The sequence below is a fragment of the Bariatricus sp. SGI.154 genome, assembly GCF_050313795.1.
Lineage (GTDB): Bacteria > Bacillota > Clostridia > Lachnospirales > Lachnospiraceae > CAMBRQ01.
On record NZ_JBNPMC010000017.1, the window covers coordinates 1 to 57,671 of the forward strand.

The following is a 57,671-nucleotide window of genomic DNA, read 5'->3' on the forward strand; positions in this document are numbered from 1 at the left end:
CTCTATGCCGTACACTCTCAAACAACTCTTAAAGAACTAAATTCCCAAACCTCCTAAAAATATTTCAAAAACTCCAACGCCCCCTTTGATACCGGAATCTGATCATTATAGGCAATCGCCAGTTCCCTTTCGGGCAACTCTTCTTCTGTCTCCACGACAAATAGATTATCAGACTTATGTGGAATACAATAATCCGGAATAAATGCAATTCCAAGTCCGATGCTGGCAAGGTCTATCAGCAGATCGTTGCTGCTAAGTTCAATCTCTGGCACCAGATCCAGTTGATGCTGCTGGAAAAGTCCATGGAGGAATTCACTGGTGGTGCTTTTTTTGTCCAGCATGAGAATTGGATATTTCAGCAGTTGTTTTAATGTAAGTTTTTGTCCTTTTAATTCTGAAAAGGCATTATTCGCAATGAACACGTCCCGGAATGTGCGGATTTTTTTGACATTCGACACATTTCCAAGATAGGCATTGGGATAATTAACTACGATGAGGTCAACCTGTCCGTTTTCCAGTAGTTCTACGCATTGGATAGAGGTAGCATTGGTCACTTTTATGTGTGCGCCGGGGAACTCTTTGTGGAATCTCTCCAGGTAAGGAACCAGGAAATAGCGGCAGATGGTGTCGCTTGCTCCGATTCGAATCTGCCCTCCGGTAGAACTGGATTCCATGAGTTGGGATTCGCCCCGTTTGATTAGATTCATGGCTGGATCGATGTGGCGCAGCAGGATCTCTCCTTCCGGAGTGAGGCGAACTTTTTTGGTGCTTCGGATGAACAGGGTTTGATTCAGTTTCTTCTCTAATGTCTTGATAGACTGGCTGACGGCTGACTGGGAGATATATAATTGCTTGGAAGCCTCTGAGAAACTTAAGGTTGTAGCAACATAATAAAACACTTTATATAATTCATAGTTAATATCCATTTATAAGTCCTCCTAATATAATTACACTGTATTATAAGTCAAAAAGGAGTGAATTACAACCAACATTATGTTAGAATGGGGATGAAGATTATAATTTGGAATTTGGCGGCGGACGCAGTTGTGAGCAGAAGCATATCTTACGCAAACGGAGTAACGTTCCGGTGAACTGCTGTTTGTTGACTAAAATGTGAATTATAATGGGAGAGTTGCGTTATGAAAGAAGTGGAAATAAAGGCAATGGATCATATGTTGAGTAAGAAAAAAAGACAGGGGATTGGCGTAAGGATTATAGCGGCGGTGGCGATGTTGATGGTTATAATTTCAATGTTGATCAGTAGTTTTCAATTGGTGATCTATGGGGACTCGGAGTATGGGTTTTATGAGAGGGAGTATGAGAAATATACGGTTACGGAAGCGCTTGGCATGAAGATGGAAGATGTGATGCGGGTGACAGAATATATGATGGATTATCTGATTGGAAAAGAGGATGAATTGTCGATTGTGACAACTGTTGAGGGGGAGGAGCAGGATTTTTTTAATGAGCAGGACAGGCTGCATATGGCAGATGTGCGGAATCTGTTTTTGGGGGGATTGAAACTGAGAACGGTGTGTCTGGTGGCTGCGGTTGTGTTGATTCTGATATTGATCGTTACGAAGGCAGATTGGAAGTATCTGATTCCGAGGGCGTATTCTGTGGCAGTGGGTGTGTTCTTGGGAATCATTGTTTTGCTAGCGATTGCGTTTTCGATTGATTTTACAAGGTGTTTTACGATATTTCATCGGATCTTTTTTACTAATGATCTGTGGCTTTTTGATCCGGATACGGATTATATGATCCGGATGCTGCCGGAAGGATTCTTCTCGGATATGGTTATTAGAATTGGACTGACATTTGTCGTGATGTTGATTCTGCTGTGGTGTGTATTTCGGGTATGGAGAAGAATATCACATGAAAATGAGGGAAAGCATGAGGTATGACATGCTGGAGATTATAATGAAATACCGTTTGAAACGCAGATAGTTAAGGTTTATACAAGACTAATAAGAACAGATTATAAAATGGTTAAGATATATTAATTTTAATAATAAAAAAATATATGTTACAATGAAACTAGAAAATCGTAGAATTCATGTATTGGAGGATGATTTATGAGTGATGTAAGACGAGTGTATGTGGAAAAGAAGCCAGGATTCGCCGTACAGGCAGATGACCTGAGACATGAGGTGAGAAGTTATCTTGGCATCAAAGATGTAGCGAATGTACGTGTGTTGATTCGTTACGATGTGGAGAATATCTCTGATGATACATTTGAGAAGGCATGCAATGGAATCTTCTCAGAGCCACCGGTGGATACGCTGTATAAAGAAGAATTTCCTGTTACGCAAGGGTGCAGGGTATTTTCGGTAGAGTTTTTGCCGGGACAGTTTGACCAGCGTGCCGATTCTGCCGTACAGTGTGTACAGTTTATTAAGGAAGATGAGCAGCCGGTCATCAAGACAGCGACAACCTATGTGATTGAGGGGACAGATGGAGTCATCTCTGGCGAAGAGTTTGAAGCAATTAAGGCACATTGCATCAACCCGGTAGATTCCAGAGAGACAGGAATGGAGAAGCCGGAGACTTTGGTGACCCAGTTTGAGGAGCCGGCAGATGTGATTATCTTTGAGGGATTCAAGGATATGGCAGAGGATAAGTTAAAAGAATTGTATGATTCCCTGGGACTTGCTATGACATTCAAGGATTTCCTTCATATTCAGAATTATTTTAAGGGAGAAGAAGACAGAGATCCTTCCATGACAGAGATCCGTGTACTGGATACTTACTGGTCCGATCATTGCCGTCATACGACATTCTCGACAGAACTTACGGATGTAACATTCGGTGAGGGTGACTATAAGGCTCCGATTGAGGAGACCTATAAGCAGTATTTGGCTGACCACAGTGAGATATTCAAAGGTAGAGAGGACAAGTTCGTATGCCTGATGGATCTGGCGCTTATGGCAATGCGTAAACTGAAAAAAGAAGGAAAATTAAACGATCAGGAAGAATCTGACGAGATCAATGCCTGCAGTATCGTTGTTCCGATTAAAGTAGATGGTGTAGAAGAAGAGTGGCTTGTGAACTTCAAGAACGAGACACATAACCACCCGACAGAAATCGAGCCTTTCGGTGGCGCGGCTACCTGCCTTGGTGGTGCGATCCGTGATCCGTTGTCAGGACGTACCTATGTATATCAGGCAATGCGTGTAACTGGCGCGGCAGATCCGACCGTATCTGTAAAAGATACCATGAAGGGTAAACTGCCGCAGAAGAAACTGGTTCGCGAAGCGGCTCATGGGTATAGTTCTTATGGTAACCAGATTGGTCTTGCAACTGGAGCGGTAAAAGAGATCTATCACCCGAATTATGTGGCAAAACGTATGGAGATTGGAGCAGTCTTAGGTGCAGCGCCAAGACGCGCAGTGATCCGTGAGACTTCTGATCCTGGCGATATCATTATCCTGCTTGGCGGACGTACCGGACGTGACGGCTGCGGCGGTGCAACCGGATCTTCCAAGGTACATACCGAGGAGTCTATCGAGACTTGCGGCGCAGAGGTACAGAAAGGTAATCCGCCGACAGAGCGTAAGATTCAGCGTTTGTTCAGAAGAGAAGAAGTTAGTAAATTAATCAAGAAGTGTAACGATTTTGGTGCTGGTGGTGTATCCGTTGCAATCGGAGAACTGGCAGATGGTCTGAGAGTAGATCTTGATAAGGTTCCGAAGAAATACGCTGGTCTTGATGGTACAGAGATTGCAATCTCTGAGTCTCAGGAGCGTATGGCTGTTGTTGTAGATCCAAAAGATGTGGATGAGTTCATGGGCTATGCACAGGAAGAGAACCTGGAAGTAACCTGTGTTGCGGTAGTAACAGAAGAGCCAAGACTGGTGCTGTCCTGGAGAGGCAAGGAGATTGTGAACTTATCCCGTGCGTTCCTGGATACTAACGGAGCGCATCAGGAGACAACGGTTGCAGTTGATATTCCGAATCGCAAAGACAGTATTCTCGGAAGAGAAGAAGTTAGAGATGTAAAAGAAAAATGGATAGAGACTCTGAAAGACTTGAATGTATGCTCTCAGAAAGGTCTGGTAGAGATGTTTGACGGATCTATCGGAGCGGCATCCGTATTCATGCCTCATGGCGGAAAATACCAGATGACAGAGACACAGGCGATGGTGGCAAAACTTCCGGTGCTTACAGGAGATTGTGATACCGTAACTATGATGAGTTATGGTTTTGATCCATATCTGTCTACATGGAGCCCATATCATGGAGCAATCTATGCGGTGACAGAGTCTGTGGCAAAGATTGTGGCAGCAGGTGGAGATCACAGCAAGATCCGATTCACGTTTCAGGAATATTTCCGTCGTATGACAGAAGATCCGCACAGATGGAGCCAGCCATTTGCAGCACTTTTAGGTGCTTATAATGCCCAACTTGGATTTGGACTGCCATCCATTGGAGGAAAGGACAGTATGTCCGGAACCTTCGAGGATATTGACGTTCCGCCGACACTGGTGTCATTTGCTGTAGATGTAGCTGCAGAAAAAGATATTATCACACCGGAATTGAAAGCGGCTGGTAATAAATTAGTATGGCTTCGTATCGAGACAGATGAATATGATATCCCGGTATACGAGAAAGTGATGGAGCAGTATGCAAAGTTCACAGAAGATATTCACAGTGGCAAGATCGTATCTGCATATGCCCTTGACAGACATGGTATCATATCTGCGGTCAGCAAGATGGCATTCGGTAACAGAATGGGTGTGAAGATTGAGCACAATGTAGATGAAAGAGATCTGTTCGCACCGGCATTTGGCGATATCATTGCGGAAGTTCCGGCAGACAAGGTGGGTGAACTTAACATTACTTATACTGTGATCGGTGAAGTAACAGAAGAGCCAGTACTTGCTTACAAAGATGTTGTGATCGCGCTTTCTGATGCAGAAGCAGTATGGAAGGGAACATTAGAGAAGGTATTCCCAACGAATTCCGGCGCAGCAGGGCAGGATGAAAAGGTAGAGACAGGACTCTATGAGACATCGAATATCTATATCTGTAACCATAAGATTGCACAGCCTACCGTATTCATCCCAGTATTCCCGGGAACCAACTGCGAGTACGACAGTGCCAGGGCATTCGAGAGAGCAGGTGCGAAGACGATTACAAGAGTATTCAAGAATATGAGTGCTGCTGATATTATTGATTCGGTAAATGTATTCGAAGAAGCCATAGACCAGTCACAGATTATCATGTTCCCAGGCGGATTCAGTGCAGGTGATGAGCCGGATGGATCTGCAAAATTCTTCGCAACAGCATTCCAGAATGCGAAGATGAAAGAAGCAGTAGAAAAACTTCTGAACGAGCGTGACGGACTGGTACTTGGTGTATGTAATGGTTTCCAGGCGCTTGTAAAACTGGGACTGGTTCCAAATGGACAGATTACCGGTCAGGATGCGGATGCACCGACACTGACTTATAACACCATCGGACGCCATATCTCCAAGATGGTGTACACGAAGGTGGTAACCAACAAGTCTCCATGGCTTCAAAAAGCGGAACTTGGCGGCGTATACACGAACCCGGCATCTCACGGCGAAGGACGTTTCGTAGCCAATAAAGAGTGGCTTGAGAAATTATTTGCTAATGGACAGGTTGCAACCCAGTACTGTGATCCGGAAGGCAATATCACCATGGATGAAGAGTGGAATGTCAACGGTTCTTACTGTGCAATTGAAGGTATCACAAGCCCGGACGGACGAGTATTCGGTAAGATGGCACACTCTGAGAGACGTGCACGTTCTGTGGCTATGAATATCTATGGAGAGCAGGATCTGAAGATCTTCGAGTCAGGAGTAGAGTACTTTAAGTAAAAAATGAAATTTGGATGGCACTCTGTTTCATCAATAATTTAAAAAAGATGAAGAAAATAGATGAAAAACTGATATAAATGAAAGAACGAAAGGTAAAAATTGCATAAAATGCAAAAAAATCTAAAAAAATCCTTGTGTTCTATAGAGAAATCCTTTACAATGTTAAAGGACAAAAGCGTCGAGAGCGAGTAGGCTTTGTCTACTCGCTTTTTTGTATAAGGCAATTGGGATGTTTTGTATAGAGGCGCACTTTGAAGGAAATTGCATTTAGGAGGTAGAAAGGTATGTCATATGTTGAGGAAGTCCTGGAAAAAGTAGTGGCAAAGAACCCTGCTGAGCCAGAATTCCACCAGGCAGTAAAAGAAGTATTGGAGTCATTGAGAGTGGTAGTAGAGGCGAATGAAGAAAAATTCAGAAAAGACGCCCTGCTTGAGAGACTGGTAGAACCAGAGAGACAGTTCAAGTTCCGCGTTCCGTGGGTAGATGATAAGGGACAGGTTCAGGTAAACACAGGTTATCGTGTACAGTTTAACAGTGCAATCGGACCATACAAGGGGGGCTTACGTCTTCATCCATCCGTTAACCTTGGAATCATCAAGTTCCTTGGATTCGAGCAGATCTTCAAGAACTCCCTGACAGGTCTTCCGATCGGTGGAGGTAAAGGTGGTTCTGACTTTGACCCGAAGGGCAAATCAGACAGAGAAGTGATGGCATTCTGCCAGAGTTTCATGACAGAACTTTGCAAATATATCGGTGCTGATACAGACGTTCCGGCAGGTGATATCGGAACAGGCGCAAGAGAGATCGGATACATGTTCGGTCAGTATAAGAGAATCAGAGGCGTATACGAAGGCGTGCTGACAGGTAAGGGATTAAGTTACGGCGGATCTCTGGCAAGAACTGAGGCTACAGGTTATGGTCTTCTGTACTTAACAGAGGAGATGCTGAAGATCAACGGACAGGAACTCGCAGGTAAGACAGTTGCAGTATCCGGTTCTGGTAATGTTGCAATCTACGCAACACAGAAAGCACAGCAGTTGGGTGCTAAAGTCGTAACAGTCAGCGATTCTAATGGCTGGGTATATGATCCGGAAGGAATCGATGTAGAAGCATTGAAAGAAATCAAAGAAGTTAACCGTGCAAGACTGACAGAGTACAAGAAATACCGTCCGAATTCTGAGTATCATGAAGGACGCGGCGTATGGTCTATCAAGGTAGATATCGCTCTTCCATGTGCGACCCAGAACGAACTTCACTTAGAAGATGCTAAGATGTTAGTAGAGAATGGATGTATCGCAGTTGCAGAAGGTGCAAACATGCCTACTACATTAGAAGCAACAGAGTACTTACAGGAGCATGGCGTATTATTCGCACCAGGAAAAGCAGCGAACGCAGGTGGTGTTGCTACATCTGCACTTGAGATGTCCCAGAACAGTGAGCGTTTGAGCTGGACATTCGAAGAGGTAGATGCGAAACTTAAGAACATCATGATCAATATCTGCCATAATATGGCTGATGCTGCAGAGCGTTATGGTGCAGCAGGCAACTACGTTGTAGGTGCTAACATCGCAGGATTTGAGAAGGTTGTAGACGCTATGACCGCTCAGGGAATCGTGTAGGAGATTGATTCGATAAGATTCAGATATAATGATTCGACGTATGATGTCGCAGACAGGCGTTTTTCGCCAGTCTGCGACATTGTTTATAACTGCTTTTGAATATTCTGTTTGATCTTTTCAGTAAAATATGCATATTGGATTAGTTCATCTTCTGTAAATCCAGCAAAACGCACCTGATCATATTGGCTCTGTGCAGCATCGATTTCTTCCAGGATCGGTGCAGAAGCAGGCAGGAACAGAATGTTAAACTGTTTCGTGCTTCGATGGTTTTCTATTTTTAGAAATCCCTTGGCAGAAAGTCTTTGAAGGCGAAGAGACAGGCTTTGGGAAGACATATTGGTAAAATCAGCGAGTTCCCGGCGGTTGCTGCTATGGTGAGGCTGGTTCAGATACAGAAGCAATCGTGTCTCGTCCAGAGTCAGGTCGTTCTTGATGGCAATAGGTTCCAAGTAGTAATCCAGAAGCTTGCGATTACGGTAGTCATCCATGAGGAAGCCTTCTTCAACTATGGCTTCTGTGGATACCAGGCTACGTTCTTCGCCTAATTTCTTAGAACCGGGTAGAATCGAAGGTGGTACGGCACCGTCATTGGCAGCGTCCACCAGGAAGCGATAGACCTGAAGTCGGTTCTTCTCATAATCATCTTCGTCCAGTACATGTTTATAGAAATTATTATAATATTCAAATACCATGAGTTTCATCTTAATGGTCTTGGTGATGCTCATGCCCTGACTGGCGAGGGAACCCTTGGTCTTCACATAATAATAGATTGGTACCTGCAATGCATAGAATACGTCTGCATGGCGGATATATTCCAGGTTAAACATAAAGTCTTCGCACCAGCTGATGTCAGAATCCATGCGAAGATGATGCTGTTCGATGATCTCTCTGCGAAATAATTTGTTCCAAAGTACACCGTAATAGAAGTCGGCAGGATTCTCAATCATGTGTGAAGCGAATTCTTCCCGCGTCATAACACAGTCATCTTCGATATCACCCTTATGAGAAACGCGTTCTCCAACTACCCGGTAGAAATCAGATATGACCAGATCGCAGTGAAAACGTTCGGCGGCTTGTACCAGAAGCCCGGTAGCATTGGGAGTGATCCAGTCATCACTGTCCAGGAATTGTAGGTAGGTTCCACGTGCCCGGTCTAACGCAAGATTGCGGGAATCAGATACACCGGTATTTTCTTTGTGTATGACATGGACGCGGGAGTCTTCGGCAGCATATTTATCACAGATACTACCGGAAGCGTCTTTGCTACCATCGTTGACAAGCAGAAGTTCAAAATCTGTATAATCCTGATTGAGGATACTATCAATACAACGCGAAATGGTATCTTCTGCATTGTATACGGGTACGATAATACTAACGGTTGGGTTCATTATAATCGACACTCCTTATTCAAGAATTTCTTATTGAGATATTTTACACTATTTGGATAAAAAAGTTTAGTCCTTTTGAACGAATTGCAGGAATTACTTGGAAAATATATGTAAATGGAAAATGGAAAAAAATAAAAAAATTGTAAAAAGGTGTTGACAAGTAGTGAATTATAATTGTATAATAGCGAAGCAGGTTCGAGATAGGAACTTGAAAAAACGGGATCATAGCTCAGCTGGGAGAGCACCTGCCTTACAAGCAGGGGGTCATAGGTTCGAGCCCTATTGGTCCCATTACAACAGAAGATGTTGTAATAATAGAATATGGCGGGATAGCTCAGTTGGCTAGAGCACACGGTTCATACCCGTGGTGTCGCTGGTTCAAATCCAGTTCCCGCTACTGCAAAAAGTCTGTATTTACAGGCTTTTTTGTTTTCTAAAAATAGTCTATATACAAAAAATTGGAAATCATATATAATACAAATCATGTAAAGAAAATATGGATGGAAACAAGAATATCATCTGAGAAAATATAGAGAAAGAAGAAAAAGAGCAATGAAAGAACAAGGAGGAATTCAGTTTCATGAGAAAAGGACAGTTAATGATGAGAATCGTTGCAGGCGGATATCTGGCATATATTGGCTTTGATGTTGCCCGTGATGTGATTGCCAAGCGGCCGGATAATTATGTAATCTATCTGATTATTAGTATTATCTTTATGGTAGTGGGAGGCATATGGTGCGTTCAGGCATTGAAAAAATATGTGAAACATGATTATGTGGATATATGGCGGGATGACAAAGAGGAGGATTTGCAGAAAAATTCGGCCAAACCAAGTGTGGCAGAAGCAATTACGGAGGAACAGGAAGAAGAGAAAGTAATAGAAACAACGAAAATAGAAGATACTATAAGTTCAGGACAAGAGATTTCAGGAAAAGAGGAGTAGGCGATGCGTGTAGGAATGGGCTATGATGTTCATAAGTTGGTAGAAGATAGAGATTTGATTCTTGGCGGAGTTAAGATTCCCTATGAGAAAGGGCTTCTTGGACACTCAGATGCAGATGTATTGCTGCATGCGATCATGGATGCACTTCTTGGGGCAGCAGCACTTGGAGATATTGGAAAGCATTTTCCCGATACAGACCCTCAGTATAAAGGAGCCTCCAGTATCAAGTTATTGGAGCATGTGGGGAAATTAATCGAAGAGGAACTGTACGTGATTGGCAATATTGATGCCACTATTATTGCACAGCACCCGAAGATGGCACCACATATCGAGCAGATGCGCCGGAATATTGCTGAGGCATTACACATTGAAGTAAGCCAGGTGAATGTTAAGGCAACTACAGAAGAAGGTCTTGGATTTACGGGAAGTGGAGAAGGAATCTCATCTCAGGCAATTGCAAGCCTGGATACCATAGCGAATTACAGTTATGCAGTAGGTCCTGAAGAGGGAAGATGCGCTGGTTGTAGTGGCTGTCCTCATGCGCAGGAAACAGAGTAAGGTGGCATAGCGATAAGAAACAGTATGTGAGTAAGAGAATGAGTAGAAGCCCCTGAGCAGGGGCTTTTCTCTATAATGAATTGCAGGCAATGGGTAAAAGGAAATAAATAGTAATAAGTAGTAATAAATAGAGAGGAAGAGTTGTATGAAAGTCAGAAAATTGGAAGTGCAGGAGAACGCAGACAGCAGACCGCTGTATGAGGAGGTTTTTCACGAGGATAGTCAGAACTTCGTAGACTATTACTATACGGAAAAAACGAAGGATAATCAGATCTATGTGGTAGAAGAGGATGGTAAAATCCGCTCTATGCTTCATCTGAATCCATATCATATGTATGTCAATGGCAGTGAAAAAGATGTCAATTATATCGTAGCCGTTGCGACGCAGAAGGAATATAGAAAAAGAGGATACATGGCAGCACTTCTAAAGGAATCCCTTCGGGATATGTATAAGTCGGGTGAAGCGTTTACCTTCCTGATGCCGGCATCGGAGAGCATCTATCTTCCGTTTGATTTCCGAACCGTATACGAGCAGGACAAAAGATATTACAAAGAAGAGGAAAGAGAGGAAACGGAGAAGTCCAAAGTGACTATTCAGAATGCGACTGCAGAGGACTGCAGAGAACTGGCAGAGTTCGCGAATGCATATCTGGCAGAGCATAAGCAGATATTCGCAATTCGTGATGAAGCATATTATCAGAGAGTGCTTCTTGAGTACGCAAGTGATGGCAGCAGTCTCAAAATCTATCGAAAAGACGGCAAAATTGTAGACTGCCGAGGATGGTTTCCGCAGGAGGACATGGAAAAACCTAAGATTATGATAAGGATCGTAGATGCTCGCAGAATGCTGATGGCACTTTCTTTGCGTTCTTTCATGGGGACATGTTTCCGTATAACAGACCCGATTATTGAGGAGAACAATAGATGTGTCGTGATCACAGGTACGGAATTCTCCGGTGTTATGCTCATGGAAGGAAAGCCTGAGAACAGCGAAGGCACTATCACGGCAGCAGCACTTGCAAGCCTGGTATTCGGAGCAAAGACGGTGGAGGAAGTCTGCCTGGAAGACGGCGTGGAGATGTCAGAGAGGATGAAGGGGGAGATGGAGAAGATCGTTCCACTGTCACAGATCTACTTGAATGAAGTTGTGTAGGAAGTAGTAACTGGAGAATTTAATGAAGAAAATAGATTCTTGGAAAGTGTACGGTAAAGCAGAAGAAGATGGCTGGCTCTGAGACCGGGCGTTTCGTTAACAAGGTGTAAGCGTAAGAATCCCCGTAGATTGGCAACCGAGTACACGCACTCCGAAATCTTGATGATTTCGCAGTTCGAGTACTCTTTCGTCTTTGACGTGAAGTCAAAGCCTCATGCCAATCTACGGGGATTCTTATGCTAACGCCTTGTAACACTTACTTAACGCCCTCAGAGCCAGCCATCTTCTTCTGCTTCACCTGACATCTCCATAATCTCAAGCCTTTCTCCATTGGGAGGATTCCTGGCGAAGGATGCGCGTGGAACTGTGTTGACGAGGAGCAACTACCATTTCCAGCCAATACCGTTCCCCCTTGCACCCCGCCAGGAATCCCCACAGTTCATGAAGAGTCATATAGAAGAATGTCAGGCAGAGAGGGGCAGTATGGGCGTTCGTATCCGTAGAAGAGCCGTACAAGCCGTTGGTGAAAAAGAGGTCTGAAATTAGGAGGGCTTCTGTACTACCAGTACAGAAGTCCAGACTATCGTGGGCGGAAAATCATCAAGATTTTGCGTCCGCTATAGTCGATGCCTAATTTCAGACCTCTTTTGAACCTACGGATTGTAGGCGATTGGAGTCGGATGCGAACGCCCATACTGCCCCTCTCTGACGTACACTCCACATATACTCTTCATGAATAAAATTCCCATCTTTAGAATATCTTTAGATTTTCATCCCCTCTCTCTTAAGATTTCTGCTTTATGCTTATACTATCAGAAAGCAAAGGAGGAGTTCTATATGACAGTTCAGGCACTTACCCAATATTTTACCCAATATGGAGCCATATTTGTCTTTCTAATAGTTTTACTTGAATATATGAATCTTCCTGGATTCCCCGCTGGTGTGATCATGCCGCTTGCGGGTATCTGGGCAGCCAGAGGTGAGATTAGTTTCCAGCTGGTGCTGGCACTTTCAGTAGCGGCTGGGTTGACGGGCAGCTGGATCTTATATTTTCTTGGAAGGCTGGGTGGAGAAGCATTTTTAAGATTCTATATTCGGAAGTTTCCAAAACACAAGGAATTGATTGAGAAGAATGTGGATACACTGCGAAGAAAAGGCGCTATCGGAGTTTTTATTGCGAAACTGGTACCAATGGTGAGGACGCTGATCTCTATACCGGCAGGTATGATTTCGATGGAATTCGGTAGATATACCGTAAGTTCTGCGCTTGGAGTGTTCGTGTGGAATCTGGTATTTGTCGGGGCAGGATATTTCCTGGGGGATACCGTATGGAGCCTTTTTGCTTAAGAAAGAGGGGGAAAGACATGAAGATTGCAATGATGACTAATAATTATAAACCCTTTGTAGGAGGAGTCCCAATCTCGGTGGAGCGATTGTCAGAGGGGCTAAGGAGAAGAGGACATGAGGTGTGCATCTTTGCGCCGGAGTATGATGAAGCGGAAACTGAGTTGTGGGAGCATGATGTGGTCCGTTATCGCTCTTATGAAAAGAGGCTGAAAAATGGAATGGTGGTACCGAATATATTCGATCCAAGGATTCGGGAGGAGTTCGAATGGCAGGATTTTGACCTGATTCATGTACACCAGCCTATGCTGATTGGCAATGTGGCAATGCATCTTAGCCGGAAATACAAGATTCCGCTCGTCTATACTTACCATACGAGATACGAAGAATATCTCCATTATCTTGTGAAGTCCTCCAAGAAAAATGATCAGGAGGTCACACATCGATATTGGGAGCAGGGCAAGAAACTTCTTCCACATTATATGGCGGCTTACATGAAGCAATGTGACCTGATATTTGCACCCTCCACAGGGATGCAAGATTACCTGGAAGAACAGAAGATACAGGTGCCAGTGAAGGTGTTGCCGACGGGGATTGCAGATAATGCATATGAAGAGGATACAAAACGTTCCGGCGAGATAAGAAGCCGTTATCTGCGGGGGAGAAGAAGCCTTCTCTGTACGGTATCGCGGCTGGATAAAGAGAAGAACCTGTATTTTATGCTTAGATGTATACGGAAACTAAAGGACCGTTTGGGAAATGATTTCTGCATGATGCTGATTGGAGATGGCGCTGAGCGTCAAGGGCTGGAATGCTATGCGAAGGAATTAGGGATTGCAGATGCTGTGGTATTTGCCGGGCAGGTTCCGAATCAGGAAGTAAAGGATTATCTGTTCGCAAGCGATGTATTTTTGTTCACCTCCAAGTCCGAGACGCAGGGAATCGTGCTGGCGGAGGCTATGGCAGCGCGACTTCCGGTGGTGGCGGTATCGGCTTGCGGAGTGAATGATATCGTAAGAGACGGAGAGAATGGATACCTTGCCAGAGAGGCGGAGGAAGAATTCGCGACTCGGGTAGAAAGTATGCTTCGGAATGCAGAGGAGATGGAACGCCTTAGGAGTGGTGCTGCAAAGACGGCAGGAGATTACAGGATGGACAGTATTGCGTTTCAGGCAGAGAGATGCTATCGGATGGCATTAGAAAGAGAATGGAGGAATGAGGCTTATGGAGAGGAAACATATGAAAAGAAGCATGTTGTGTCATCTTTTCTACGGCTATTTAAGGCTTCTTGAGAAGACGGTGAAGATTGAGTGGCAGCAGCCGAAGGCTTTCTCGTGCCATAATATTGTTGGATTCTGGCATGAGGATAGTTATGCCATGAATCTGGTACTTCGATATATTGCGAGACAGAATGCGGATGTATCGGTATTGGTGACCGCGGATGAGCGGGGAGAATACATCCAGTATCTTTTGGAAAAATGTGGGGGAAAGGCGGTCAGGATCGGCTATGGCTTCTGCAATGCAGGAACTTTAAAGGAACTCCTGGCGTCCATGAAAGAGCGAAAAAGGAGTATTGCGATTGCCATGGATGGTCCGCTGGGACCAAGACATATTCCGAAGAAACTGACGTTCATGTATTAGTTGTGGAAGATGATAAGGAGATCCGCGAAGGTGTGGAGATATATTTGAGAAGCCAGGGATACGAAGTGTATCAGGCGGCAGACGGTGTGGAGGGACTTGAGATCATAGGCAGAGAAGAAATCCATCTGGCAATTGTGGATGTGATGATGCCAAGGATGGATGGTATCCAGATGACCATAAAGTTAAGGGAGAAATATGATTTCCCGGTGATCTTCCTGTCTGCGAAGTCAGACGAAGTGGATAAGATCATGGGGCTTAACATGGGGGCGGACGATTACGTGACGAAACCATTTACCCCGATGGAACTTCTGGCAAGGGTGAATTCACAGATGCGGCGTTACCGTAAGTTTATGGAGAAACTGGGCGGCAAAGAGAAGGCGGAGAATGTGCATACGATTGGCGGCCTGGAACTGAATGAGGATGCCGTGGAGGTGACGGTGGACGGCGAGCCGGTGAAGATGACGCCGACGGAATATAAGATACTGCTCCTGCTTATGAAGAATCCGGGAAGAGTGTTTTCTGCGGATGAGATCTATGAATGGGTGTGGAATGAACGGGCTGTGAACACGGATACCATTATGGTGCATGTGAGAAATATCCGTGAGAAGATAGAGATTAATCCAAAAGAACCAAAATATTTGAAGGTGGTGTGGGGCGTTGGGTATAAAATTGAAAAGCAAGCGTAAGTCAGCAATCTTATTGATGATCGTGACGATACTGGTGCCGGTATTTTTCATAATGAATGAGTATCGGGGCTGGTATCAGGACAGTTCGAAGATGCTGGAGAATCTGAATCGTTCGGCATATACTTCACAGGAATTCTTGAAGAATTTTATTGATGCGGGATATATTCTGTATAATACGGAAGGCGCCAGAGAAGAGGTGCCGGACAATGTAAAAGAGATTCTAAATAATAATTTTAGTGAGGAGATGGAGCGGTTTGAAAGTCTGTATCCATTTCTGGATTACCGGGTAGAGAACGAGGATGGAAAGGTTGTCGCGAAGAGCACAGCCAACTCGGAGCGGACGGTGACAGAGAATAATCTGTCGGATTTTGCGTTGGGGATTGTTGTTGAGTATGATGAGAATGGCAATCCGGATGCAAGGATTGAACAGAGTCTGTATAAGGCGGATCAAAGCGTTGAACTTCGTAAGATTATCAACGAGTACGACGATCAGCAATGGGAGCGTGAGATCTATAACGAAGGAGAAGAGACGTGGGAGACTTATGCGGCGGAGATTCCTAAGAACAGAACTTACATCTATGCTATGACGGATGAGAATCTTCAGATGTATATGGATAACGATTATTATATGGGATATCATGTGCCGGATGCGGCAGGGAATATTGTGATTCTTCTGTTGCTGGCTGTGGCGGCGGCAGCATTTGTCTATCCGATGATACCTTCATGGAGTATTGGAAGGGAGAAGGTATTCCGGGCACCGTTTGAAATTGTGATTGGTGTACTCGGAACGGCAATGGTGCTGCTATTCAACAACTTTGGGTGGATGTTGGAAAGGCGGGACGGCATGGCAGACATGTTTGATTTCTGTGTGTGGGTGATTATATTCTCGGTAGTTTATTGGGCGGCGACATGTGTAAGGGATGTATATATTCTGGGAATTCGCACATATGTGAAGGAAAGAACGCTTTTGTGCCATTATTGGAAATATATCATACGTGCCTGGAACTGGATGAAAAAAACAGTAAGGGCTGCCGGAGCAAAGGTGAGAGGCTGGATTGGCAGAGTCTATCATTCACTGGAGAACATTGATCTGAGTGAAAAGAGCAATGCAGCCATACTTAAGATCGTGCTGTGCAACTTCGTGATTCTGGCAGTGGTATGCAGCATGTGGGTATTTGGAATCATGGCACTGGTAGTCTATTCCGTAATACTATTCTTTATTCTGCGAAAATATTATAATGATCTGCAGGAGAAATATGCGATTCTTCTGAAAGCGACAGGCGAGATAGCAGAAGGCAATCTGGAAGCAGAGATTACCGAAGATCTTGGGGTGTTCAATCCATTTAAGACAGAGATGCAGAAGATTCAGAAAGGATTCAAGAAAGCGGTGGATGAAGAGGTGAAGAGCCAGCGGATGAAGACGGAACTTATCACCAATGTGTCCCATGACTTGAAGACTCCGCTGACGGCGATCATCACTTATGTGAATCTTCTGAAGGAAGAAAAGGACGAAGAGAAGCGGAAGGATTATATAGAAGTATTGGAGCGCAAATCTCTGCGCCTGAAAGTATTGATTGAAGATCTGTTTGAGATCAGCAAAGCGAGCAGTAAGAATGTAACGCTGAATATTGTAGATGTAGATGTGGTGAACCTCTTTAAGCAGGTGAAACTGGAGATGGAAGATAAGATTACGGAGGCAGGGCTTGATTTCCGCTGTACGTATCCGGAAGTCAAGGTAATCGCGTCTCTCGACAGCCAGAAGACCTACCGGGTGTTCGAAAATCTTCTTATCAATATCATAAAATACGCAATGCCGCATACAAGGGTGTACATCGAGATTGTAAAAGAAGGACAGGAAACTGTGGTGCGGATGAAGAACGTATCCGCAGCGGAATTGAATTTCAATCCTGAGGAGATTACGGAGCGGTTCGTAAGAGGAGATGCATCAAGGAATACAGAAGGCTCAGGGCTTGGACTTGCGATTGCGAAGAGTTTTGTGGAATTGCAGAAAGGGAAGTTCAAGATTGAGACAGAGGCGGACCTGTTCAAGGTAGAGATAAGGTGGTAGTCAATTGGGGACGGGGGTTTTTTCGATTTCAATGCCCCCGTCCCCGATTCGATTTGCCCTGTCCCTTTTTAAAAAAGTGGTGTCCCCAATTGACAAATTCACTATTTTCACATATTATATATCCTATAGCGACAAAAACATTGAACGGAAAGAGTAGCAGATTATGGAGTTAACAGAGAGAAACTGTCATCGGCTGAAAGCAGTTTTAAACAAAGTACCTGTGAAGTGCGTCCGGGAGTTGATTCGGTGAAAGGGCTGATGAATGAACTGCCAAGTAGCCGGATACGGGATTACACACGTTACGTGTATCGAGTGGGGGATATTTATACGAATGATATTCTCTATAAGAGTGGAACCGCGGAGTAACTTCGTCTCTTAAGAACAGATTGAGAGACGGAGTTTTTTTATATCACGGGAAACAAGTAGTCTCCAATGCACAAAAGAAATCAATGTATTGCATAATTGAAAAGGAGAGATTATTATGGGTATCATATCCTATATTAAGGAAGAAATCCAGGTCATACGGGAACGAGACCCGGCGATCAAGTCGAATATGGAGGTGTTCCTGTATCCAAGTTTTAAAGCCATCCTGCGCTACCGCGTGGCACATAAGTTATACCTGAAGAAACATTATTTCCTTGCCCGGTGGGTGTCCCAGCGTGCGGTAAGGAAGACAGGGATTGAGATACATCCTGGTGCTACCATTGGAAAAGGACTGTTCATTGACCACGGAAGCGGAGTCATCATCGGCGAGACAGCTGAACTTGGTGATAATGTAACACTGTATCAGGGAGTTACTTTGGGAGGAACCGGCAAAGAACAGGGAAAGCGTCATCCAACGTTGGGCGACAATGTTATGGTAAGCGCCGGAGCCAAGGTCTTAGGCTCTTTTAAGATCGGTGAGAATTCCAAGATCGGTGCCGGAAGCGTGGTATTAAAAGAAGTGCCGCCGAATTGTACGGTAGTAGGCGTACCGGGGCGGATCGTAAAGATGGGTGATCAGAAGATTCCGCGCATGGATATGGATCAGGTACATCTGCCAGACCCAATCAGCAATGATATCCGAGAATTACAGGCGGATAACCTGCGTATGCACAGGCAGATCCTGGAGATGGAGAAACGCATGAGATGCATGAGAACCGATGATATCGAGATTCTGGATCAGCAGGAGACGGATACGTCAGAGACGGAAGAGCAGATATCCCGGTGATGAGTTTGGGATACAATAAAATATAGATAGATTGAGAAAAGAAAAAGGAGAAAGAGTAGGCTATGAAACTGTACAACACACTGTCTAAGAGAAAAGAAGAATTCGTACCTTTGGAGGAAGGAAAGGTAAAGATGTATGTCTGCGGACCTACTGTCTACAACTTCATTCACATCGGTAACGCAAGACCAATGATTGTATTCGATACCGTAAGAAGATATTTCGAATACAAAGGATATGATGTGAACTTCGTATCCAATTTTACAGATGTAGATGACAAGATTATCAAGAAAGCCATCGAAGAAGGGGTATCTGCAGATGAGATATCCAAGCGCTATATCGCAGAATGCAAGAAGGATATGGAAGGAATGAATGTAAAACCGGCCACCAAGCATCCGCTTGCAACCGAAGAGATCTGCGGCATGGTAGACATGATTGGTACTCTGATTGAGAAGGGATATGCTTACGAGAAGAACGGAACCGTATATTTCCGCACCAGACAGTTCAAGGATTATGGGAAATTATCTCATAAGAACTTAGATGATCTGCGTTCTGGCGAACGTTCTCTTCTGGTAACCGGAGAAGATGAGAAAGAAGATCCATTGGATTTCGTATTATGGAAGCCGAAGAAGGAAGGCGAACCAGCATGGGAGTCTCCATGGAGTGACGGACGTCCGGGATGGCACATTGAATGTTCCGTTATGTCTAAGAAATACTTAGGCGAGCAGATCGACATCCATGCCGGTGGAGAGGATCTTGTATTCCCACACCATGAAAATGAGATCGCCCAGAGTGAGGCGGCGAATGGCAAGGAATTCGCAAGATACTGGATGCACAATGCATTTCTGAATATTGACAATCACAAGATGAGCAAGTCTCTTGGCAATTTCCGTACTGTTCGTGAGATCAGTGAGCAGTATGATCTTCAGGTGCTTCGTTTCTTCATGTTAAGTGCGCACTACAGAAGCCCGCTTAACTTCAGCGCAGATCTGATGGAGGCATCCAAGAATGGTCTGGAGCGTATTGTCAACGCAGCAGATAATCTGAAGTTCCTGATGGGGAATGCTAAGACGGAAGCAATGACAGAAGAAGAGACCTCTAATTATACGAAGACTGATGAATTTGTACAGGGCTTCGAGACAGCCATGGAAGATGACTTTAACACCGCAGATGCAGTTGCCGCTATCTTTGAACTGGTAAAATACATCAATACAACAGCAAGCGCAGACAGTTCTAAGGAATATCTTCAGAAATTATTCGACCTTCTGGTGAAACTGACGGATGTTCTCGGATTGATTGTGGATAAAGAGGAAGAAATCTTGGCAGAAGATATCGAGAAGTTGATCGAAGAGCGTCAGGCAGCAAGAAAAGCGAAAGACTTCGCAAGGGCAGATGCAATCCGTGACGAGTTACTGGCAAAAGGAATTATTCTTAAGGATACGAGAGAAGGAGTGCAATGGAAAAAAGCGTAGATTGGCAGTTTGACTCATATATGCAGGAACGATTCCAGATGAAAGAGGTGGATGCAGGAGCGTATTCACCTCTTACTTTGGCGTATATCGGTGACAGTATTTATGACTTGATCATTAAGTCCTTAATTGTGAATGAAGGAAATCAGCAGGTTCAGAAACTCCACAAGGAGACCAGCGCCCTGGTACAGGCTTCCGCTCAGTCACGCATGATGCGGACCATGCAGGAACACTTGACGGAGGAGGAACACGCGATATACAAACGGGGCAGGAATGCAAAGAGTGTTTCCCCGGCAAAGAATCAGTCCATTACAGACTACCGCAGGGCAACCGGCTTCGAGGCATTGCTGGGATATCTGTATCTGAAAAAAGAGTGGAAAAGGATGCTTGATCTGGTTAAAATAGGGTTAGACAGTCTGAAAGAAAAAGAATAGAGCGTATAAGGAGTCCTTTATGAAAAAAGAAACTTATAAAACGGCAAATAAAAATGAAAACAGAAAGCAAGATAGAAGCCAGAAGGAAGGTATGGACAGAAGCCAGGAGAGTAATCCGAATATGATTGAAGGTCGTAATGCAGTTCTGGAAGCGTTCCGTTCTGGCAGACCGATCGATAAACTATTAGTTTTAGATGGCTGTCAGGATGGTCCGGTGAGGACGATTATAAGAGAAGCCAAAAAGCATGATATCATCCTTCAATTCGTAACGAAGGAGCGGTTATCTCAGTTGTCCGAGACGGGCAGGCATCAGGGGGTCATTGCATATGCAGCGGCTTACGAGTATGCGGAGGTTGAGGACATGCTGGCATTAGCGAAAGAAAAGGGCGAAGATCCATTTCTGATTTTGCTGGACAATATCGAAGATCCGCATAACTTAGGCGCTATCATCCGTACGGCGAATCTGGCAGGTGCTCATGGAGTCATCATCCCGAAGCGCCGGGCAGTAGGGCTTACGGCTACCGTGGCTAAGACATCGGCAGGAGCACTGAATTATACTCCAGTAGCAAAGGTCACCAACCTGAAGAAGACGATGGAAGAGTTAAAGGAGCAGGGACTGTGGTTCGTGTGTGCCGACATGGGCGGCGAGAAAATGTATGATCTGAATCTGACCGGCCCGATTGGACTTGTGATAGGGAATGAAGGAGAAGGCGTCAGCCGCCTGGTGAAGGAAACCTGTGATTTTGTGGCGAGTATCCCTATGAAGGGAGATATTGACTCTCTGAATGCATCTGTGGCAGCGGGAGTACTTGCGTATGAGGTTGTAAGACAGCGATTAACGATATAAAAATATGGAGGAGAAGATGGCGAACTATGGACAGATGACGGATGAACAATTGATCTGCAATCTCCGAAAAGGTGATAAGAACATCATTGATTATATCATGGAAAAATATAAGAACCTGGTGCGAAAAGAAGCCAATGCCATGTACCTGCTGGGCGGAGAGAATGATGATCTGATCCAGGAGGGGATGATTGGCTTGTTTAAAGCAGTGCAGGATTATAATGTGGAGCAGGAGACCTCTTTTTTTAGTTTCGCCAAACTCTGTATCACCAGGCAGATGTACTCTGCCATTGAAGCATCTAAGCGTAAGAAACACAGCCCGCTTAACAGTTACGTCTCCCTCTATGAGAAGACAGGAGAGCAGGGGGCGCTGATGGATACTATGGAGGCCGGCGGAGAGAGTAATCCTGAAGAATTGCTGGTCAGTCGGGAATATGCAGAATTATTAGAGACGAAACTGGAGGAGAGTCTAAGCGATCTTGAGAACCGTGTTCTGTACCTGCATCTTCTGGGAACTGATTATAAGACCATCGCCCGTCTGCTGGATAAGAGTCCGAAGACGGTTGATAATGCTCTTCAGCGGATTAAAAGTAAGACAGAGAAGATTCTGGAGAATGAGAAACGGTAAGTGCTGAAATCTGAATGGTTGAAATCTGAATCTGAAAAATTTCATGAAAAATTTGTGGTAAAATTTGTGGAAAATCTTATTGACAAAACCACATTAGGTATTGTATAGTATCAATGTTGCATATCGAATATGCGTGCTGCCTTGGCTCAGTCGGTAGAGCGTCGCCTTGGTAAGGCGGAGGTCGGCGGTTCGATTCCGCTAGGCAGCTTGATAGACATCATGAGAGGTACTCCCAGTTCAGGGAGTATTTTTTTTCTCCAATTCTATAGAGTGAGTATGTATGCGGTGTATGGTTGCAGGAAATATAAAAGAGATATGAGAGGTAATACAAATGAAAAGTTCGGCGGTTATGACAGAAGGTTCTATCTGGAAAAAGATGCTATTCTATTCAATCCCGTTGATTCTGGGGAATCTGTTTCAGCAGTTATATAATACGGTGGATTCGATTATTGTAGGAAACTATATTGGAAGTGAGGCGCTGGCAGCAGTGGGGTCGAGTGGTTCAATCATTAATCTGCTGATCAGTTTCTGTATCGGTGCTTCGGCAGGTGCGGGTGTAGTCATCTCGCAGTTTTTCGGAGCGCAGGATAAGCAGGGCGTAAAGAAAGCAGTACATACTACGCTGGCAGTTGCGCTTGTGGCAGGATTGGTAATGACATTCGTAGGGATTCTTCTGGTTCCGGTACTGTTAAGAGCCATGGGAACTCCATATGAAGTACTAGATCAGGCGATCATCTATCTGCAGGTGTATTTTGGAGGAATCTTCTTCTCCGTGATCTATAATATGTCTGCCGGAATCTTGAATGCGGTGGGGAATTCCAGGCGTTCCCTGATCTATCTGATGATTGCGGCAATCTCGAATATATTCCTGGATCTTCTGTTTGTGGTGGTGCTTAAGATGGGAATCGTAGGGGTGGCGTTGGCGACGGATATCAGTCAGTTGATTTCTTGTGTCTGCATTCTTCTGTTTCTGACTAGGTGTGGCGAGATCTATCAGGTGCGTCTCAGAGACATCCGATTCTATGACCATTTGTTGTCTAAGATTATCAAGATTGGGCTTCCGACGGGAATCCAGAATATTGTAATCTCATTTTCCAATGTAATTGTCCAGTCCAGTGTGAATAGTTTTGGGGCGGTTGTTATGGCTGGATTTGCTGCCTATGTCAAGGTCGATGGCTTTAATATCCTTCCGGTACTGAGTTTCAGTATGGCTGCAACTACATTTACGGGACAGAATATCGGAGCTGGCAGATATGATAGGGTGAAGAAAGGGCTGTATGTATCAGCGGGAATGGGGATTCTCTATACTGTTGTGACGGGAGCGTTGTTATTACTTTTCGCATCGCCGGTCATTGGGGTATTTACCGGGGACGCTGATGTGGTGGCATATGGGGTCTATATTATGAAGTATTTCTGCCCGTTCTACTGGAGTCTGGCGCTTCTTCATGTGATATCGGGTACCATACGAGGGACGGGGAAGACCTTGCAGCCGATGCTCATTATTCTCTTCTCGTTATGCGTGTTCCGGGTGATCTGGATTGGCATAGCAATGTCTATTGCGCATGAACTGTCCTTGCTTATGGTTGTATATCCATTATCCTGGATGGTAGGATTAGCATTGATATTGATCTATGCCTGGAAGGGAAAATGGATGCCGCAGGTGAGTCAGAATGCAGATACGAATTAGTGGACGCAGTTTTTGACCAGGATATGAATGATACCTGAGAAAACGAGGAGTGATAGTGTGAGGATTGAGAAGAATATGGATAGTAGGGATGGTATAAGTAAAAGTGGAAAAGTGACAAGTGGGATGGGAGATGAGAAGAGACTGGGGATCGTGCTTGTGACGGCTACATATATTATGTGGGGATGTCTTCCGGTGTTTTGGAAGACGTTGGAGGCGGTTCCGGCTGTTTATATCTTATGTGCCAGGGTCGTTTGGTCGTTGGGATTTTGTGTGGTTTATCTGACGGTCAGACGGAAATGGGAGAGAATTAGAGAGATTTTAAAGGATCGATGGCTGGTTTTACGGTGTGGAATCTGTGGAGTGGTCGTGTGTATTAATTGGGGGAGTTATATCTGGGCGGTAAATAACGGGCATCTGCTGGATAGCAGTTTTGGATATTATATGAATCCGATTCTGGTGGTGGTATTGGGAGTCTTATGTTTTCGGGAAAGGCTGTCTATTAGGGAGTGGACGGCGGTTGGCTTAAGTGCAGCGGGGGTGCTGTATCTGGTGGTTCGTTCGGGAACGGTGCCGGTGCTTGCGATGGTGATTGGAGGCAGTTTCGCTGTGTATGGGATGATTAAGAAAGGGCTGCCGCTTGGAAGCGATGAGTCTCTATTCCTGGAGACGTTGTTGGTATCCCCTGTGACGTTGGGATACATGATATATGCGGAGATGAATGGCATGGGAGCGGGAGGTATACTGCATGGGATGCAGTGGGGGTTGCTTCCGCTGGCTGGAATCATTACGGCATTTCCGCTTCTGGTGTATACGGCAGGAGTCAAGAAGATTCCTTTCTATCTGACAGGAATTCTGATGTATCTGAATCCTACGATTCAGTTCTTGATGGGGATATTCTTATTCAAAGAGGCGGTGAATGTGGATAAGATTATTTCGTTTGTATTTATCTGGGCAGGAGTTCTTCTGATGATTATAAAGAGTGGTGTGGGGAATGATAGGAAACAGGCATAGGAGAAGGAGGAAAAGAGCAATGACAACATTTTTAAAAGATATATCAAGTTTTTATGGCAATGGAGAGCCGAATGCACAGGGTCAGAGTCTTGAGGAGTTTCTTGAAGATTATGATCCATATAGATATCAGACTCCGAGTTGTACGACAGATGCTTTAATATTCGCACATTCAGGGGAGTTAGACGGTTCGCTTAAAGGGCTGAAGGTGTTGCTTGTAAAGAGGAGCAATCATCCCTGTATCGGATACTGGGCGATGCCGGGCGGGTTCGTGAACTTAGATGAGGACCTGGATGTTACAGCCAGACGGGAACTGGAGGAGGAGACAGGGGTTGCAGGAGTTCGGATGGAACAGCTTGCGACTTATGGTGATTACGACAGAGATCCACGGACGCGGGTGATTACAACGGCGTATATGGCGCTGGTAGATGAGCATGATGTTAAGGTTCAGGCAGGAGACGATGCTGCGGATGCGGTATGGTGCGATGTGAGTCTGGAACTTGTCGAGGCTGCATGGACGAAGGATCAGATCAAAGACACTTATCGCTTAAAGATACGGAATAAGAGCCGTAGTCTGGATACGACAGCCGTGGTAGTAAGAACAGCAACAGAAGGAATCATAAGAGAAGAGAAATTCAAGGTAAAAGAGACAGGGATGCTGGCAGCGGATCACGCAGCGATGATTGTTCATGGACTTGTTGTGCTGAAATCACGATTGTAACTTGTTTCGCCATATTTTTTATGATAAGATAGGGAACAGAATGTAAGTATCTACAAGGAGGAACAATATGGGAGAAGAAACAGTTTCCAAAAATTTTATCGAACAGGAGATAGATAAGGACCTGGCAGAAGGCGTTTATACGGAAGTATGCACCAGATTTCCGCCGGAGCCGAATGGATATCTGCACATTGGACATGCGAAGTCTATCATTTTGAATTCCGGACTTGCTAAGAAATATAACGGAACTTTCCATCTGAGATTTGACGATACCAATCCGACAAAAGAGGATACGGAGTTCGTAGAGTCTATCAAAGAAGATGTGGCATGGCTGGGAGCAGATTTTAAGGATCATCTGTATTTTGCATCCGATTATTTTGATGTGATGTATGAATGTGCAGTGAAACTCATCAAGAAAGGCAAGGCTTTCGTCTGTGACTTAAGCGCAGATGAGATCAGAGAATACCGAGGCACTCTGACGGAGCCTGGAAAGAACAGTCCATACAGGGATCGTTCTGTGGAAGAGAACTTAAGGCTGTTCGAGGAGATGAAGGACGGAAAGTATGAGGATGGGGAGAAAGTGCTTCGTGCGAAGATTGATATGACATCGCCGAACATCAACATGCGTGATCCGGTTATCTATCGTGTGGCGCATATGGCACATCACAATACCGGAGATAAATGGTGCATCTATCCGATGTATGATTTTGCACATCCGATTGAAGATGCAGTTGAGAAGATTACACATTCCATCTGTACCTTGGAGTTTGAAGATCACAGACCGTTATATGACTGGGTAGTAAGAGAATGTGAATTCGACCCGGCACCACGCCAGATTGAGTTTTCTAAGATGTATCTGACGAATGTAGTAACGGGTAAGAGATATATTAAGAAACTGGTTATGGAAGGTATCGTGGATGGATGGGATGATCCGAGACTGGTATCTATCGCAGCGCTTAGAAGACGTGGATTTACTCCGGAATCTATCCGTATGTTTGTGGAGATGTGCGGAGTATCCAAGAGCCAGAGTTCTGTAGACTACGCGATGCTTGAATACTGTATCCGTGAGGATCTGAAGATGAAGAAGGCTCGTATGATGGCAATCTTAGATCCGATTAAACTGGTGATTGATAACTATCCGGAAGACGAGGTAGAGTATCTGGATGTAGATAACAACATGGAGAATCCGGAACTTGGTATGCGTAAAGTTCCGTTCTGCAAGGAGTTATATATTGAGCGTGACGATTTTATGATCGAGCCCCCGAAGAAGTATTTCCGCCTCTTCCCGGGCAATGAAGTACGCCTGATGCACGCATACTTTGTAAAATGCGAAAGTTACGAGACGGATGCCGACGGCAATGTGACAGTAGTACACTGTACTTACGATCCGGAGACAAAGTGTGGCACTGGTTTTACCGGACGTAAAGTCAAAGGAACGATCCACTGGGTAGCAGCACCTTATGCAAAACAGGCAGAAGTACGTCTGTACGAGAACCTGATCGATGAGGAGAAGGGCGTATACAATAAAGAAGACGGTTCTTTGAACCTGAATCCGAATTCTCTGGAGATTCGTAAGGAATGCTATGTGGAAGACAGTTTCGCAGACGCGAAGGCATGTGACAGTTTCCAGTTCGTAAGAAATGGATACTTCTGTATTGATTCCAAGGATTCCACACCGGAGAACCTGGTATTTAACAGAATCGTATCTTTGAAGAGTTCCTTTAAATTACCGAAGAAGTAATATGAATGAATTGACGATCAATCTGAAGACAAATTCGAAGATTCCGCTCTATGAGCAGATCTATGACTATATTAAGTCGGACATCCAGAACGGCAGGATTCCGTACGGGGAGAAACTTCCGTCTACAAGGGCTTTGTCGAAGCATCTGGAAGTGAGTCGCAGTACGGTGGAACTGGCGTATGAGCAGCTTCTCTCGGAGGGCTATATAGAATCAGAACCTTACCGGGGATTCTTTGTGGCGCAGATCAAGGAGTTGTATCATCTGAAGCCCGTGAAGGCAAGGGAAGCGCAGAAAGGGGATGTGCGTAGAAAATATCAGTATGATTTTACGCCGAATGGAGTTGACCTGAAGAGTTTTCCTTATAATGTGTGGAGAAAACTTTCGAAGGATATCTTGATAGATGACCGTACCGAGTTATTTCGTACCGGGGATTCGCAAGGAGAATATGGATTCCGCAATGCCATTAGCAACTATCTGTATCAGGCGAGAGGAGTGAACTGCTCTCCGAATCAGATTATTGTGGGCGCAGGAAGTGATTATATCCTGATGCTGTTAGGCATGATTCTTGGAATGGATCATAAGATTGCCTTTGAAGATCCGACTTATAAGCAGGCTTACCGTATGGCAAACGGCATGTCCTATGAGACGGTGCCGGTATCACTGGATAAATATGGAATGAAAGTATCAGAATTGGAGGAATCAGAAGCTGATATTGCTTATGTGACGCCGTCGCATCAGTATCCAACGGGGATTGTTATGCCAATTAAGCGCAGGATGGAACTGCTGAAATGGGCATGTCGGAAAGAAGGACGCCATATCATCGAAGATGACTATGACAGTGAATTCCGTTACAAGGGTAAGCCGATTCCTGCTTTACAAGGATATGATATCCATGATAAAGTCATCTATCTGGGAACCTTTTCTAAATCGATCGCGCCTGCGATTCGATTGAGTTACATGGTGCTTCCAAAGCCTTTGTTAGATGAATATAATAAGAAGACCCGGTTTGTGAATTCCACGGTTTCCAAAGTGGATCAGTTAATTGTCCAGAAATTCATCGAAGATGGATATTATGAGAGACATTTGAATAAAACAAGGGCTCTGTATAAGAGCAGGCACGATGTGCTGATCGATGAACTGCGTCCGCTGGAAGATATCTGCAAGATCTCAGGGGAGCATGCAGGCGTTCATCTGCTCCTTACTTTTGAAAATGGCATGACAGAGGAAGAATTGATTCAAAGAGCGGCAAAGAAGGATATCAGGGTCTATGGACTGTCAGATTACTGTATCAAGGAACAGGCAGATAAGAAAGCAACCATATTATTAGGTTATGCGAACCTTACGGAGGATCAGATCCGACAGGCGGTGGAGATTCTTAAGAATTGCTGGAGAGAAGTTTAAATAAAAAAGACGAAAATACAGGGCATAGGAGTAGGATCTGTACTTTCGTCTTTTTCATTTGATTCATAAGCCAGTGTGTATTATTCTTCCGTTGTTTTGGTATCCTCGGCGTCTTCAGAAGCGGTCTCTTTGGAAGCAGTCTCTTCAGAAGCGGTCTCTTCGGAAACAGTTTCATCAGATGCACTCTCCTCAGAAGCAGTCTCCTCCGCTTTGTCTGCTTCCTCTTTTGCAGATGGATTCAAAGATACGTATTCACGGTCTGATACTGGTTTTAAGTCGCTGTCAAGGTCGAAATCATTGTCTTCAAAATCATCAGCGAATTCATCGTCCTTGTCAGAATCTTTTTTCTTCAAATAATAGATCAGTCCTGCAATTGCACCACTGGCAGCAGCCAGACCTAATATCTTCTTGAGCCATTTGTCCATGATAGTAATATCTCCTTTCAAAATTGTATTCTAAACCATATCATAACACATATTGCATTATTTTTCCTCTAAAAATAAAATAAAATGTATGTATAGTGACGATTTAAATAAATGTGTAAGTTGAGAAGGATGAAAAATTGTGTTAAACTGAGACATATGTTTGAACAGAGGAGTGTAATATATGAGTAAAAACGAAGTACCAGGTACAGCCAAAAAAGGTTTGTTCCGTATCATATTCAGTAGAACAGGAATCATTCTTCTTCTGCTTCTTTTGCAGATAGGAACGGCTGTTGGGGCATTCTGCTATCTGGAAGAGTATATCACATATATTTATGGAGCATTGATTATATTGCAGGCGATTATCGTAATTTATATTATTAACTCAAAGGGGAATCCGGCATTTAAGATGACGTGGATGTTATGTGTGTTGGCATTTCCGATTATTGGAGTTCTGTTCTATGTCTTCGTGCAGATGCAGTTTGGAACCAGATTCATGCAGAATCGCCTGTCTACACTTAGGATTGAGACGTCTGAGTATATGCAGCAGGACAGGGATGTAGTAGATGCATTATGGGCGAGCAAGTCTGCGAATGCCCAGTTATCCTATTATCTGTCGAATCAGTTGGGCTTCCCGACTTACCGGAATACGCAGGTTCGGTATTTCCCGTTGGGAGAGCATAAGTTCAAGGCGATGATAACGGAACTGAAAAAAGCAAAGAAGTTCATATTTATGGAATATTTTATCGTTGAGGAAGGATATATGTGGGGAACCATACTGGAGATCCTGAAAGAGAAGGCGAAAGAAGGCGTCGAAGTGCGGTTTATGTATGATGGCATGTGCGCCATATCTATGCTTCCTTATAATTATCCGAGCCAAATTAGGCGATACGGAATTCAGTGCAAGATGTCCAACAGCATCAAGCCATTCCTGTCAACGACTCAGAATAACCGGGATCATCGGAAAATCTGTGTCATTGATGGTAAAGTAGGATTTACCGGAGGAATCAATCTGGGAGATGAATATATTAATAAAAAGGTAAGATTCGGACACTGGAAGGATACGGCAATCATGCTAAGAGGAGATGCTGTGCAAAGTCTGACGATGGTATTCTTACAGATGTGGAATGTAGATGAGAGAAGACAGGAGGATTATAGGAAATACCTGACGCCGAAGAGGTCAGGTCTTCATCGGGAGATGGGCTATGTAATTCCTTACGCCGACAGTCCTTTTGATAATGAGAATGTAGGTGAGGAAGTATATTTCCATATTCTGAACCACGCAAAGAAATACGTACATATTATGACACCTTATCTGATTCTGGATAATGAGATGATTACGACGCTGACCAGGGTAGCCAAGAGTGGAATCGAGGTAATCATCATTATGCCTCATATTCCGGATAAATGGTATGCATTTGTAGTTGCAAAGACGTATTACAAGGAATTGATCGAGGGCGGAGTACAGATCTATGAGTACACACCGGGATTCGTCCATGCAAAGGTGTTCGTATCGGATGATGATACGGCAACCGTCGGTACGATTAATCTGGATTATCGAAGTCTGTACCTGCATTTTGAGTGTGGTGCATTTATCTACAATAATTCAGAAATTGATAAGATTGAACGGGATTTCCAGCAGACGCTTGTAAAATGTCACAAAGTAACTTTGGTTGAGGCTAAGAATCGAAGTATGTTTACGAAGATTACAGGGCAAGTATTAAGGTTGATTGCCCCGCTGATGTAGAAAAAGGCAGAAGAAAATGCCTGAATCCTTGAAAATGCATTTTACAGAAACGGGAAAATATAGTATAATGCTTAAAGTGGTTTCATAAGGAATCATTAATGAGAGCAATAAGTTACGTTAATAACGCAGGAGGAATTGATATGGTTAAAGCAGTAGTTGGTGCTAACTGGGGAGACGAAGGAAAAGGAAAGATTACGGATATGCTCGCAGAAGAGGCGGATATTATCGTAAGATTTCAGGGAGGAGCCAATGCAGGTCATACGATCATCAATGATTATGGTAAGTTTGCATTGCATACCTTGCCTTCAGGCGTGTTCTACGGTCACACCACAAGCATTATTGGAAATGGTGTAGCGCTTGATATTCCGGTGCTTTTTAAAGAAATCCAGTCTATTGTTGAGAGAGATGTTCCGATGCCGAAGATTCTTGTATCAGACCGTGCCCAGATGGTAATGTCTTATCATAAGAATTTTGACGCATATGAAGAGGAGAGACTGGGAGGAAAGTCTTTCGGATCAACGAAGTCAGGAATCGCACCATTTTATTCTGATAAATATGCGAAGATTGGTTTCCAGGTAAGTGAACTCTTCGATGATGAACTGTTGAAGGAAAAAGTAGCCAGGGTTGCAGCCCAGAAGAATGTATTGCTGGAACACCTGTACCACAAGCCAACAATCGATCCTGATGATCTATATAATGAACTTCAAGAATATAAGAAGATGGTAGAGCCGTATGTATGTGATACATCCCTCTATCTGCACAATGCATTAAAAGAAGGAAAAGAGATCCTGTTAGAGGGACAGCTTGGTTCTTTGAAAGATCCGGATCATGGAATCTATCCAATGGTTACTTCTTCTTCTACTCTGGCAGCGTATGGCGCGATCGGAGCAGGCATTCCGCCGTATGAGATCAAGAAGGTAATCACCGTATGTAAGGCATATTCAAGTGCGGTAGGAGCAGGCGCTTTCGTAAGCGAGATCTTCGGTGATGAGGCAGATGAACTGAGAAGACGCGGCGGAGACGGCGGAGAATTCGGAGCAACTACCGGACGTCCGAGAAGAATGGGATGGTTCGACTGTGTGGCTTCCAAGTATGGCTGCAGAATGCAGGGAACGACAGATGTAGCATTCACGGTACTGGATGTACTGGGATACTTAGATGAGATCCCGGTATGTGTGGGATATGAGATTGACGGAGAAGTGACAACAGATTTCCCGACCACACATCTTTTGGAGAAGGCAAAACCGGTTCTTAAGACACTTCCGGGATGGAAATGCGATATCCGCGGAATTAAGACTTATGAAGAATTGCCAGAGAACTGCCGGAAGTATATTGAGTTCGTAGAAGAGCAGATTGGATATCCGATCACGATGGTTTCGAATGGACCGGGTAGAGAGGATATTATATATAGGAATTGTAAGTAGGAATTTGATTATTGGGAAGTGTACGGCGCAGGGATGAGGCTTGGCGGGGCTGGGTTCGGAGTCCTGCGCTAAGAATCCATAACAATCAAAGAGGCAGAGATTGTGTAACCGGACTGATTCGTCCAATCATCTGATGATGATTGAACTCAGGCAGTCCTCGAAGTGCTGACTTGAGGTCAGCACTTCGTACACAATCTCTGCCTCTTTGATTGCAACGGATTCTAACGCTTGTCCAACGAGCCCAGTCCCGCCAAACCTTATCCCTGCGCCTGACAGTTCCGGATTCTCAAGACTTTCTACATGGGGAGGATTCCGGCAGGGCGCATGTGGGACGGTATCGGTAGGGAAACACATTGGAAGTGTAAGCGAATAAAGAAAACTCCTACTACATGAATATAAATCCGTTCCACGCCCATACTGCCCCTCTCTGCCGTACACCTTACGAATTACTCTTCAAGAACAAAATTCCCACATTTTACACTTTCGAAACATTTTGATAGAATCTTAGAAATCTCCCTATTCTACAATATTTTCATACAACAATACAAGCCAAAGAAGAGGAGAGATAGATATGTGTGGAATCTGTGGGGTTATTGGAGCGGTTGAGGAGAGGGAGCAGATCTTGAACCGTATGATGAAGGTCATGGAGCACCGTGGACCGGATGGTGGTGATACTTATTATGCAGATGGGGCGATGCTTGGATTCCGGCGGCTTAGCATCATTGATCTGGATTCAGGGATGCAGCCGATGCAGAATGAAGATGGAAGCATGACCTTAGTGTTCAATGGGGAGATCTATAATTACCAGATTCTTAAGAAGATGTTAGAGCAAAAAGGTCATCAGTTTGGGAATGCATCGGATTCGGAGGTACTGCTTCACGGGTTCGAGGAATATCAGAAAGGGATGCTTGAGAAACTGCGCGGCATGTTCAGTTTCGCCATCTGGGATGAGAAGAGGAGGAGTCTGTTCGCGGCAAGGGATTTCTTCGGGATTAAGCCATTCTATTATGCTTTGATTGGGGATGCGTTTGTATTTGCTTCCGAGATTAAGAGTATTCTGGAATTCCCCGGATATGAGAAGCAAGTGAATGAAGAGGCGCTGGAGCAATACCTGTCTTTCCAGTATTCGGTTTTGCCTGAGACATTCTTCAAGGGAATCTATCGCTTGCTGCCAGGGCATTATCTGGTGTATGAGAATCAGGAGTTGAAGATAACCCGTTATTTTGATCCGTCTTTGGAACCGGATAGGCGAGGAAAACTGGCAGATCGGATGAGAGACGTGGAGGAGATGATGCAGCGGTCGGTTACCAGGCATCTGGTCAGTGACGTAGAGGTGGCAAGTTTCTTATCAAGCGGTGTGGATTCCAGTCTGATAGCAGCCATGTCAGGATGTAAGAAGACGTTTACAGTAGGATTCGCCCACGAAGGTGAGAAATACAATGAGATTACATATGCGAAGGATCTTGCGGATACACTGCAGATTGAGAATATGCAGAAATACATTACCCAGGAGGAATATACAGAAGCCATTCCGAAAGTGATGTATTATCTGGATGAACCATCCGGGGATGCCTCTGCGATCGCACTCTATTTTCTATCTCAGGAGGCGGCAAAGCATGTGAAGGTTGTGCTGTCAGGAGAGGGGGCAGATGAGATATTCGGAGGCTATAATATCTATCTGGAACCAAAGGCGCTCCATGTTCTGGACTGGATTCCCATAGGAATTCGAAAGAGAATCGCTGGGAGAGCCAAGCGTCTTCCGGAGGGGGTGAAAGGAAGGAATTATCTGATTCGTGCTGCCAGCCCGCTTCAGGAGAGGTATATCGGTAACGCATATATTTTTCATGCGTGGGAACGGGAGGCGCTGCTTAAGAGGAGCAAACTGCAGCAGACGCAGGAACCAAAAGAATTCTTAGAAGATACATATGCCAAGGCTGCAGAATTGCCGGATTCTGAACAGATGCAGTACATTGACCTTAAGTACTGGCTGCCGGGAGATATCCTGCAGAAGGCAGATCGGATGAGTATGGCGCATTCGCTGGAACTTCGAGTGCCGTTTCTGGACATAGATGTTTTCCGGGTGGCAAGAAGGATTCCGCATCGGATGAAGACCAGGAATTATACGACCAAATATGTACTACGAAAAGTAGCAGCCGAATATCTGCCGAAGAGTGTATCCCGTAAGAAAAAATTAGGATTTCCAATCCCAATTCGTAATTGGATGAAGGAGGATGTATGGTATAATCAGATCAGAGAGAGATTCGAAGGGGAGACTTCTTCATATTATTTCCATACGGAGATGCTGGTGGAACTTCTTGACAGGCATAGAGAGGGGAGAGAAGATAACAGCAGAAAGATATGGACGGTCTATGCATTTCTGGTATGGCATGAGGTGTTTTTCGGTGCATAGGCAGAACTGTTTTATTTTGTAAAAAGAGGGGAGCAGATATGGTGTCAGAAGAGATCAGAATCCTTGTAATAGAAGATGAGAAACCGATTGCGGACATCCTGGAATATGGTTTCAAGAAAGAAAAGTTTAAAGTGCGATGTGCTTATACCGGGGCAGATGGCTTGAAAGCAGCTGATGAATACCAGCCGCAACTGGTCCTGCTTGATTGGATGCTTCCTGACTTAAGCGGAGTAGATGTCTGCAAGATGCTGACGGAACTTTATAATATTCCGATTATCATGCTGACGGCGAGGGGAAGTATCGATGATAAAGTGTATGGTCTGGAATCCGGAGCAGATGATTATATCACGAAGCCTTTCGACCTTCGGGAAGTAATCGTCCGGGTGAAGACGATTCTCAGAAGATTCGGGAAGGCACGCAAGACTTCAGAAGAAGAGCAGGAAGAAAAACTTCATGTGAAAGATGCAGTCATCTCTGAGCGTGAAAGAACGGTGTGTCAGTGTGGAGAATTGGTCGAACTGACACCGAAAGAATTCGATCTGCTGCTTTGGTTTGTGAAGAATCCAAGACAGGTATTCACGAGAGCACATCTGTTGGATCAGATCTGGGGATATGATTTTATGGGAGATACCAGGACGGTAGATATCCATGTACAGCGGCTGAGAAAGAAACTTCATGTAGGAGAAGCAATCGTTACGGTGTTTGGCGTGGGGTATAAATATGTACCGGAAGAGTAGATGGTGGAATGGAATATTATTCAGGATCAGTGTCAGTGTGCTGATTCTGGGAGTTGCAAGCATCCTGGTTGTTGGATATTTTGTAAGAGAATGGATGTGGCGTGATATCGAGGATCAGATTCGTGGAGACGCCTTAAGTATTCAAAGCAATACGGAGTTATACGTGCGGCAGATTCTGCTGATCAATAACTGCCAGATCAATGAAGATAGTTTTCGCAAATGCATGAATGATATCATAGTCCAACTAAAAAAGACGGGAGAATACGAAGTTGCCCTTTATGATATGGATGGCGAGGTGCTTCAAAGAAGCGATAAGAACAGATTCTCAGGCGAAGATAAAAGGGCAGATTTTCAAAGAGCGAAGAATAAAGAAAGTGCCTTCACTGTGAATTATGGGCGTGAGGAGACTTGCGAGGTGTATCTGACAATGCCAGTACAGATAATGAATCAGGATATTGGGATTATCAGTTATTATATGGATTACAACAATGTCTATCATCAGAAATGGAATTCCATCCAATCCATTCTTCGGATTACAGTGCTGGCCTTTGGGATTATCTTTGTGCTGATCTGGATTATGATCAGTCGGATGGTGAAGCCGATTCGGGATCTAAGCCGTGTATCCAGTGCGATGTCCAGATGGCTTAAGGAAGGAAAGATGAATGATGGAATGGAGGCGGATTTTCAATATTGTGAACGGAAAGATGAGGTAGGGGAATTGTCACGGAACTATGTGCAGATGCTGCGTGTGACGGAAGAGCAGTTTGCGAAGATACAGGAAGACAGAGATCGTATTCTCATGTTATGGAACAGCCGTCAGGAATTCTACAATAACGTGACTCATGAATTAAAGACTCCACTTACCACGATCTCAGGATATGCCCAGCTCATAGAGGAAAACGGTCTGAATGATGAAGAACTTTTCTATAATGGAATGGAGCATATTCTGCAGGAGAGTACAAGACTGCACCGGATGGTCGTACAGCTTCTGGAGATGCAGAATAAGGAGAGCATTGCTGGCGTGAGACCTCTGAATGTTACCGATCTTTTGAAAGATGTAATTGACGCTATGCAGATGAAGGCAGGACGGTATGAGAACCGGCTGCTTCTTAAAGGAGCGGGAACTTACATGATAGAAGGCAGAGAAGATAGAATCCGTCAAGTGTTTATTAATCTGATTGATAATGCGATCAAGTACGGAGAGCCGAAGAAGGATATCGTCATTTCGATTGCCGCAAGGGCAAGAATGGTTCGGATTGCGGTTATCAATAAAGGAGATGGTATGGATGAGGAAGAATTAAGTCATATCTTTGAGCCGTTCTACCGGGTAGATAAGGAATGTTCCAGGGAACTTGGAAGTTCAGGGCTTGGGCTTGCGATTACCAAAAAGATTATGGAAGAGCATGGAGGAAGTATTGAGGCGGAATGCAGCCCGGACGGATATACAATTTTCAAGGTATATTTTCCGTTGATGCAGAAGGTTCGAAGGAAGGAGTGATCGGAATGGACCGAATAAGCAATAGAATAGGCAGATATTTTGTAGGATATATGCTGACAATCAGTCTTTTATGCGGCTGTGGCATGAAAGAAGTGTCCAAAACGATAGTGCTTCCTGAGGAAAATCGAGAAGAAGCAGAGAATGGAAGTATTGAAATAAAGGATATCCATGAATATACTTATGAGGGCAATGGAAATGAACTCGGATACATTGCGTGGGATCAGGAGGATGAGGACAGCCTTTGGATTGTGAGAGATGCAGGAGCGGATACGGGAATGCATGCATATTATGCGCAGAAGATTGATATGGATACCAAAGAGATTCTGGAAAATATCCTGCTGGATGAAAGAGAGATCAGCAATGGGCAGATCGCGCCCGGAGGAAAATATATATCCTTTGAGACCTGGGAAGAATCGATGATCGGGTTGGTCATCTTCAAAACTTCCGAACAGGAAGCAACGGTGCTTCGGGAATGGGAAGATGCGACAGAGATGTCCTGTTATGCGTGGAGTGGAGACGGGACAAAGTTTTTCTCATGGACGGATGGCAATTATTGTAAACAGAATCCATATCAGGATTGGTCCATATGCAGATATGACATGGAAACCGGAGAAAAAATAGAGATTCAATTTGAAGGAAATGAGTATTTTTGGAGGACTGTGGTGCCGAACAGAGATGGGTCTAAAGTGTATATTACAGAAAATGGTATGGAGCAGTCGAGAAATACGCTTGATATGGTAATGGAAGAGAATTCTGCAGAGGATGGCACTGCAAGGACAGTTGCACTGCATCGGATACTTGATATGAATACCCAGGAGATCTGCAATCTGGGGGATCAGTTGACGGAAATGGCATTCCCCATGTTCGATACGGAAGCGGGGCTGATTGCCAAAGACAGAGATGATCATATCGTGTTATATCAGGATTTGACCACGTCACCTGCCAAAAAGGATCTTCTGACGTTGGATTATATGAACGCAGAGGTATTTGCATGTGAACAGGGAGACCATATATTCCTTGTGGAGGGAGATCAGGATAACCGATACATGCAGGTGGTCGGCATGCAGATCGAAGATGGAGAAGTAACCGGGCAGCAGGTACTGTACAAAGGAATTGCGGGGAATGATGCGACAGTGGCTATTCATCCAATGGATCATGCGGTTGCAATTCAAAGCAGCGATTATATAGAAAATGACAGATGGCGCATTACAATTACCGTGTTAGAGTACTGATGGCAGAATTCCTTTTTCCTTAAGAAATATCTAATTATTATTTTAGAAAATTGCCACATCCGGGACACATTTCTCTTATACAATCAAAGAGTACTTGAATTAATTGGCATAGAAAAGGGGTGATGCCAATATAATAGTAAGAGGGTATAAATAAGAGAATGGAGGTATTAAAATGCAGCAGAAAAAAGAATCAAACTATACAGAAGTTATCTCGATGGAAGAATACCTTACAAAAAGAAGAAAAGTCAGGGCAATGGAGAAGAATGAAAGACGCGGCGGAATCCCGAAGGAGAATCACGCATTGGTTCTGGCAGAATTGTATATATAGCGAAGAATATAAGAGACAGGTCCGAATACATAAGACCTGTCTCCTCTTATGAAGATTTGTGGTTCTTCCTGAAAGTCTCATCATCCTGTCCGAGCGTCTCAGTATCGCTGATATCGTCTCCTGGCCTGTCACTGCCTTTGGCCATCTTATAGACGAGTGTATAGGCATAGAGAAGAACCGGAAGAATAATGGTGCAGGCGATAGATGCCTTCAGTAATCCCATCGTGGAAGAATGGTCGATCAGTGCGAAGACAAGAGTACTTGCATACATGCCAAAAAGCAGAACCGCACCGACCAATGCTAAGATACGTTTTACCTTTTTCATAAAAAAATCATCCTTTACATCTAATCAAGACTTTAGTATATTATATAAAGAGCAAAAGAAAATTGCAAACTAATACAAAAATAAATACAAAGGAGTATCACATATGAGTCGTACATTATTAGATCAGTGGAAAGATATTGCGTATAACGAGAAGGCAGACAGAGGTCAGTTTCAGAGATTCTGGGGAACTTATTTCCAGATTGAAAAAGAGATCTATGAGCAGCTTCTTGCGAATCCAGATGAAGAAGTAAAAGGAACCGTAAAAGAATTGGCTGAGAAATACGGTCAGGAAGTCCTGACTATGGTAGGATTCTTAGATGGAATCAATGAAAGTCTGAAAGAAGAGAACCCAATCGATACCATGGATGAGGATACCGTTGTAAGCCTTGCATTCGATAAAGAGAAACTGTATAAGAACATGGTTGCTGCTAAGGCGGACTGGTTATACGAACTTCCACAGTGGAAAGAGATTTATTCTGAGGAAGAGTTAAAGCGACTGTATAAAGAGCAGAAAGAATCAACCACAATTCGCAAGGAGAAGAAGATTGGGCGTAATGATCCATGCCCGTGTGGTTCTGGTAAGAAATATAAGAAATGTTGTGGTAGATAATGTTAGTATTAGGAGGATTGTGCCTGGCATATTATGCTGTTCTGTGTGTGACGCTTAAGAAATGGGACTCTACATTCTCGAGATTCTGGCTGGCAGCAGGAGTGTTGCTTCTGTTGTGTGACAGAATAGATGGTGTCCCGGTGGTGGAAGCATGGAAACCTGTCTTAGGGACGCTGGCTATGATTCTGGCAGTGATCTTTATTGTGACAGAGGGCATGATTATTGCAGGTATGTTTCCTAAGAAGGGAAAGGAATATCCGTATCTGATCGTGCTTGGAGCACAGGTGAATGGCAGGAAGATTACGGATTCTTTATACCGACGGCTTCAGAGAGCCGTGAGATACTTGAAAGCGCATCCGCATACGCTGGTCATCGTGTCAGGCGGCATGGGAAAAGGTGAAGAGGTGACGGAGGCAGCGGCTATGGCGGAGTATCTGCTGGCAGAAGGCATCGAGAAGAGGCGGATCATCCTGGAGGATTGCTCCAGGACGACGAAGGAGAATCTAAAGTTTTCTTCTGTCTATATTAAGGATATGGGAATGGATGTTGGGATTGTGTCCAATAATTTCCATATGTACCGGGCGTGCCGTTATGCGAAGAGGCTGGGTTACCAGAATCCTTATCCAGTGGCAGCAAACTGTCATCCTCTGTTGATGGTCAACTATATGGTCAGAGAATTCTTTGCTGTGTGGAAGATGTATCTGCTTGGATAAGTATGATAAAAATTGCGATGATCGGAATAAGAATCTGTTCAAGAATCGCATGATTGGGATTGAAAACCTGGTTGACAAAGAAAAAGACCGTGTTATAATTAGAACATATCTGAAAACACGTTGACGAGACGAGTAAGTTGGGAAAGAGATAGCAGAGAGAGAAGCCAGAGGCTGCAAGCTTCTTATCTTGGAACCTTCTGAAGACTACCTCTGAGTGGCTGCAAAACAGTCCGGTGATTCCGTTATCATCATGAAGAAGTGGTTCTGACATGACTGTCAGAGCAATTAGGGTGGAACCGCGAGTTGACTCGTCCCTTACAGTGAGTGCTGTAAGGGACGTTTTTTCGTATCATAGGAAATTTCGTCTCCTATGATACAAAAACCTTCCGGGAGGATGCGCACTCGCACGAAGAGGCAGAATGCCGCAGGCGGCCGTGCTCGGCGCGGGAATGTGCTTTGCACATTCTGTTTTGTATAGGAAACTGCCAATTGAGATACAACGAGAGAAGGGAAAGGTGTGAAGGATGAGTGAATGGAAACCTTACCGGCATAAAGTACAGTATTATGAGACCGACCAGATGGGAATCGTACACCATTCCAATTATATCCGCTGGTTTGAAGAAGCCAGAACCGATTATATGGAACAGATGGGAATGGGTTATGACCAGATGGAAGAGAAGGGAATCCTAAGCCCGGTACTGGCAGTAGAGGCTGATTACCTGAGGATGGTTCACTTTGGAGAGACGGTCACCATTGAGACATACATCAAAGAATATAATGGAATTAAGTTGACGGTAGGCTATGAAGTGATCAGTGATAAGACCCAGATGGTTCACTGCCGTGGGACAACGAAGCATTGCTTTATCAACCGAAAAGGCAGACCATTGTCTATGAAACATACAAGTATCGAATTCCATAATATGTTTATCCAAGGTTTAGAAGATTATAAAAATAAAAAAAGAGAGGATGAAAGACTATGAAAATTACATTAAAAGACGGTTCTTGCAAAGAATACGAAGAAAGCATGTCAGTGCTTGATATCGCCAAAGATATCAGTGAAGGACTGGCAAGAGTTGCAACAAGTGCAAAGGTTGATGGAGAGATCGTTGACTTAAGAACAGTCATCTCAGAAGACTGCGAGTTAGAACTTCTGACATTCGACTCTGAGGATGGAAAAGGTGCATTCTGGCATACTACATCCCACATTATGGCACAGGCAATCAAGCGTCTGTATCCGGAGACCAAACTGGCAATCGGACCATCCATTGACAATGGGTTCTATTATGACCTGGACAGAGAGACTCCGTTCGTTGCAGAAGATCTGGAGAAGATTGAAGCAGAGATGAAGAAGATTGTAAAAGAGGCTCTGCCAATCGAAAGATTTACTAAGTCAAGAGAAGACGCGATTGCATATTTTAAAGAAAATAACGAACCATATAAAGTAGAGTTGGTAGAAGATCTTCCGGAAGGAGAAGAGATTAGTTTCTATCAGCAGGGCGAATTCGTAGACTTATGTGCAGGTCCACACCTGATGTCTACCAAGAATGTGAAGGCTGTAAAACTGACAAGCCTTGCAGGTGCTTACTGGCGTGGAAGCGAGAAGAACAAGATGCTTACCAGAATCTATGGTATCTCTTATCCGAAGAAGGCGCAGTTGGAAGAATACCTGCACATGATCGAAGAGGCTAAGAAGCGTGACCATAGAAAATTAGGAAAAGAACTGGGATTGTTCATGATGTGTGATGAAGGGCCTGGATTCCCGTTCTTCCTTCCAAAGGGAATGGTGCTTAAGAACACGCTGTTAGAGTACTGGAGAGAACTGCATAAGAAGAATGGATATGTTGAGATCTCTACGCCAATCATCTTAAGCAGACATCTGTGGGAGAATTCCGGACACTGGGATCACTACAAAGACAATATGTACACAACTGTCATTGATGATGAAGATTTTGCGGTAAAACCAATGAACTGTCCGGGTGGAATGCTTGTGTACAAGTCTGAGCCACGTTCTTATAAAGACCTGCCGCTTCGTGCCGGAGAGATCGGTCTGGTGCACAGACATGAGAAATCCGGAGCGCTTCATGGACTATTCCGTGTAAGATGCTTTAATCAGGATGATGCCCATATCTTCATGACACCGGATCAGATTCGTGATGAGATCAAGGGTGTTGCAAAACTGATTGATGAAGTATACAGCCTGTTTGGATTCAAATACCACGTAGAATTATCTACCCGTCCGGAAGACAGCATGGGAAGTGATGAAGATTGGGAGATGGCAACAGAAGGTCTGAAAGGTGCATTAGATGATCTTGGATTGGATTACGTGATTAATGAAGGTGACGGTGCATTCTACGGACCAAAGATTGACTTCCATCTGGAGGATTCTATCGGAAGAACATGGCAGTGCGGAACCATTCAGCTGGATATGCAGATGCCGCAGCGCTTTGAACTGGAATACACTGGTGCGGACGGAGAGAAGCATCGTCCGATCATGATCCACCGTGTAGCCTTCGGTTCTGTTGAGCGTTTCATCGGTATCCTGATTGAGCATTTTGCAGGTGCATTCCCGACATGGCTTGCTCCGGTACAGGTAAAAGTGCTTCCAATCTCAGAGAAGCATCTGGAATATGGACAGAAGGTGCTGGCAGAATTAGAGGCAGCAGGAATCCGTGCAGAGATTGATGAAAGAGCAGAGAAGATTGGCTACAAGATCCGTGAGGCTCAGATGAACAAGATTCCATACATGCTGGTAGTAGGCGCGAAAGAAGAAGAGCAGAATCTGGTAGCAGTAAGAAGCCGCTTTGCCGGAGATGAAGGTCAGAAAGAAATTGGAACATTCATCGAAGCAATCAAAGAAGAGATTGCTTCTAAAACACAGCGTGAAGTTGTAAAAGAAGATTAATTAAAAAGTTTAAAAATAAAAAAAGCGGGCATAATAAACCTTGATCATGAATATTAGGAGGTAAGATTATGCCAGAATTAAGATGTACCGTACAGACATGTCTGCACAACAAGAATTTCTACTGTGATCTGGATGGAATCGTGGTAGGCGGCAACTCAGCAACACGTTCTGAAGAGACCTGCTGTGACAGTTTCGAAGAGCGTAAAGGGGACAGTTACAGCAATGTAACAAAAGAAGCGTCAGCAACCAGCAACATTGACTGCAAGGCTACGGAGTGTATGTACAATGATGAATGCAAGTGCCATGCCGGCAAGATCAGCGTAGAAGGAAGCGATGCCTGTCAGTGCGAGCAGACGGAATGTGCCACATTCAAGTGTGGATGCAGATAAGGGAAGAAAGAGACAAAAGAGGGAAGCCTTATGGCTTCTCTTTTTTGGTTGACGATGATATATTCTGAGGGTATAATTGAGATATCTGCGTAGAGAAGAGGATGATAGAATGAATAACGAGGAATCAACGAAGGAGAATCCGTCAGGAGAGGAAAAGAGTGGGGAACAAGAGACTGGTGGACAGGCATACTATTCCAGCAGACCGAAGATCGGAGGAAGAGGACCGTCCAAATTACGGCAGCAATTCAACCGTGGAATGACGTATTTTCTGGTTATTGCGGCGAGTTTGCTGTTTTATTTTGCGCTGCTGCGCCTTACCAATCTGTCAGACGTATTTGTAAAGATATTTGACGTCTTAAAACCAGTTATCTATGGATGTGTGATTGCCTATCTGCTGAATCCAATCGTGAGAAAAGTAGATAAATATCTGGTGCCGGTTCTGAAAAAGAAGATGACGAAGCCGGGACAGGCTGAGAAGACTTCAAGAGGAATCGGAATACTGATAGCATTAGGAGTCTTAGGTGTATTGATTGTTACTTTGTGTAACTTGTTAATTCCGGAACTATACTCTAGTATCCGTAACCTGGTATTCACTCTGCCAAGACAGCTCAATGATCTGGTGGACAGTCTAAGCGAGGTAAAACTGGACGATTCAACTACCAGCACGTTGGTCAAAGTGGCTTTAAAAGAAGGAACAGACATGTTTCAGAATTGGCTGCGTACGGATCTGTTGGCAAGAGCCAATGAATTGATGTCCAATCTGACGGTTGGGGTGTTTAATATATTGGGCGAATTGTTTGATGCTTTGATTGGAGTTATTGTTTCTATTTATTTATTATTTAGCAAAGAGTTATTCGCGTGTCAGTCTAAGAAATGTGTCTATGCAATGCTTCCGGCAAGGCATGCGAATATGGTGCTTCATCTGTCAACAAAAAGTAATGAGATCTTCGGAGGATTTATTATTGGCAAGATTATTGATTCTGCGATTATCGGAGTCTTATGCTTTATCGGGCTTAGTATATTGAAGATGCCGTATGCTATGCTGGTCAGCGTGATCGTAGGCGTTACGAATGTGATTCCATTCTTCGGACCATACATTGGAGCAATTCCAAGTGCGATTCTGATTATGCTGGCAGATCCAATGAAAGGACTATATTTTATTATATTCATCCTGTTGTTGCAGCAGTTTGACGGGAATATCCTGGGACCGAAGATTCTGGGGAATTCCACAGGATTGTCTGCATTCTGGGTTATCGTGGCAATTCTGTTGGGCGGAGGTCTGTTTGGATTCGCCGGAATGATCATGGGTGTGCCGACATTTGCCGTATTGTATTACATAGTCCAGATGAATGTGAATAGCCATTTGGAGAGGAAGAAACTTCCGGAAGATTCTGGATATTATGACAGGATGAGTTATGTGGATGATGAAGGTAATTATTATCATTCAGAAGCACAGGAAACAGCAGAAGATGAAAAGAAAGAAAAAGAGGAGTAGATACTATGCCAATTAGAGTTCAAAATGATCTTCCGGTAAAGGAGATACTGGAGCATGAAAATATATTTGTGATGGATGAACACCGTGCCACTCATCAGGACATCCGTCCGATTAAGATCGGGCTTCTGAATCTGATGCCGCTAAAAGAGGATACAGAGTTACAGATTTTAAGATCCCTATCCAATACGCCGCTTCAGGTAGATGTGGTATTCGTTACGGTGTCTACCCATGAGTCCAAGAATACGCCGACCAGTCACCTGAATAAGTTCTATCAGAAGTTCTGTGAGATTAAGGATCAGAAGTTCGACGGATTCATTATTACGGGTGCTCCGGTAGAGCAGATTCCGTTTGAAGAGGTGGATTACTGGGAAGAATTGACGGAGATCATGGAGTGGAGCAAGACCCATGTGACTTCAACCTTGCATCTGTGCTGGGGCGCGCAGGCAGGCATCTATTATCATTATGGCATTGATAAAGCACCGCTGGAACAGAAGATGTTCGGAGTATTCTGGCATAAGGTACTGAACCGCAAGATTCCCTTGGTTCGTGGATTCGACGATGTATTCCTGGCACCACATTCCAGACATACGGAGGTGCCGATGGAGAAGATCCGGGCAGAAGAGCGCTTGACCGTTCTTGCCGAATCAGAGGAGGCAGGGTTGTTCCTTGCCATGGCAGAGGATGGACGTCAGATCTTCGTGATGGGACATCCGGAGTATGACCGTGTAACGCTGGATGGAGAGTATAAGCGTGATCTTAGCAAGGGACTTCCGATTGAGATCCCGAAGAATTATTATAAAGATGATGATCCGGAGAATAAGCCGCTGCTTACCTGGCGGGCACATGCGAATAATCTGTATACGAACTGGCTGAATTATTATGTGTATCAGGCGACGCCGTATGATATGGTTGGGACGCCGGATTTTGGTGGAAAATAGGTCGCTAACAAAAACATCGTTAAAAACAAAACAACGGTTGACATACCAGTACATACCAAGTATAATCCCGTTTTCGACAGTTGGAAGAATAGAAAAGTGCGAAAAACCGCGAAGATACGCAGTTTATCGCACTTTTATGTTTTTGGAAAATGTTGTATGGAAAACCTGTTCAAAAAATTTTTTTTAGCTTTTTATTTAATTCTTTTGGTTGATAATATTTTCTATCTAATCCCAGATCAAAGGCAGCGTTCAGTGCAGTGCAGACCTGCGAACAGGTGTAGGTTGACATGTAGCACATATCTTCAATATTTGCAACTTCCATATTTTTTAAAGTCTCCACGATGTTCTCTACTGTGAAATGGGTTCCCTGCTGGTCCAGTTTTTTCTCAAGAAGTCTATATATCAGCAATGCAGTGTAACAGATCATAAAATGTGCAATGATCCGTTCTCTTTTTTGATGGAAAACTGGACGAGTTGAAAAGTTCGTCTTCATTACCCGGAAGCAGTCCTCTATTTTATATCGCTGTGAACTGATCCGGATGATCTCTTTTGCCGGGTCATCAAGGTTTGTAGCTACTGCATAATAACCATCATATTTTTCTTCTTCATCAATGACGCTTTGGTCTATTTCGTATAAATCCGTAACCGCTTCTCCTGATTTAGCAGAGGAATTCCGTTTGATAAAACGTGTTACATCATGGGGTCCTTTTTTATACGTTTCAGGGTCAAGATTCTTTAGTAGTTTTCTGGCACGCTCAATCTGACGGTTCCGGATAAATCTCTGATATTCCATCATTTTTCTGGAAAATGTGATAATGATTTTCTGCTTTACGACCGCTTTTGATTTTACTTTACGTTTCCGTCCATTCTTTAAAGTTTTTTCTTCATAAAATCCAAGATCGAATGCTTTGTCCACGGAGATAATCTTGTAAGCTTTGTCCGTATACAGTTTTTTGTTATCAGGGTTGTTTTTATCAAACTCTTTCATATCCTTTATGGATATCTTTTCATCTGACGAAAGGAGACGGTAATCACAATCATTAAACACTGCTTCCTGCAAAGTTTCGGACATCTTTTTTATGGACTGGGTAACGATAAATGCACGTCCGCCCATGGAATTAAAGTTTCGGATATTTAAGGACCCCAGTCCGGCATCTGCACAATAAATGGATTTCTTTCCCTTAAACATTTTTGTAAGCTGCTTCTCCAGAGGGATGGCAGTAGTCTGTTCATTGTCTGAACCGGAAGTGATGCACATGGAAAGAGGGATGCCATCCCCGTCCATAAACAGTCCCATTTCCACAAGCGGCGCAGGCTGGTGCTGTTTTGACGGCCCGTATTTGCGCAGTCCCTTGATGGTTTCTCCAGTTACCTCATCAACATAATCTTCATCCTGGGATTCAATTTCAAAGTAGTAGTTTGTACAGTCGTAGTAACAGACGGATGTGTTACGCTTAACGATACTACAGCTTTTTTCATAAAGGTGGCTGATGTAGTCATCATAATGTTCCTGCATGATATCCATTGTCCTTAAAATATGGACATAGTCAAACTCTGGCTCTTCATAATATTGATTCAAGTGTTCAAAAGTCCCAAGTTTGGAATCCGGTTCCAGGATCCTGGAAAATGTAAGGAACCGGTTCACAAGGTTTGGATCAAAAGTTATTTTTGATCCGACGGTTGCATTTTTGAAAAAGGAACGGATATCCAGCTGGTGGTAAAGCTGCTGCAGGAAGAAATATCCAATGTTACGGTTGGTGGTGGAAGATACAAGGTCATTACTGATTTTAATCTTTTCATTGAAATCAATTGTCACCTCCATAGAGACCCTGTTATTTTTCTTTTCTTCTTCATTGTACCTAGCAACCTGTTCCCTGGCATAAGCCAGTGGATCATCGGTGATTTTGAGTAACTCAGAATGCTTCCCGATCCTGGCGATATTTTTAGTTGTAGTTTTCTTTCCGTTACGATAACCCTTTTGGATAAAGTAAGTTGGATCTTTTGATTTTTTGTCATAATTAAGTTTCATACTTAATTATACCAAAAAGTACAACGCCGTACAACCCGTACAACAAATATTTTTTAAAAATTTGACATGATAAGACATAAAAAAAGCCGCTGTTTAAGCGGTTTCCAGTGATTTTGTATGAAGTTTTATATAACAGTAACTGTCGAAGACCCGCGAATAATCTGTATACGAACTGGCTGAATTATTATGTGTATCAGGCGACGCCGTATGATATGGTTGGGACGCCGGATTTTGGTGGAAAATAGGTCGCTAACAAAAACATCGTTAAAAACAAAACAACGGTTGACATACCAGTACATACCAAGTATAATGAAAACGAATTAAAAATAGACAATCGAGTGATGGATTTGAGAGAGACTTTTGTGCAAAACTCACACAAAAGCGCCGAAGGGGCAAGAGGACAATTGAAACTCTCAGGCAAAAGGAATCAGATCCGGACGATACTCTGGAGGAGAAGCAACAGGGAGATAGAGATATCTTTTAGATATTTGTATTTTCCTGTTTTTTGTTGCCAAGCATGTTTGGTGAAAGATTTCCATATCAAGCAAATCTGATAAAACAGAGAGGAAAGTCTCTAGAAAAAAGGAGGAAATGAAAATGGAATTAAAAACCCCGCTTTATGAAGCACATGTGAAAGCTGGTGGAAAGATCGTGCCATTCGGAGGATATCTGCTTCCGGTACAGTATGGAGCAGGTGTAATCAAGGAGCATATGGCAGTTCGAACCCAGGCAGGTCTGTTCGACGTATCTCACATGGGAGAGATTCTCTGTGAAGGAAAAGATGCACTTGCGAATCTTCAGATGATCCTGACGAACAATTTTGACAATATGGTAGATGGTCAGGCAAGATACAGCCCGATGTGTAACGAGAATGGCGGCACGGTAGACGACTTGATCGTATACAAGAAAGCAGATGAGCACTATTTTATCGTTGTAAATGCAGCAAACAAGGATAAGGATTATCAGTGGATGCTGAATCACCAGTTTGGAGAAGTGACATTTACAGATGTGTCTGAGCAGTATGCACAGCTTGCACTGCAGGGACCAAAGGCGATGGAGATCTTGAAGAAACTGACTGCAGAAGAGAATATTCCAAAGAAATATTACCATGCAGTATTTGACACTGAGGTAGCAGGAATTCCGTGTATTATCTCTAAGACCGGATATACTGGAGAGGACGGCGTAGAGTTGTACTTAGACAGCAGTCAGGCAGAGAAGATGTGGGATGTACTGTTAGAGAACGGCAAAGAAGAAGGACTGATTCCTTGCGGACTTGGCGCAAGAGATACCCTTCGTATGGAAGCAGCAATGCCGTTATACGGTCATGAGATGGATGATGAAGTAACACCCCTTGAGACCGGACTTGGATTCGCTGTAAAGATGGCAAAAGAAGACTTTATCGGCAAGGCAGCCCTGGAAGAAAAAGGTGAGCCGAAGATTAAGAGAATCGGACTTAAGGTAACAGGAAGAGGAATCATCAGAGAGCATCAGGATGTATTCGTAGACGGACAGAAGATTGGTCATACGACATCCGGTACACATTGTCCATACCTTGGATATCCAATCGCAATGGCATTGGTAGATGCGGCTTACACTGAGGTGGGAACAAAGGTAAGCGTAGAGGTAAGAGGACGTCAGGTAGAAGCAGAAGTGGTAGCATTACCATTCTATAAGAGAAGCAAATAAATATATATAAAAGAAAAGGGAAAACGAAAGGAGATTATTATTATGGAATTAAGAGAAGGATTACTGTATTCAAAATCACACGAGTGGGTAAAGGAAGAAGATGGCGTTGCAATCATCGGATTGACAGACTTTGCACAGTCTGAACTTGGAGACCTGGTATTCGTAAATCTTCCGGAAGAAGGAGACGAGGTTACAGTAGGCGAGGCATTCGCAGATGTTGAGTCTGTAAAGGCTGTATCTGACGTATATTCACCAGTATCCGGTACGGTAAGTGAAGTAAATGAAGAACTGTTAGATGCACCGGAGAGCATCAATGAGGCACCATACGATGCATGGTTCGTAAAAGTAACAGACATTACTGATAAAGAGGAACTCTTAACTGCTGAAGAATATCAGGCATTTGTAGAGAGCGAGCAGGAGTAATCATCAAAAGCAAAGTTAAGAGAGAGGCGGTGACCATTCTATGGGAAGCTATATCCCGAATACAGAGAATGAACAGAGTCAGATGCTGTCCGAGATTGGATTCCAGTCTATGGAAGAACTATTCGGCCACATCCCTGATGAAGTAAAAGTAAAAGATGGACTGAATATTCCAGAGGGAATGTCAGAATTAGAAGTAAGAAAGAGTATGCAGAAAATTGCCGGAAAGAACAGAGTCTTTGAGACGATCTTCCGCGGAGCAGGTGCATACCGTCACTTTATTCCGTCTATTGTGAAAAGCGTGATTTCCAAAGAGAATCTTCTGACTGCATATACACCATATCAGGCAGAGATTAGCCAGGGAATCCTGCAGTCCATCTTCGAGTACCAGACCATGATCTGTGATCTGACTGGTATGGATACATCTAACGCATCCGTATATGACGGAGCAACGGCGGCAGCAGAAGGAATCGCTATGTGCAAGGAACGCAAGAGGAAGAAAGCGATGATCTCTGCGACCGTACTTCCATATGTGTTAGAGACAGTGAAGACCTATTGCTTTGGCAATGGGATGGAATTAGTTGTGATTCCGGAGAAGGATGGCGTAACAGACGTTGAATTCTTAAAAGAGAATATAGATAAAGAGACAGCCTGCGTATATATCCAGCACCCGAATTACTACGGTAATCTGGAAGATGCTGAGAATATCGGCAATATTGTTCACGAGGCAGGTGCAAAATACATCATGGGTGTGAACCCGATCTCCCTTGGCGTATTGAAGACACCAAGAGAGTATGGCGCAGACGTTGCAGTAGGCGACGGACAGCCGCTGGGACTTTCTATCGCATTCGGAGGTCCTTATCTTGGATTCATGGCGTGTGTAGAAGGCATGACAAGAAAACTTCCTGGAAGAATCGTGGGACAGACGGTAGACCACAATGGCAAGACCGGTTATGTCTTGACACTTCAGGCGAGAGAGCAGCATATCCGTAGAGAGAAGGCTTCCAGTAACGTATGCTCTAACCAGGCATTATGCGCGCTGGCAGTCAGCGTATATATGGCTGCTATGGGGAACGAAGGACTTGCAAATGCAGCGATTCAGAGTACCTCCAAAGCACACTATCTGGCGGCAGAACTTGAGAAGATCGGGTTTGCGGTTGAGAACAAGACGGACTTCTTCCATGAGTTCGTAACGAAGTCTGAGACACCTGCAGAGACGGCTCTTAAGGCTTTGGAAGAGCAGGGAATCCTTGGTGGTTATCCACTGGATGATCATAGAATTCTCTGGTGCTGTACAGAAGTGAATAGTAAAGAAGAGATGGATGCAGTCGTTCGCATCTTAAAGGAGGTGTAGTGCATGTTAGTATTTGAGAAGAGCAGACCGGGCAGAGGATGCAGTATGCTTCCGGCATGTGACGTAGAGATCGTACTGCCTAAGGAGAAGGATAAAAGAGAACTTGCATTACACATGCCAGAACTGTCTGAGAATGAATTAAGCAGACATTATACAGAACTTGCGAAGAAGTCTCACGGTGTGAACGATGGCTTCTATCCGCTTGGTTCCTGTACGATGAAATATAATCCGAAGATCAATGAAGATATGGCAGCATTGCCGGGATTCACTGAAGTTCATCCATTGCAGCCTGCACATACGGTTCAGGGATGTATGGAAGTCATGAAGGAGACAGAAGAATATCTGTGTGAGATTACCGGAATGGATCACATGACTTTCCAGCCGGCAGCAGGTGCACACGGAGAGTTTACAGGGCTTCTGCTTATTAAGGCATACCATGAGAGCAGAGGAGATAAGAAGCGTACTAAGATTATTGTTCCGGATTCTGCACATGGAACGAATCCGGCAAGCGCGGTTATGGCAGGCTATTCTGTGGTAAGTATCCCATCCGGCGAAGACGGATGTGTAGATCTGGAGAAATTACGTGCAGTTGCAGGTGATGATATTGCCGGATTGATGCTGACGAACCCGAATACCGTAGGATTATTCGATAAGAATATTCTGGAGATTACCAATATCGTACATGGCTGCGGCGGTCTTTGCTACTATGACGGAGCGAACCTGAATGCGGTTATGGGAACCGTACGTCCTGGAGATATGGGATTCGATGTCATTCATCTGAATCTTCATAAGACATTCTCAACCCCACATGGTGGAGGTGGTCCGGGAAGTGGTCCGGTAGGATGCAAGGAATGCCTGACTGAGTTCCTTCCATCCGTGCTGGTAGAAGGCGAAGAGACTTTATCCTTCGTAAAGAGTGAACACAGCATTGGCGAGATGAAGAGTTTCTATGGCAACTTCCTGGTAGTGGTAAGAGCGCTTACCTACTTAAAGACACTTGGAAGAGAGGGAATTCCAAAAGCAAGCCAGAACGCAGTTCTCAATGCAAACTATATGATGAATAAGTTAAAAGATCTCTATACAATGGCATATGATGAAGTATGTATGCATGAGTTTGTTATGAGTCTTTCAGATCTCAAGAAGAAGACTGGCGTATCTGCAATGGATATTGCGAAAGGACTTCTGGATAATGGAATCCATCCGCCTACAATGTACTTCCCTCTGATCGTAGATGAAGCGTTGATGGTAGAGCCTACAGAGACAGAATCCAGAGAGACATTGGATGAGGCAATTCAGGTATTCCGTAATCTCTATGAGATGGCAGAGAAGGAGGCAGAGAGCCTTCATGCGGCACCGGTGACGACTCCGGTTACAAGATTAGATGAAGTAGGAGCGGCAAGACATCCGGTACTGCGTTATCAATTTTCATAAAATAATATTCTGAGAATGAGGTGTCAGAAATGATTAATAAAATAACTTACGTAGAGAGCCATGAGACATCCCCTTATCAGAATCTGGCTGTGGAGGAGTATCTGCTCCTCCACTGTGCCGAAGAGGAGTGTATTCTCTATCTGTGGCAGAACCAGCATACGATTGTGATCGGACGCAACCAGAATGCCTGGAAGGAATGTCTGGTCAGCAAGCTGGAAGAGGACGGAGGACATCTGGTACGGAGATTATCTGGCGGCGGAGCCGTATATCACGATCTGGGGAATCTGAACTTTACATTTCTGGTACGCAAAGAGAACTACAGTGTTGACAAACAGACTCAGGTGATTCTAAGGGCAGTTCAGAAATTGGGAATTGAAGCCGAGAAGTCAGGGCGCAATGATATTCTGGTAGACGGAAAGAAGTTCTCAGGTAATGCTTATTATGAGCAGGGCAGTCACTGTTATCATCACGGGACTTTGATGGTGAACGTGAATCTGGGGGAACTTTCCAAATACCTGACCGTATCTAAGGAGAAATTACAGTCCAAAGGCGTAGATTCTGTAAGGTCAAGAGTGACGAATCTGACTGAATTCGCTCCGGAACTTACGATTGAACTCCTGAAAGAAAAACTGTTAGAAGCGTTTGAAGAAGTATATGAGTTAAAAGCAGAGGTTACTGATATCGCGGATATGGAGCAGAAGGAGATCGAAGAGAGCAGAAAACGATTTTCTTCCTGGGATTGGATCTTCGGCAGGAAGATTGATTTCCAGTATGAGTTATCGAACCGTTTTTCTTGGGGACAGGTAACCTTGCAGTTTCAGGTAAAGAACGGAAAGATTGAAGATATGGTTGCGTTTTCGGATGCGATGAAGCCGGAAGTGATTCGGGAGATTCCGAATTATCTTAGGGGAATCCGGTATAAAAAGCAATCAATCTGTGCAGAACTTGGACTCTACTGGTCAGCGGACAAGAGTGAGAATGCAATGATGAAGGAAATCACTTCTTGGCTTAAGACGGTAGATCTATAAAGGAGACTTGTAATGGAACAGAAATTTGATATAATCATAATAGGCGCTGGTCCGGGCGGCTATGTGGCGGCAATTAAAGCAGCCAAACTTGGTTTTGCTACTGCGATTGTAGAAGACAGAAGAGTTGGCGGAACCTGTCTGAACCGCGGATGTATTCCGGCGAAGGCAATGGTTCATGCATCTTCTTTATATCGAGAGATTCAGGAGGCAGAGCGTTTTGGCGTATCTGCATCGGATGTTCGATATGACTATGAGAAGATTATTGCATACAAAGAAGCAACGACAGAGAAATTATGTCAGGGTGTGGAACAGCTGTTAAAAGCCAATGGGGTTACTTTCCTTGCCGGAAAGGGAACTCTGGAACAGAATAAGGAAGTAACAGTTGTATCCGGAGAAGAAAAACATACTTATGGTGCAGATAAGATTATTCTGGCAGCAGGCTCTAAGCCTTTGGTGCTGCCAATTCCGGGACTTGACCTTCCGGGTGTTCTGACCAGCGATGAACTCTTTCAGTTAAAAGAAGTGCCGGATAGTCTGGTGATTATCGGCGGCGGTGTAATCAGTGTAGAATTTGCTACCGTATTCGCAGCGCTTGGCTGCAAGGTGACGATTGTTGAGGCGATGCCTCGCCTGGTGCCGAATATGGATAAAGAGATATCCCAGAATCTGAAGATGATTCTGAAAAAGAGGGGCATTGATATTCATACGTCTGCAGCAGTACAGGGAGTGCAACAGGATGGGGAACAGTATACCTGTACGTTCATCGAGAAGGAGAAGGAAGTGAAGGCTTCTGCCCAGTATGTCTTATGTGCAGTGGGAAGATGCCCGAATACGGATGGCTTATTTGGTGAGGGTGTAGAGCCGGTAATGGAGCGCGGACGCCTTGGAGTAGATGAAGACTTTAAGACCAGCATGGAGGATGTCTATGCCATCGGTGACTTGGTGAAAGGTATGCAGCTTGCGCATCTGGCAAGCGCCCAGGGAATCTATGTGGTAGAGAAACTGGCTGGAAAGACTCCGGAGATCGACTTGAGTGTCGTACCGGGCTGTGTATATACAGATCCGGAGATTGCATCTGTGGGGATGACAGAAGAAGATGCAAAAGCCCTGGGAAGAGATGTTAAGGTTGGCAAGTTCATTATGAGCGCCAACGGCAAGTCGCTGATTACGCAGGAAGAGAGAGGTTTTGTGAAAGTTGTGGTATGTGCCGAGACAGACGTAATATTGGGAGCGCAGATGATGTGTGCAAGAGCGACAGATATGATCGGAGAATTTGGAACGGCTGTAGCTAATAGGCTGACTGCCGGACAGCTTCTTAAGAGCATGAGAGCTCATCCTACCTATAACGAAGGAGTTACAGAGGCACTGGAAGACGCAATTGGGGAAGCAATCCACGTAATGCCGAAGAAGAAACGATAGATATATGAGACGTGTTGAGAATTAGGAGGATAAGGTTATGAATATGATTCAGGATGTAATGGATTACATCAAAAGTTATGATGAAGAGATTGGTGACGCACTGTATCTGGAATTGAACCGCCAGAGAAGGAATCTGGAACTGATTGCTTCTGAGAATATTGTAAGCCCGGCAGTTATGCTGGCTATGGGAACTGTACCTACTAACAAATATGCAGAAGGATATCCGGGAAAACGTTATTATGGCGGATGTGAACATGTGGATATTCTGGAGAATCTTGCAATCGAGCGTGCAAAAGAACTCTTTGGCTGCGATCATGTTTGTGTACAGCCACATTCCGGAGCAAGTGCGAATATGGCAGTATATCAGGCATTCTTACAGCCAGGCGATACGGTAATGGGACTCAATCTGGCACACGGCGGACACCTGACACATGGTTCACCGGTGAATATGTCTGGTATTCTCTATAACTTCGTTCCATATAACGTGAATGATGAAGGCTTCCTGGATTATGAAGAGGTTAGAAGAATTGCACATGAGTGCAAACCTAAGATGATCGTTACAGGTGCATCTGCATATCCAAGAGAGATTCGTTTTGATATTTTTGCTGATATTGCAAAAGAAGTTGGTGCGTATCTGTTCGTAGATATGGCTCACATCGCGGGTCTGGTAGCAGCAGGCTTACATCAGAGCCCGGTTCCGTATGCCGATGTTGTAACAACTACAACACATAAGACCTTAAGAGGTCCAAGAGGCGGAATCATCATGTGCAAGGAAGAACACGCAAAAGCAATCAATAAAGCAATCTTCCCAGGAACCCAGGGTGGTCCTCTGATGCATATCATCGCTGCAAAGGCGATCTGCTTCGGCGAAGCATTAAAGCCAGAATTCAAAGAATATCAGGCACAGGTAATCAAGAATGCCAAAGCACTTGCAGAAGCAATGGTAGAAGAAGGCTTCAACCTTGTAAGTGGCGGCACAGACAATCATCTGATGCTGGTAGACTTACAGAATATGAACATTACTGGTAAAGAACTGCAGAACCGTCTGGATGAAGTATACATCACAGTAAATAAGAATGCAGTTCCGAATGATCCTGCAAGCCCATTTGTAACCAGCGGTATCCGTATCGGAACACCGGCTGTTACCACAAGAGGCCTGAAGGAAGAAGATATGAAGACAATTGCAAGATTGATCAAGATGACGATTACAGATTTTGATACTAAGGCAGATGAGATTCGGGCGGAAGTGAATAAGATCTGTGAGAAGTATCCATTGTATGTGTAAAATTGATTTGAAATAGCGAGTGTACGCAGTACAGAAAAAAAGCATATCCCACGCAAACGGGGCAACACTGCGGTGAACTAACTGCTAACTGCGACTAAGACATTCGGGAGAGCCCTCATGTCTAAGTCGCAGTTAGCAGTGGATTTCACCTACGTTAGGAGCGCCCCTGGAATGTTTGCTTAGGGATATGCTTTTTTTCTGTACTTCTGTTTGCTGGCTGTGCAAAAATCGTCAGTTGTACATCTTATGGTGTATGATGGATACTTTTGGTGGGGACAAGATTACGATAACATTCTTTGTTAGAATATTGGCGGAATATTTTAAGGGAGTGGGTTGCAAGCGTAGAGGCTTTGAAATATAATAGTGATATTGAAAAAAGAAGTATAAGTTGGGGAATTATTAGAAATGTTAGAGATGTGTTTAGGTGAAAAAGGGAACTTAAGCAGGATGGAAACAGGAGGTATGGTAATATGATGTTGGAGAAGAGGACTACGGAATTCTTGGAGGAACTTTCATCTGCGCAGCCGGTTCCGGGCGGCGGTGGTGCGTCGGCGGCAGTGGGAGCGTTTGCTGCGGCATTAGGGATGATGGTGGCGAACTTGACTGTGGGGAAGAAGCGGTATGCGGATGTGGAAGAAGAAGTGAAGGAAGTCAGAAGCCAGTTGGAGGAATTGAGAGATGAATTGGTGGTTTTAACCGATAAGGATGCAGAGGCTTTTGAGCCGTTATCTAAGGCATATGGACTTCCTAAGGAGACAGAAGAGCAGAAGGCTAAGAAGGAAAAGATTCTGGACCAGGCGTTATATGAGGCAAGCATTGTTCCGATGGATATTATGGAAACGATTCTGAAAGTCATGAGACTGTTGAAGGTTATGGGTGAGAAGGGAAGTAAGATTGCTATTAGTGATGTAGGAGTTGGAATATTATTTGCTCAGGCAGCGCTGGAAGGAGCTTCTTTGAATGTATTTATCAATACGAATCTGATGAAGAATCGTGAGCGGGCAGAGGAACTGAACCATAAAGCGGATGCCATGATTCAGGAGGGCAAAGAATTAAAAGAAGAGATCTATGCGGGAGTGCTTGCAAAGATCCGATAGATGGTAGATTGATAGAGAACAAGCCTATAGAGAATCAACCTATAGAAAATGATGCAAAGATGGCTGGATATATGCCGGATGGACAGGCAGGGATCCAATTGACAAAAAGAGAGGTATTGGTGCAGATATGAGTACAGAGAAAAGCGTTGTAATGATGGGTACTGATGTGGCAAAAGCCATGAAAGAGGAACTGATTCAGAGAGTAGAAGAATTGAAGAGTGAGGGAATCCTCCCTCATCTGGCAATTGTAAGAGTCGGAGAGCGTCCGGATGATCTGGCATATGAGCGTGGTGCCATAAAGCGTATGGAACTGACCGGTATTGCATGTAGCGTATTCGAATTGTCGGAGAATATCTGTCAGGAGGAATTCG

50 protein-coding genes, 3 tRNA genes, 1 pseudogene, 1 riboswitch and 2 other annotated features (1 of these 57 running past the window's edge) are annotated in these 57,671 nt (G+C 44.2%); of the genes and pseudogenes, 48 read left to right on the forward strand and 6 right to left on the reverse strand.

Annotation, left to right across the window (positions count from 1 at the left end; translation table 11 throughout):
• Window positions 1-53: 53 nt before the first annotated feature.
• Complete coding sequence (locus ACQRBN_RS09210) at window positions 54-926, reverse strand: LysR family transcriptional regulator (protein ID WP_427738673.1); 873 nt, start codon at window positions 924-926, stop codon at window positions 54-56.
• A gap of 246 nt (window positions 927-1,172) precedes the next feature.
• On the opposite strand from ACQRBN_RS09210, the gene ACQRBN_RS09215 reads away from it, so the two are divergent.
• The 3 genes from ACQRBN_RS09215 (at window position 1,173) to gdhA (ending at window position 7,462) form a co-directional block, all read left to right on the forward strand.
• Entirely contained in the window at window positions 1,173-1,904 is a 732-nt protein-coding gene (locus ACQRBN_RS09215) for a TIGR01906 family membrane protein (RefSeq protein ID WP_427738729.1), read from the forward strand.
• Between the two features lie 171 nt (window positions 1,905-2,075).
• Window positions 2,076-5,843 carry a phosphoribosylformylglycinamidine synthase gene (locus ACQRBN_RS09220; RefSeq protein WP_427738674.1) on the forward strand — a complete coding sequence of 1,256 codons (3,768 nt, stop codon included), beginning with the start codon at window positions 2,076-2,078 and terminating at the stop codon, window positions 5,841-5,843.
• Between the two features lie 284 nt (window positions 5,844-6,127).
• Window positions 6,128-7,462, forward strand: coding sequence for an NADP-specific glutamate dehydrogenase (gdhA, locus tag ACQRBN_RS09225; protein ID WP_427738675.1), 1,335 nt, complete (start codon window positions 6,128-6,130; stop codon window positions 7,460-7,462).
• An 83-nt stretch (window positions 7,463-7,545) separates the two neighbouring features.
• Here gdhA and ACQRBN_RS09230 read toward each other — a convergent pair whose 3' ends face one another.
• Window positions 7,546-8,850 carry a glycosyltransferase gene (locus tag ACQRBN_RS09230; RefSeq protein WP_427738676.1) on the reverse strand — a complete coding sequence of 435 codons (1,305 nt, stop codon included), beginning with the start codon at window positions 8,848-8,850 and terminating at the stop codon, window positions 7,546-7,548.
• Between the two features lie 218 nt (window positions 8,851-9,068).
• Between ACQRBN_RS09230 and ACQRBN_RS09235 the strand changes: the two genes are divergently transcribed.
• The 21 genes from ACQRBN_RS09235 (at window position 9,069) to ACQRBN_RS09335 (ending at window position 28,381) form a co-directional block, all read left to right on the forward strand.
• Window positions 9,069-9,141, forward strand: a tRNA-Val gene (locus ACQRBN_RS09235).
• Window positions 9,142-9,173: 32 nt separating this feature from the next.
• Window positions 9,174-9,247 (forward strand) — tRNA-Met (locus ACQRBN_RS09240).
• A gap of 183 nt (window positions 9,248-9,430) precedes the next feature.
• The gene (locus ACQRBN_RS09245; RefSeq protein ID WP_427738677.1) at window positions 9,431-9,793 is read left to right on the forward strand and encodes a hypothetical protein; all 363 of its coding nucleotides are present in this window, start codon (window positions 9,431-9,433) and stop codon (window positions 9,791-9,793) included.
• Window positions 9,794-9,796: 3 nt separating this feature from the next.
• Window positions 9,797-10,351, forward strand: coding sequence for a 2-C-methyl-D-erythritol 2,4-cyclodiphosphate synthase (gene ispF / locus ACQRBN_RS09250; protein WP_427738678.1), 555 nt, complete (start codon window positions 9,797-9,799; stop codon window positions 10,349-10,351).
• 145 nt (window positions 10,352-10,496) lie between these two features.
• Window positions 10,497-11,504, forward strand: a complete 1,008-nt coding sequence (locus ACQRBN_RS09255) for a GNAT family N-acetyltransferase (protein ID WP_427738679.1) — start codon at window positions 10,497-10,499, stop codon at window positions 11,502-11,504.
• An 837-nt stretch (window positions 11,505-12,341) separates the two neighbouring features.
• Window positions 12,342-12,851 (forward strand): DedA family protein, encoded by a 510-nt coding sequence (locus ACQRBN_RS09260; protein WP_427738680.1) that lies wholly within the window; start codon window positions 12,342-12,344, stop codon window positions 12,849-12,851.
• A 17-nt stretch (window positions 12,852-12,868) separates the two neighbouring features.
• A complete protein-coding gene (locus tag ACQRBN_RS09265; protein WP_427738681.1) occupies window positions 12,869-14,140 on the forward strand; it encodes a glycosyltransferase in 1,272 nt (423 codons plus the stop codon).
• Window positions 14,088-14,489, forward strand: coding sequence for a DUF374 domain-containing protein (locus tag ACQRBN_RS09270; RefSeq protein WP_427738682.1), 402 nt, complete (start codon window positions 14,088-14,090; stop codon window positions 14,487-14,489). Before ACQRBN_RS09265 ends, ACQRBN_RS09270 begins: the two co-directional genes overlap by 53 nt.
• Window positions 14,490-14,521: 32 nt before the next feature.
• A complete protein-coding gene (locus tag ACQRBN_RS09275; protein ID WP_427738683.1) occupies window positions 14,522-15,175 on the forward strand; it encodes a response regulator transcription factor in 654 nt (217 codons plus the stop codon).
• Window positions 15,147-17,243, forward strand: coding sequence for a sensor histidine kinase (locus ACQRBN_RS09280; RefSeq protein WP_427738685.1), 2,097 nt, complete (start codon window positions 15,147-15,149; stop codon window positions 17,241-17,243). The genes ACQRBN_RS09275 and ACQRBN_RS09280 overlap by 29 nt, the downstream gene beginning before the upstream one ends.
• A 131-nt stretch (window positions 17,244-17,374) precedes the next feature.
• Window positions 17,375-17,622 (forward strand) — a binding site (T-box leader).
• Between the two features lie 102 nt (window positions 17,623-17,724).
• A complete protein-coding gene (gene epsC / locus ACQRBN_RS09285; RefSeq protein WP_427738686.1) occupies window positions 17,725-18,453 on the forward strand; it encodes a serine O-acetyltransferase EpsC in 729 nt (242 codons plus the stop codon).
• Window positions 18,454-18,515: 62 nt separating this feature from the next.
• A complete protein-coding gene (cysS, locus tag ACQRBN_RS09290) occupies window positions 18,516-19,922 on the forward strand; it encodes a cysteine--tRNA ligase (protein ID WP_427738687.1) in 1,407 nt (468 codons plus the stop codon).
• Complete coding sequence (locus tag ACQRBN_RS09295) at window positions 19,907-20,353, forward strand: Mini-ribonuclease 3 (RefSeq protein WP_427738688.1); 447 nt, start codon at window positions 19,907-19,909, stop codon at window positions 20,351-20,353. The genes cysS and ACQRBN_RS09295 overlap by 16 nt, the downstream gene beginning before the upstream one ends.
• Before the next feature lie 91 nt (window positions 20,354-20,444).
• Window positions 20,445-21,200 (forward strand): 23S rRNA (guanosine(2251)-2'-O)-methyltransferase RlmB, encoded by a 756-nt coding sequence (gene rlmB / locus ACQRBN_RS09300; RefSeq protein WP_427738730.1) that lies wholly within the window; start codon window positions 20,445-20,447, stop codon window positions 21,198-21,200.
• 16 nt (window positions 21,201-21,216) lie between these two features.
• Window positions 21,217-21,825 (forward strand): RNA polymerase sporulation sigma factor SigH, encoded by a 609-nt coding sequence (gene sigH / locus ACQRBN_RS09305; protein ID WP_427738689.1) that lies wholly within the window; start codon window positions 21,217-21,219, stop codon window positions 21,823-21,825.
• 135 nt (window positions 21,826-21,960) lie between these two features.
• A tRNA-Thr gene (locus ACQRBN_RS09310) sits at window positions 21,961-22,033 on the forward strand.
• Between the two features lie 123 nt (window positions 22,034-22,156).
• On the forward strand, window positions 22,157-23,512 hold the full coding sequence (locus ACQRBN_RS09315) for an MATE family efflux transporter (RefSeq protein WP_427738690.1): 1,356 nt from the start codon (window positions 22,157-22,159) through the stop codon (window positions 23,510-23,512).
• A 57-nt stretch (window positions 23,513-23,569) separates the two neighbouring features.
• Window positions 23,570-24,523: an EamA family transporter RarD gene (gene rarD, locus ACQRBN_RS09320; protein ID WP_427738691.1), complete on the forward strand. Its 954-nt coding sequence runs from the start codon at window positions 23,570-23,572 to the stop codon at window positions 24,521-24,523.
• Between the two features lie 19 nt (window positions 24,524-24,542).
• Window positions 24,543-25,241, forward strand: a complete 699-nt coding sequence (locus ACQRBN_RS09325; protein ID WP_427738692.1) for an NUDIX domain-containing protein — start codon at window positions 24,543-24,545, stop codon at window positions 25,239-25,241.
• A gap of 67 nt (window positions 25,242-25,308) precedes the next feature.
• Window positions 25,309-26,979: a glutamine--tRNA ligase/YqeY domain fusion protein gene (locus ACQRBN_RS09330; protein WP_427738693.1), complete on the forward strand. Its 1,671-nt coding sequence runs from the start codon at window positions 25,309-25,311 to the stop codon at window positions 26,977-26,979.
• A 1-nt stretch (window position 26,980) separates the two neighbouring features.
• Complete coding sequence (locus ACQRBN_RS09335; RefSeq protein WP_427738694.1) at window positions 26,981-28,381, forward strand: PLP-dependent aminotransferase family protein; 1,401 nt, start codon at window positions 26,981-26,983, stop codon at window positions 28,379-28,381.
• Between the two features lie 80 nt (window positions 28,382-28,461).
• On the opposite strand, the gene ACQRBN_RS09340 is transcribed toward ACQRBN_RS09335, so the two are convergent.
• On the reverse strand, window positions 28,462-28,806 hold the full coding sequence (locus ACQRBN_RS09340) for a hypothetical protein (protein ID WP_427738695.1): 345 nt from the start codon (window positions 28,804-28,806) through the stop codon (window positions 28,462-28,464).
• Window positions 28,807-28,987: 181 nt separating this feature from the next.
• Between ACQRBN_RS09340 and cls the strand changes: the two genes are divergently transcribed.
• Together cls and ACQRBN_RS09350 are read left to right on the forward strand one after the other, a co-directional pair.
• A complete protein-coding gene (cls, locus tag ACQRBN_RS09345; RefSeq protein WP_427738696.1) occupies window positions 28,988-30,550 on the forward strand; it encodes a cardiolipin synthase in 1,563 nt (520 codons plus the stop codon).
• Between the two features lie 140 nt (window positions 30,551-30,690).
• Window positions 30,691-31,974 carry an adenylosuccinate synthase gene (locus ACQRBN_RS09350; protein ID WP_427738697.1) on the forward strand — a complete coding sequence of 428 codons (1,284 nt, stop codon included), beginning with the start codon at window positions 30,691-30,693 and terminating at the stop codon, window positions 31,972-31,974.
• A 126-nt stretch (window positions 31,975-32,100) separates the two neighbouring features.
• Here ACQRBN_RS09350 and ACQRBN_RS09355 read toward each other — a convergent pair whose 3' ends face one another.
• The gene (locus tag ACQRBN_RS09355; RefSeq protein WP_427738698.1) at window positions 32,101-32,412 is read right to left on the reverse strand and encodes a hypothetical protein; all 312 of its coding nucleotides are present in this window, start codon (window positions 32,410-32,412) and stop codon (window positions 32,101-32,103) included.
• Between the two features lie 133 nt (window positions 32,413-32,545).
• Between ACQRBN_RS09355 and asnB the strand changes: the two genes are divergently transcribed.
• The 5 genes from asnB (at window position 32,546) to ACQRBN_RS09380 (ending at window position 38,179) form a co-directional block, all read left to right on the forward strand.
• Complete coding sequence (gene asnB / locus ACQRBN_RS09360) at window positions 32,546-34,384, forward strand: asparagine synthase (glutamine-hydrolyzing) (protein ID WP_427738699.1); 1,839 nt, start codon at window positions 32,546-32,548, stop codon at window positions 34,382-34,384.
• 38 nt (window positions 34,385-34,422) lie between these two features.
• Window positions 34,423-35,121, forward strand: a complete 699-nt coding sequence (locus ACQRBN_RS09365) for a response regulator transcription factor (protein ID WP_427738700.1) — start codon at window positions 34,423-34,425, stop codon at window positions 35,119-35,121.
• On the forward strand, window positions 35,105-36,619 hold the full coding sequence (locus tag ACQRBN_RS09370; protein ID WP_427738701.1) for a sensor histidine kinase: 1,515 nt from the start codon (window positions 35,105-35,107) through the stop codon (window positions 36,617-36,619). The genes ACQRBN_RS09365 and ACQRBN_RS09370 overlap by 17 nt, the downstream gene beginning before the upstream one ends.
• A 5-nt stretch (window positions 36,620-36,624) precedes the next feature.
• Window positions 36,625-37,851 carry a hypothetical protein gene (locus ACQRBN_RS09375; RefSeq protein WP_427738702.1) on the forward strand — a complete coding sequence of 409 codons (1,227 nt, stop codon included), beginning with the start codon at window positions 36,625-36,627 and terminating at the stop codon, window positions 37,849-37,851.
• Between the two features lie 172 nt (window positions 37,852-38,023).
• The gene (locus ACQRBN_RS09380) at window positions 38,024-38,179 is read left to right on the forward strand and encodes a hypothetical protein (protein WP_427738703.1); all 156 of its coding nucleotides are present in this window, start codon (window positions 38,024-38,026) and stop codon (window positions 38,177-38,179) included.
• Between the two features lie 46 nt (window positions 38,180-38,225).
• Here ACQRBN_RS09380 and ACQRBN_RS09385 read toward each other — a convergent pair whose 3' ends face one another.
• Window positions 38,226-38,504, reverse strand: coding sequence for a hypothetical protein (locus ACQRBN_RS09385; protein WP_427738704.1), 279 nt, complete (start codon window positions 38,502-38,504; stop codon window positions 38,226-38,228).
• Window positions 38,505-38,607: 103 nt separating this feature from the next.
• Here ACQRBN_RS09385 and ACQRBN_RS09390 point away from each other — a divergent pair, with 103 nt between their 5' ends.
• From ACQRBN_RS09390 to metA, 7 genes are all read left to right on the forward strand, one after another.
• Window positions 38,608-39,114 (forward strand): SEC-C metal-binding domain-containing protein, encoded by a 507-nt coding sequence (locus ACQRBN_RS09390; RefSeq protein ID WP_427738705.1) that lies wholly within the window; start codon window positions 38,608-38,610, stop codon window positions 39,112-39,114.
• Window positions 39,114-39,827 carry a YdcF family protein gene (locus ACQRBN_RS09395; RefSeq protein ID WP_427738706.1) on the forward strand — a complete coding sequence of 238 codons (714 nt, stop codon included), beginning with the start codon at window positions 39,114-39,116 and terminating at the stop codon, window positions 39,825-39,827. The genes ACQRBN_RS09390 and ACQRBN_RS09395 overlap by 1 nt, the downstream gene beginning before the upstream one ends.
• Before the next feature lie 111 nt (window positions 39,828-39,938).
• Window positions 39,939-40,146: a binding site (T-box leader), on the forward strand.
• Between the two features lie 205 nt (window positions 40,147-40,351).
• Window positions 40,352-40,807 carry an acyl-CoA thioesterase gene (locus ACQRBN_RS09400; protein WP_427738707.1) on the forward strand — a complete coding sequence of 152 codons (456 nt, stop codon included), beginning with the start codon at window positions 40,352-40,354 and terminating at the stop codon, window positions 40,805-40,807.
• On the forward strand, window positions 40,804-42,729 hold the full coding sequence (gene thrS, locus ACQRBN_RS09405) for a threonine--tRNA ligase (protein ID WP_427738708.1): 1,926 nt from the start codon (window positions 40,804-40,806) through the stop codon (window positions 42,727-42,729). Before ACQRBN_RS09400 ends, thrS begins: the two co-directional genes overlap by 4 nt.
• A 68-nt stretch (window positions 42,730-42,797) precedes the next feature.
• A complete protein-coding gene (locus ACQRBN_RS09410) occupies window positions 42,798-43,118 on the forward strand; it encodes a DUF1540 domain-containing protein (RefSeq protein ID WP_427738709.1) in 321 nt (106 codons plus the stop codon).
• Window positions 43,119-43,227: 109 nt separating this feature from the next.
• Entirely contained in the window at window positions 43,228-44,613 is a 1,386-nt protein-coding gene (locus tag ACQRBN_RS09415; protein ID WP_427738710.1) for an AI-2E family transporter, read from the forward strand.
• 5 nt (window positions 44,614-44,618) lie between these two features.
• Complete coding sequence (gene metA, locus ACQRBN_RS09420) at window positions 44,619-45,551, forward strand: homoserine O-acetyltransferase MetA (protein WP_427738711.1); 933 nt, start codon at window positions 44,619-44,621, stop codon at window positions 45,549-45,551.
• Between the two features lie 169 nt (window positions 45,552-45,720).
• On the opposite strand, the gene ACQRBN_RS09425 is transcribed toward metA, so the two are convergent.
• Window positions 45,721-47,580: an IS1634 family transposase gene (locus tag ACQRBN_RS09425; protein WP_427738712.1), complete on the reverse strand. Its 1,860-nt coding sequence runs from the start codon at window positions 47,578-47,580 to the stop codon at window positions 45,721-45,723.
• Between the two features lie 143 nt (window positions 47,581-47,723).
• On the opposite strand from ACQRBN_RS09425, the pseudogene ACQRBN_RS09430 reads away from it, so the two are divergent.
• The 10 genes and pseudogenes from ACQRBN_RS09430 to ACQRBN_RS09475 all read left to right on the forward strand — a co-directional run.
• Window positions 47,724-47,825, forward strand: a pseudogene (locus ACQRBN_RS09430) (homoserine O-succinyltransferase); the annotation flags it as partial.
• Between the two features lie 93 nt (window positions 47,826-47,918).
• Window positions 47,919-48,020: riboswitch (glycine riboswitch) on the forward strand.
• Window positions 48,021-48,177: 157 nt separating this feature from the next.
• Complete coding sequence (gcvT, locus tag ACQRBN_RS09435) at window positions 48,178-49,266, forward strand: glycine cleavage system aminomethyltransferase GcvT (protein ID WP_427738713.1); 1,089 nt, start codon at window positions 48,178-48,180, stop codon at window positions 49,264-49,266.
• Between the two features lie 42 nt (window positions 49,267-49,308).
• Window positions 49,309-49,689 carry a glycine cleavage system protein GcvH gene (gcvH, locus tag ACQRBN_RS09440; protein ID WP_427738714.1) on the forward strand — a complete coding sequence of 127 codons (381 nt, stop codon included), beginning with the start codon at window positions 49,309-49,311 and terminating at the stop codon, window positions 49,687-49,689.
• 40 nt (window positions 49,690-49,729) lie between these two features.
• Entirely contained in the window at window positions 49,730-51,040 is a 1,311-nt protein-coding gene (gcvPA, locus tag ACQRBN_RS09445) for an aminomethyl-transferring glycine dehydrogenase subunit GcvPA (RefSeq protein ID WP_427738715.1), read from the forward strand.
• Between the two features lie 3 nt (window positions 51,041-51,043).
• Complete coding sequence (gcvPB, locus tag ACQRBN_RS09450; RefSeq protein ID WP_427738716.1) at window positions 51,044-52,471, forward strand: aminomethyl-transferring glycine dehydrogenase subunit GcvPB; 1,428 nt, start codon at window positions 51,044-51,046, stop codon at window positions 52,469-52,471.
• 29 nt (window positions 52,472-52,500) lie between these two features.
• On the forward strand, window positions 52,501-53,499 hold the full coding sequence (locus ACQRBN_RS09455; protein WP_427738717.1) for a lipoate--protein ligase: 999 nt from the start codon (window positions 52,501-52,503) through the stop codon (window positions 53,497-53,499).
• A 12-nt stretch (window positions 53,500-53,511) separates the two neighbouring features.
• Window positions 53,512-54,918 (forward strand): dihydrolipoyl dehydrogenase, encoded by a 1,407-nt coding sequence (lpdA, locus tag ACQRBN_RS09460; protein ID WP_427738718.1) that lies wholly within the window; start codon window positions 53,512-53,514, stop codon window positions 54,916-54,918.
• 43 nt (window positions 54,919-54,961) lie between these two features.
• Complete coding sequence (gene glyA / locus ACQRBN_RS09465; protein WP_427738731.1) at window positions 54,962-56,203, forward strand: serine hydroxymethyltransferase; 1,242 nt, start codon at window positions 54,962-54,964, stop codon at window positions 56,201-56,203.
• A 470-nt stretch (window positions 56,204-56,673) separates the two neighbouring features.
• Window positions 56,674-57,300, forward strand: coding sequence for a cyclodeaminase/cyclohydrolase family protein (locus ACQRBN_RS09470; RefSeq protein WP_427738719.1), 627 nt, complete (start codon window positions 56,674-56,676; stop codon window positions 57,298-57,300).
• Between the two features lie 127 nt (window positions 57,301-57,427).
• Window positions 57,428-57,671: the 5' portion of a bifunctional 5,10-methylenetetrahydrofolate dehydrogenase/5,10-methenyltetrahydrofolate cyclohydrolase gene (locus ACQRBN_RS09475; RefSeq protein WP_427738720.1), read on the forward strand. It continues 623 nt past the right edge of the window; only the first 244 of its 867 coding nucleotides appear in the window; the start codon lies at window positions 57,428-57,430; its stop codon lies beyond the right edge, outside the window.

Bases quoted from the DNA above. Each gene is read 5' to 3' on its own strand.
- ACQRBN_RS09210 (WP_427738673.1), bottom strand. From the start codon at position 926: ATGGATATTAACTATGAATTATATAAAGTGTTTTATTATGTTGCTACA.
- ACQRBN_RS09215 (WP_427738729.1), top strand. From the start codon at position 1,173: ATGTTGAGTAAGAAAAAAAGACAGGGGATTGGCGTAAGGATTATAGCG.
- ACQRBN_RS09220 (WP_427738674.1), top strand. From the start codon at position 2,076: ATGAGTGATGTAAGACGAGTGTATGTGGAAAAGAAGCCAGGATTCGCC.
- gdhA (WP_427738675.1), top strand. From the start codon at position 6,128: ATGTCATATGTTGAGGAAGTCCTGGAAAAAGTAGTGGCAAAGAACCCT.
- ACQRBN_RS09230 (WP_427738676.1), bottom strand. From the start codon at position 8,850: ATGAACCCAACCGTTAGTATTATCGTACCCGTATACAATGCAGAAGAT.
- ACQRBN_RS09245 (WP_427738677.1), top strand. From the start codon at position 9,431: ATGAGAAAAGGACAGTTAATGATGAGAATCGTTGCAGGCGGATATCTG.
- ispF (WP_427738678.1), top strand. From the start codon at position 9,797: ATGCGTGTAGGAATGGGCTATGATGTTCATAAGTTGGTAGAAGATAGA.
- ACQRBN_RS09255 (WP_427738679.1), top strand. From the start codon at position 10,497: ATGAAAGTCAGAAAATTGGAAGTGCAGGAGAACGCAGACAGCAGACCG.
- ACQRBN_RS09260 (WP_427738680.1), top strand. From the start codon at position 12,342: ATGACAGTTCAGGCACTTACCCAATATTTTACCCAATATGGAGCCATA.
- ACQRBN_RS09265 (WP_427738681.1), top strand. From the start codon at position 12,869: ATGAAGATTGCAATGATGACTAATAATTATAAACCCTTTGTAGGAGGA.
- ACQRBN_RS09270 (WP_427738682.1), top strand. From the start codon at position 14,088: ATGAAAAGAAGCATGTTGTGTCATCTTTTCTACGGCTATTTAAGGCTT.
- epsC (WP_427738686.1), top strand. From the start codon at position 17,725: ATGGGTATCATATCCTATATTAAGGAAGAAATCCAGGTCATACGGGAA.
- cysS (WP_427738687.1), top strand. From the start codon at position 18,516: ATGAAACTGTACAACACACTGTCTAAGAGAAAAGAAGAATTCGTACCT.
- ACQRBN_RS09295 (WP_427738688.1), top strand. From the start codon at position 19,907: ATGGAAAAAAGCGTAGATTGGCAGTTTGACTCATATATGCAGGAACGA.
- rlmB (WP_427738730.1), top strand. From the start codon at position 20,445: ATGGACAGAAGCCAGGAGAGTAATCCGAATATGATTGAAGGTCGTAAT.
- sigH (WP_427738689.1), top strand. From the start codon at position 21,217: ATGGCGAACTATGGACAGATGACGGATGAACAATTGATCTGCAATCTC.
- ACQRBN_RS09315 (WP_427738690.1), top strand. From the start codon at position 22,157: ATGAAAAGTTCGGCGGTTATGACAGAAGGTTCTATCTGGAAAAAGATG.
- ACQRBN_RS09325 (WP_427738692.1), top strand. From the start codon at position 24,543: ATGACAACATTTTTAAAAGATATATCAAGTTTTTATGGCAATGGAGAG.
- ACQRBN_RS09330 (WP_427738693.1), top strand. From the start codon at position 25,309: ATGGGAGAAGAAACAGTTTCCAAAAATTTTATCGAACAGGAGATAGAT.
- ACQRBN_RS09335 (WP_427738694.1), top strand. From the start codon at position 26,981: ATGAATGAATTGACGATCAATCTGAAGACAAATTCGAAGATTCCGCTC.
- ACQRBN_RS09340 (WP_427738695.1), bottom strand. From the start codon at position 28,806: ATGGACAAATGGCTCAAGAAGATATTAGGTCTGGCTGCTGCCAGTGGT.
- cls (WP_427738696.1), top strand. From the start codon at position 28,988: ATGAGTAAAAACGAAGTACCAGGTACAGCCAAAAAAGGTTTGTTCCGT.
- ACQRBN_RS09350 (WP_427738697.1), top strand. From the start codon at position 30,691: ATGGTTAAAGCAGTAGTTGGTGCTAACTGGGGAGACGAAGGAAAAGGA.
- asnB (WP_427738699.1), top strand. From the start codon at position 32,546: ATGTGTGGAATCTGTGGGGTTATTGGAGCGGTTGAGGAGAGGGAGCAG.
- ACQRBN_RS09365 (WP_427738700.1), top strand. From the start codon at position 34,423: ATGGTGTCAGAAGAGATCAGAATCCTTGTAATAGAAGATGAGAAACCG.
- ACQRBN_RS09370 (WP_427738701.1), top strand. From the start codon at position 35,105: ATGTACCGGAAGAGTAGATGGTGGAATGGAATATTATTCAGGATCAGT.
- ACQRBN_RS09375 (WP_427738702.1), top strand. From the start codon at position 36,625: ATGGACCGAATAAGCAATAGAATAGGCAGATATTTTGTAGGATATATG.
- ACQRBN_RS09380 (WP_427738703.1), top strand. From the start codon at position 38,024: ATGCAGCAGAAAAAAGAATCAAACTATACAGAAGTTATCTCGATGGAA.
- ACQRBN_RS09385 (WP_427738704.1), bottom strand. From the start codon at position 38,504: ATGAAAAAGGTAAAACGTATCTTAGCATTGGTCGGTGCGGTTCTGCTT.
- ACQRBN_RS09390 (WP_427738705.1), top strand. From the start codon at position 38,608: ATGAGTCGTACATTATTAGATCAGTGGAAAGATATTGCGTATAACGAG.
- ACQRBN_RS09395 (WP_427738706.1), top strand. From the start codon at position 39,114: ATGTTAGTATTAGGAGGATTGTGCCTGGCATATTATGCTGTTCTGTGT.
- ACQRBN_RS09400 (WP_427738707.1), top strand. From the start codon at position 40,352: ATGAGTGAATGGAAACCTTACCGGCATAAAGTACAGTATTATGAGACC.
- thrS (WP_427738708.1), top strand. From the start codon at position 40,804: ATGAAAATTACATTAAAAGACGGTTCTTGCAAAGAATACGAAGAAAGC.
- ACQRBN_RS09410 (WP_427738709.1), top strand. From the start codon at position 42,798: ATGCCAGAATTAAGATGTACCGTACAGACATGTCTGCACAACAAGAAT.
- ACQRBN_RS09415 (WP_427738710.1), top strand. From the start codon at position 43,228: ATGAATAACGAGGAATCAACGAAGGAGAATCCGTCAGGAGAGGAAAAG.
- metA (WP_427738711.1), top strand. From the start codon at position 44,619: ATGCCAATTAGAGTTCAAAATGATCTTCCGGTAAAGGAGATACTGGAG.
- ACQRBN_RS09425 (WP_427738712.1), bottom strand. From the start codon at position 47,580: ATGAAACTTAATTATGACAAAAAATCAAAAGATCCAACTTACTTTATC.
- gcvT (WP_427738713.1), top strand. From the start codon at position 48,178: ATGGAATTAAAAACCCCGCTTTATGAAGCACATGTGAAAGCTGGTGGA.
- gcvH (WP_427738714.1), top strand. From the start codon at position 49,309: ATGGAATTAAGAGAAGGATTACTGTATTCAAAATCACACGAGTGGGTA.
- gcvPA (WP_427738715.1), top strand. From the start codon at position 49,730: ATGGGAAGCTATATCCCGAATACAGAGAATGAACAGAGTCAGATGCTG.
- gcvPB (WP_427738716.1), top strand. From the start codon at position 51,044: ATGTTAGTATTTGAGAAGAGCAGACCGGGCAGAGGATGCAGTATGCTT.
- ACQRBN_RS09455 (WP_427738717.1), top strand. From the start codon at position 52,501: ATGATTAATAAAATAACTTACGTAGAGAGCCATGAGACATCCCCTTAT.
- lpdA (WP_427738718.1), top strand. From the start codon at position 53,512: ATGGAACAGAAATTTGATATAATCATAATAGGCGCTGGTCCGGGCGGC.
- glyA (WP_427738731.1), top strand. From the start codon at position 54,962: ATGATTCAGGATGTAATGGATTACATCAAAAGTTATGATGAAGAGATT.
- ACQRBN_RS09470 (WP_427738719.1), top strand. From the start codon at position 56,674: ATGATGTTGGAGAAGAGGACTACGGAATTCTTGGAGGAACTTTCATCT.